This window comes from Actinacidiphila sp. bgisy167, assembly GCF_057707665.1.
In genome coordinates, this window is the sequence record NZ_JBYIQP010000008.1 from 1 (window position 1) to 57671 (window position 57671).

A 57671-nucleotide genomic window follows, 5' to 3' on the forward strand; every position below is an offset into this window, starting at 1 on the left:
TTAAGGCCCGGCCCCGCGACGGAATCGCATACTTTTGTCCCTTTCGGGGGACGTTCCTGACCATGCCCGCCCCGTCAGCCTCCCCCGACCGGCAGACGGTCGAGGTGGACGGCCGCCGCCTGGTCCTCACCCACCTGGACAAGGTCGTCTTCCCGGCCACCGGACACACCAAGGCCCGACTGCTGCAGTACTACGCGGGCATCGCCCCGCTCCTGGTGCCGCACGCCGACGGGCGCCTGGCCTCCTTCGTCCGCGCCCCCGAGGGCCCGAACGCCCAGCGCTGGTTCGCCAAACGCCCGCCCGCCGGCACACCCGACTGGATCACCACCGCCGGCGAGGCCGACGAGCCGCACATCGTCGTCGACTCCGTCCCCGCCCTCGTCGCCGTGGCCAACCTCGGCGCCTGGGAGGTCCACGTCCCGCAGTGGACGGTGGCCGGCGGCCGCGACGCCCACGACCGGCTCGTCCTCGACCTCGACCCCGGCGAGGGCGCCGACCTCGTCCTGTGCTGCCGGGTCGCCGAACGCCTGCGGCAGATGATGGAGGAGGACGGGCTCAGCGCCTTCCCCGTGACCTCCGGCAGCAAGGGGCTCCACCTCTACGCCCCGCTGCGGCCGACGCCTGAGGCCGCCGCCACGGGCTACGCCAAGGCGCTCGCCGCCCGCATGCGCGACGAGCACCCCGGTCTCGTCGTCTTCTCCATGACCCGCAGCCTGCGCGCCGGGAAGGTCTTCATCGACTGGTCGCAGAACGCCTCCGCGAAGACCACCGCCTGCCCCTACACCCTGCGGCTGCGCGACCGTCCCGGCGTCGCCACCCCCGTCACCTGGGACGAGGTCTCCGCCTGCCGGAAGGCCGAGGACCTCGCCTTCACCCCGGACGAGGTCCTGGAACGCGCAGCCGGCCACGGCGACCTGCTGGCCGCCCTCCACGACGCCACCGGACGCGGCACCCTGCCGTGACAGCCGCCCCGCGCCGACCGCCCCGTGCCGGCCGCCGCCGTCGGCGAGCCGTTCCCCGCGCCCGGGCGCGCACGGGTCGAAGCTGACCTCATGGATCCCGCGCCGCCGGCAGTAACCCTTCGACCACCGGTCGACGTCATGCGACCCCGGCCGGCGGACGAGATCCCCCCGGGGGACAGCATGCCCGGCGGCTGCCAGTACTCCCTCAAACTCGACGGGTTCCGCGCCCTCGCCTTCGTCCTCGACGGCGAAAGGGTCTTCCTGCAGTCCCGGTCGCGAAGGGACCTGTCCGGGGAGTTCCCCGAGATCGCCGCGCACCTGGGAGCCCACCTGCCGGCCGGAACCGTGCTGGACGGCGAGTTGTGCGCCTACCGCGAGGGCCGGCTGAGCTTCACCGACCTGCTGCGCTCCCACCGGGACCGCGAGCGGGCGGGAGTACCGGTGTCCTACATCGCGTTCGACATCCTCGCCGTCCCGGGCCGGGACGTCAGGGCCCTGCCCCTGGGCGAGCGGTGGGAGCTCCTGGGCGCGGCGCTCTCGGGAGTCGGTCCGCCGCTGCAGCGTGTGCTGGCGACGACGGACGAGGCAACGGCCCACGACTGGTTTCGTGACATGAGAGCCGTGGGCGTCGAAGGGATCGTGGCGAAGGCGCTGAGATCGCCGTATCGGGCCGGGGCGACCTGGAACTGGAGGAAGATCCGGCACTCCGACACCACGGACGGCGAACTCCTCGGGGTCTTCGGCGCGCTGCGGCGGCCGCGGGCCCTGCTCGTCCGGCTCCCCGACGGCCGGACGGTGAAGACCTCGCCCCAGCTGACCACGGTGCAGGCACGGCAGGTGGCCGACCTCGTGGGCGACCGCCCGGGCGAACCGGCGGACCACCCGGAGCACGGCCCGGTGTGGATGCTGGGCGAGCCCCTCCCCGTGGAACTGCGCCAGGCGGCCGGACGCCACGAGACCGCCCGCTTCGTCCGCGTACGGCCTGACGCGTGAACGCGGGGCGCGCCTGCCACCTGTCAGGAGCGGGCCGCCGCGGGCATTTCGCGGGTGCGGGTCCAGCGCAGCAGGGTGTCCGCGTCCCAGGTGTTGACCACCCGCTCCGGGGGCACGCCGCACTCCTCGGCCCGGGCACAACCGAAGATCTGCCAGTCCAGCTGGCCGGGGGCGTGGGCGTCGCTGTCGATGCTGAAGAGCACGCCGGCCTCGACGGCCTGGCGCAGCAGCCGGCGCGGCGGGTCGAGGCGGTCCGGACGGCTGTTGATCTCCAGGGCCACCCCGAAGCGCTCGCACGCCGCGAGGACCAGGTCCGCGTCGAACTCCGACTCCGGGCGCCGCTTGCCGGCCACCAGCCGCCCCGTGCAGTGGCCCAGCACGTCCACGAGCGGATTGCTGATCGCGGAGATCATGCGCCGGGTCATCTCGTCCCGTCCCATGCGGAGCTTGGAGTGGACGGAGGCGACGACCACGTCCAGCCGGTCCAGCAGCCCCGCGTTCTGGTCGAGGGCGCCGTCGGCGAGGATGTCGCACTCGATGCCGGTCAGCAGCCGGAAGGACGGCGGCAGCCGCTCGTTCAGCTCGGCCACCGCGTCCAGCTGGGCGCGCAACCGCTCGGCGGTCAGGCCGCGGGCGACGGTCAGCCGGGGCGAGTGGTCGGTGAGCGCCGCCCACTCGTGGCCGAGCTCCATCGCGGTCCGGGCCATCGCCTCGATCGGGCTGCCGCCGTCGGACCAGTCCGAGTGCACGTGGCAGTCGCCGCGCAGCGCGGCCCGCATCCGCCGGCCCGCGTCGCCCGCCGGCCGGGCCACGGCGTCCGCGGCGCCCTCCGCCAGCCGGGTGAGGTAGGCGGGCCGCTCACCCGCCAGGGCCTCCCGGACGACCGCGGCGGTCTTCGGCCCGAGCCCCTTGACCTCCTCCAGGCCGCCCGGCCGCTGCGCCCGCCGCCGCAGCTCCTCCGGCGGCAGCGCGGCGATCACGGCGGAGGCGCCGCGGAAGGCACGGACCCGGTACGTCGGGGCGCCGTCCCGTTCCAGCAGGAACGCGATCCGGTCCAGCGCCTCGACGGGGTCCATGCCTCCAGCATCACGTCTTGTCGCGGAACCTCGCCACCGCCAGCGGCGCGCTGATCACCGTGATGCCCACGGCCCACATCACCGTCATCGTCGCCGAGTGGGCCACGGCGCCGCCGTTGATCAGGTTGCGGGAGGCGTCCGCGAGGTTGGACAGCGGGTTGTAGCGGGTGAAGGCCTCCAGCCAGCCCGGCATGGTGGTCGGCTTGGCGAAGATCGAGCTGCCGAACTGCAGCGGCAGGACGACGATCATGGCGAGCCCCTGGACGGACTGGGGGGTCCGGGCGACCAGACCCAGGAGGATGAAGACCCACATCAGCGAGGCCCCGAAGGCCAGCGACAGCACCACCGCGCCCAGCAGCCCGAACACGCCGTTGTCCACGTGCAGCCCGAGGATGAAGCCCATCAGCAGCAGGATCACCGTGGCGACCAGCGCCCGGCCGATCTCCACCACGATCTTCGCGATCAGCACGGAGGAGCGGGCGATCGGCATCGTCCGGAAGCGGTCCATCACCCCCGTCTTGAAGTCGGAGTTGACGCCCGTGCCGACGGCCATGGCGATGTTCATGCCCATCATGGCCATCAGGCCGGGCACCATGTAGTTGACGTACTTCTCCTGGCTGCCCTCGAGCGCGCCGCCGAAGACGTACACGAACAGCAGCGTGAAGACGATGGGCATCAGCAGCGCGTCGAACATCGACTCCGGGTCCTGCCGGATCTGCAGGACGTTGCGCCGCACGAGGGCGCCGATGTGGCGCAGGTTGGCGCGCAGCCCGATCCGCGGATCGGCGGTCGTGGCCCTGGTGCCCCCTGCGGGGACGGTGACGGCGGTCATGCCGCGAGCTCCTCTCGTTCCCGGGTGCCGCTGCCGTGCGTGACGGCCAGGAACACCTCGTCCAGGCTGGGCAGATGGGTGTCGATGCCGGCGATGGCGAAGCCGTGCGCGCCGAGCGAGGCCACGATCTGCGTCAGCTGCCCGTCGCTGAGGATCGGCACGTTGAGCACCCCGCCCGTGTGGTCCGCCACGGCCCGCGCGCCCGCGCCGAGCGCCGCCGCCATCGCGTCCAGCGCCCCCGGGTCCACCGGCCGCACCTGCAGCGTCCGGCCGCCGACCTTGGCCTTCAGCTCCTCGACCCGGCCGCCGGCGATCACCCGGCCGCGGTCGATGACCGTCAGCTCGTGCGCCAGCTTCTCGGCCTCCTCCATGTACTGCGTGGTCAGCAGCACGGTCGTGCCGTCCGCGACCATGCTCTGCACCTCGTCCCACACCTCGTTGCGGGTGCGGGGGTCCAGACCGGTGGTCGGCTCGTCCAGGTACAGCACCGCCGGGCGTCCGATCATCGACGCCGCCAGGTCCAGGCGGCGGCGCATGCCGCCGGAGTACTGCTTGGCGGGCTTGCGGGCGGCGTCCGTCAGCGAGAACCGCTCCAGCAGTTCGTCCGCCCTGCCGCGGGCGTCCCGGCGGGACAGGTCCAGCAGCCGGCCGATCATGTAGAGGTTCTCGCGGCCCGACAGCGACTCGTCGACCGAGGCGTACTGTCCGGTCAGCCCGATCACCCGGCGCAGCTGCCGGGGCTGCGCCACGACGTCGTAGCCGGCGACCGTCGCGGTGCCGGCGTCCGGCCGGATCAGCGTGGACAGGATCCGCACCAGCGTCGTCTTCCCGGCGCCGTTCGGCCCCAGCACGCCGAGCACGGTCCCCTGCCGCACATCGAGGTCCACCCCGTCGAGGGCCTTCGTCTCCCCGTAGCGCTTGACGAGCCCCCGCACCCTGACGGCGGCGTCCGCGCCCTTGGCATCTCGTTGTGTCATGCCGCCACGGTCGCGCGCCCCACCGACAGGGCACCGACATGTCACCGACAGCCCACCGACAGCCCACCGACAGCCCACCGACATGGCACCGACCTCCGCTCCCGCGCGAGTTCGGCGAGGAGGCGGAGGCGGTGGTCGAGGGTGCCGGTGGTGGTCTCGGCGCCCTTGGTGGCGTACTTGGCGATGTAGGCGGCGACGTGCCGGTCGGTGACGGGGTCGTCTCCAGTGGCCCTTCGCGCCCGTTGCCGGGCCCGCCGAGGGGTGACCGGCCCCGCTGCCGGCGGGTGTGGATGAGGTCGTAGACGGTGGAGCGGCCGACCTTGAGGTAGGCCATGACCTCGGGGACGGTGAGGAGTTCGGTGCCGGCGGTCCCCGCGCTGCTGGACTGGCCAACGCATGCGCCGGCCGACCGTCGAGCCGCCGAGAGCCCCCCGGACCGCCCACGGGGCCCGGGATCTGGCAGGCCGCCGGCCCAAGATCGGGTCAACACCCCGCGGATCGTGGACGCGGTAGGTGGACAGGAGGTGAGGGGAGATCAGTCGGTGGCTTTGGGGTGTCCGGTGCCTGCGTAGGTGATCCAAGCGGTGCGGTTGGCGTCGTCGACGAGATACCAGATGCGGCCGCCGCCGGTGACCTCGTACTGCCAGCGCTCCAGCGTCTGCCCCTTCCAGATCGTGGAGCCGAGCTTGCCCTTGAGGCGGTGGTGGCGCTCGGGGTCGTCGGTGGCGCGCGGGGCGGATCGGATTTGTCGAAGGTGCGGCGGAGGTTGCCTGCTGCGTGGCGGGAGAGATGGTCCCATCCGTTGGCCGCCTCGGTGTTGGCGAAGCGTAGGTCGCATTCGTCGCCGACAGGGGGCGGGGCCGCGCGGTCACCGCGCTTGGGGCTCACTCGGCGGTCTCGCCTTCAGGTACGGGGACAGTGCCGAGGTCGCCCTCGGGCTCGCGGGTAAGGATGGCGTGCAGGGCTGGGTCGGCGTAGATCTCGGCGCTGTGCCGCCACTGGGCCAGCAGGAGGGCGATGGGTGCGAGGTTCTCCAGCGCAGCAGCTCCGCGGGCGGTGTCCACGAGCTCGCCGAGCATCGCCTCGACGTCGTCCTCGGGGAGGAAGACCGACCAGGGCAGGGCATCTGGCAGGGCCTGGCGCAGTGCGGCGGTGTTCTCGGTGCGGACCAGCCCGGCGAGCAGGCGGGCGGTGAAGTCGACGACGGTGGAGTCCTGCTCCAGCTGGTCGGCGCGAATGAGTGCGAGGTCGCCCGCGTCGCGTCGGCGCAGGCGCAGGGCGCGGACCGTGTCCAGGCGCCGGGCGGTGGCAGCGGGGTGGTGGAGCAGCTCGCTGAAGGGCACGTCCTCGTAGGCCGTCGTCATGACATCCACAGTAGCTCGGATGTCCTGCCTCGGGCAGCGGATCGCGGCCGGGGCGCGCTCGGCAAGGAGACGATCGCGATTGCTGGGGAGTCGCAACAGGGCTATACCTCTGACGGCAACCCGACCTGACACCAGCGCATTTCCACGGACGTCAGCGGACTGCCTATTCGCCGTTGACCTGCGAAAACGCAGGTAGGAAGGGGTCGCCCAGCACACGTACTAACGTCCCCGGCGGGCTGCGGTTGCTTCGCCGGTTCGCCCTCGTGGTGGACGCGGGTGCGTGTGGCGGCGGCGCGGACGGCGTGGTCGAGGAGCTGGGCGGTGGCCCAGGCGGGCGGGGTGCTGCCGGGGCCGGTGGGTCCGTCGATGCGGATGACGGCGTGGAAGTGGACCTGGCCCCGTTTCTGGTACTCGGCGACCTTCGCGTACGAGAGGGTGGCGTGGTCCCGCAGGGCCCGCTGCGTCAGCCCCGCCGCCTTCGCGATCTCGCGGCGCAGGTGGTGGTGAAGCGTGCCCACAGGGCCGGGGCATGGGCGTTCCACAGGACCGCGCCCGCGTAGTCGTACGGCCCCCTGCCCGCACCCGACCCCAACCCGGGCAGGCCACCGGCCCAAGATCCCGCCAACACCCGCGTAGTCACGTGACCGTTGTGGGCTGTCAGACGGTGAAGAGCCGCAGCTTGACGCCGATGGAGTCGGCAAGGTGGTTGAGATCCTCGGGATCGCTGGTGACCACTGCGGCCTGGTACTGGACCGCGGTGGCGACGACGATCGCGTCGACGACGTCCGTGGTCCCGGAGGCCGCGCAGGCAACACCGGCGGCGCGACCGGTGCGCTCGTCGTCGGGGCGGATGTCGCAGCCCTTGAGCACGCGCGGAATCTGGTGCTGCGGTCCGCCGCGCCATGCCTGAGCGAGAACTACCACCGGAACAATCGGCCGAATGCGGGCGGCGGTCAGCTCGTCGTGCAGGGCGAGAAAGTCCGGGTTTCGCCGTTCGGCGGCCAGCAGAGCGCCGGTGTCGTAGACGATCGTGCGCACTACCCGGCCGCCCGCCACGGCTCGTCGTCGAGCAGCCCGGCTTCCAGCAGGAACTCGCGGGCGCGCTGCCGAGACTCCTCGGGCAGCTTTCCGTGCTCGCTCTCGTACTCGGCCACCAGCTCGCGGGCAGCGGCACGGCCCGCCGCATGCAGGGCGGCGATGTGGGCCTTCTCGACGGCGGCCTCGGCCAGCCACGCGGAGACCGGCTTGCCCTCTTCCGCTGCCGCCGCCTTGATCGTCTCCTCGACCTCGGGCGGCACCGAGATCGACAGCTTCCGTGCAGTCATGGCTCCACAATAGCGCTTGGTAGGAACACGTTCCTACCGTTTCCTCTGTCTCGCCAAGGTTCAGACCTCTGACGGTAAGCATCCGGACTTGAGGTCGGCGCCGTTCCGGCTGGCCCAAGTGCTTCGATCGGCCTTCGGTCTTTCGGTTCATGACCTGCAATACGTCACCGCATGGGTGCAAGGTGAGATTTCACTGGAAACACTGGAAAGAGCGCCTTCAGATGACTCGGTAAGTCAGCCTCAGCTCATAACATTCTGTAGAAATTTCGAGAGGCCCCACCGAATAGCTATTCGGTGGGGCCTCTCGGGCGTTTGACGGCAACGCTGACGGCAACGCCAGCGGACGACGGCCGCGGCGGGTGGGTCGTCGTGGTCGCCATCGGTCGACCTGAGGGCGTTGCCGAGGGTGTCGATGGCCTGGCGCTGGAGGCGGAGCCTTACGTGGGCGTAGACGCCGGCGGTGACGCCGATGTGGGCGTGCCCCAGGAGTTCCTTGATCACGACGAGGTCGACGCCCTGTTCCAGAAGCAGGGTGGCGGTCGAGTGCCGTAGGTCGTGAAACCGGATGCGGCGAAGCCCTGCGCGGTTGAGGAGTCGACTGAAGCTGCGGGTGAGATTGGCGGGTTCGAGAGGGCTGCCGGTGGGGGTGGTGAACACGAGGCCGTTGTCCGACCAGCTCGTGCCCGCGGCCTTGCGTGCCTCATCCTGCTGTTCCCGGTGAGTCTTCAGCGAGTTGACGCATTCGATGGGGAGGACGATGCGACGTTCGGATGCACGGGTCTTGGTGTGCAGGACGGTCAGGCCGCTGGTGCGGGTGCGCTGGAGGGAACGGTGGACGGCGGCGGTTCCTGTGTTGAGGTCAAGGTCGTCCCAGTGCAGCCCAAGGAGTTCGCCCTTGCGGAGCCCGGTGTGCAGGGCGAGTTCGTACAGGGCGTGGAGCCGGTCGCTGCTGGCTGCGTGGAGGAACTGCCGGGCCTCGCTCGCGGTGAAGGGCTTGAAGCGCCGGGGGCGGGGTGCCGGGATCTTGACATTTCGGGCGACGTTACGGGGAAGGTCGTCTTCGCGGACGGCGTGCTCCAGGGCGGACTTGAGGACCGAGTGGACGTAGGTCACAGTCAGCGGGGAGAGCCGCTTGTTGCAGCACTGGCCGATGGCGCAGCAGGAGCGCCGGTCGGCGTCCTGCCCCTGGGTGCAGCACTGGCAAGCGACGCGGAGGCGGTCGAGGAAGGTGCGGACGTCGCGGGCGCCACCGCGACCACCCCGACCATGATGCCGAGGCTGATGACCAAGACGGCAGGGAGGTCACCGAACCCGCAAGCGGAACGGCGGCCCGCGTCGAGGCGCTGGAACGTGCCCTGGCCGACGCCCTCGAGGAGATCGCCGACCTCCGTCACCGCGTCCAGGCCCTGGAGGCGGGCGGAGAGGAGCAGGACCACTGACCCGCCGCGCCGGGCGGGCTCCCGGGCTGCGTTCAGATTTTCTCTTCGAGGTTCAAGGCGGGCCCGCCCGCCAAGGCTGACCGCCGTCGCCGACAAGCCCCGCCGCTTGCTCCCGCGATCAGGCGCTACTGGAGGGCCGAGCCGAAGCGGTAGCCGGGCTGCGGGAGCGGCAACCGGCCAGATCGCCGGGATGATCGGAGCCGGGCTCCTGGCGGAGCAAGCTATCGCCTACGACCGTCCTACGGCCGGGTCGCAGGCACGGGGCCGACCAGGGGGCCGACCCTTCACGTGCGTCGCGCAGGCTCACCGAGGGCGGTGGTCGGCACCACGCCAGCGGTGGTGAACCTTCTGCTGATCCGGCTGTCCGAGGCGGTGGGGTCGTCCTACACTGCTGGCGTGACCGCTGCATACGACTACGAGGACATGCACCACCTGGTGGACCGGCTCACCCCGACCCAGGTCCGACGCCTGCGCCTGCTCGTCACCCAGGACGAGGAACTGTCCCAGGTCGCCCAGTCGCTGCCGGCGGTCGAAGCGAACGAGGACGAGGAGTCGGTCCCGGCCGGGCTGCTGGCCCTGATCGGCAGCGTGAACGGCCCAGAGGATTTGGCCGAGCGGCACGACGACTACATCCGCGAGCGGATGCGCGAGCGCTTCGGCGACTCGGCGTGATCGCCACGGTCCTGGACACCGGCCCCCTGGCCGCGGCGTTCAACGCGGCCGACCGGCGCCACCCCGAGTGCGCCTCCCTGCTGACGTCGCTGACCGGCCGCCGCCTGCTGCCCAGCCCGGTCATGACCGAGGTCTGCTGGCTCCTGGAGCGCTGGCCCCAGGTCGAAGCGGCGTTCCTCGCCGAGGTCGCACGGGGAACATTCGAGCTGGTCCACCTCACTCCCACCGACCTGACGCGCATGGGCGAGCTGGTCCTCCAGTACGCCGACTTCCCGCTCGGCGGGGTCGACGCCTCGGTCATCGCGGTGGCCGAGCGCTTCGGCGTGGACCGGGTAGCCACCCTCGACCGGCGACACTTCAGCGTCGTCAAGCCCGCCCACGTCCCCGCGCTGACACTCCTGCCGTAGCCCGACCAGCGGCCCATACCCCTGACGGCAGTACTGACGGCAACAAGCGCGGACACCAGGGCACAGCCACGGACGCCAGCGGAGCACGAAACCACCGGTGACCTGCGAAAACGCAGGTGGGGAGGGGTCGCGTAGCACACGTACTATGTGGTGGCGGGGTCGACGCCGATCTTGGTTCGCAATCCAGGGTTGTGGGGGGATGGCACTCGCACTTACGAGTTCCAGGGCAGCCCGATGAGCCTTCATGAGTTTGCGGATTCGGTCGGCGCTAAGTCCAAGGGCTGTTTCCTGGGTTTCGCCGCGCGGTCAGGTCCGGGAATCGCCGGTTGTACCGCCCTACCGCGTACGAAGGGGAGTCGGCCGTTTCGGCGCCCGCCCTCGCCTCGCGGCGGCGCGGTCCTCGAGGCACGTCACCCCTGCCAGACGGCGGCCACCGAAGGGGCCAGCCCACGGGCCTGGGCGTAGCCCGCGCGGGCGGCAGCCGCCCGGCGTGCGTCGTCCGCCATGTTGCGGCCCATCACGCGCCGCGCGGTGCGATCCGGGGACAGCAGGACGACGCGCGCTCCGGCGTCGGAGAGTTCCGCAGCCTGCTGCGAGGCGCTGGGATGCGGCCCGACCGCCCGGGGGACCGGCGCGACGGCCAGTACCCGCGGGTACCCACGTGCGAGCTGGAGGTTGGCGGTCGAACGGCTGCCGCCGTCCATCCAGCGCCGGCCCCGCACGGTGACAGGCGGCCATACGACGGGCACGGCGCAGCTCGCCGCCACGGCTTCGAGGAGGGTCGCTCCGGAGCGCGAGTCGAACACCTCGGTCCGCCCGTTCTGCGCGTCGACCGCGGCGATCCGCAACTCCCGCTCGGGCCAGGCGCGCACGTCGCCCAGGAGCCCGCCGATCGTGTCGAAGACGTTCGACTGCGGGCCTGTCCGGGCGTCCGATGCGGCCCGGGCGAGGCGTTCGACGGACCGCTGGGGATCGCGGGAACCGAGCGCCGCCCACAGGAAGCGCGCCGTCTGGCGCACCGTCACCGGCAGACGGACCGCGTCCGCGCCGGAGAGCTGACGCTCGTAGAGTTCCGCGGCCGGGGCGCCGGACCGGAGTCGGGAACCGAAGACGGCACCGGCGGAAGTGCCGATCACGACGTCCGCGCCGTCGTCGAGATCGATCCCGGCCTCGGCGAGCCCGGCGAGCACCCCGGTCAACCAGGCTCCCCCCACCGGTCCGCCGCCGCCGAGCACGAGTGCGGTGCCGGACATGTATTCCCCCTCTTCGTGAACGACCGCGAGCGAGCCGCCCGCGGGAAGGCAAAGCGGGGACTGGTCCCCGGTTGCCCCTGCGACGGTACCATCCGTACCGGGGAGCACTCCCCGGTACGGTGTGAGGAAAGGGAGACACGATGGGCGGCCGTTCGCCGGTAGGGCGCCGCGATGCGCTGCGCAACCGCAAGCTGCTGACGGACGTGGCCCGCCAGGTCTTCTCCGAGCACGGCCTGGACGCCCCGCTAGATGAGATCGCCCGGCGGGCGGGCCTGGGCAACGCCACCCTCTACCGCCACTTTCCGACTCGTGCCGCGCTCGTCGACGAGGTCTTCCGGGAAGCGCTCACGGAGACCGCGGCGGCCGGCGAGAGGGCGCGAACGACCGAGGACGCATGGGAGGGACTGACGGAATACCTGCGGACGGTGTTCGCGGGTCTGGCCGCGGACCGCGGTACCAACGACCTGATGACCACCAATCTGGAAGGCGTCGCTTCCCTCGAGGTGATTCACGCCCACAACCGCCGAACCATCGACGAACTGCTGCGGCGTGGTCGGGAACAGGGCACCGTCCGCCCGGACGTCACCACCGAGGACCTGCTCTTCACCTTGGCGGCATTGGGCAGGGCTGTCCCAGCGCTCACCACGGTCGCCCCGGACGCCTGGCTCCGCCCCCTTGCTCTGCTCCTCGACGGACTTCGCACCAGCCCGACCGCGTCCCCCCTGCCCGCGCCTGCCCTCGATTCCCGGCAGCTCGGCGAGGTGCTGCGCGATCTGGGACCGCAGAGGCGGCGTTGAGAGGCCGCTGGCCCGCACGGACGGGCAGACAGGCCAGGCCGCACCAGTGACTGCTCCGCCTTGGTGTCGCGATCGGGCCGACAAGGCTCGCTGAGCGCCCCATCCCGTGCTCCTCGGGGGCATGCCGCACCCACCCCCATCGCTACCGCTGTGGGTGGTGGCAGAGCCTGGCGTGGAGACGGTCTCGGGCCGGAACGTCGGGGTTCGCGCGGGCCGCCGCAGAGCACCGGCCGGGGCGGCGGCGTGAACAACGACGCCCGAGGGGGACGCGCACCGTGCGTCCCCCTCGGGCGTCGGGCCCCGCGGGGCTCTACGTGGGAACCGACACCAGCCGCTGCCCCTGGGACGTGACGACGTCGAAGCGCGAGATGTCGTCCGGTTGCAGCCCCGCCGACCCGTCCAGGGTGAGCGCATCGGGCTGGCCGGAGGTGCCGTAGCCCGTCGCCGGGACGCTCCAGGTGCTGACCGTCTGCTGGGAGCCGTCCTTGCCGACGACGACCAGGCGGCAGGTCAGCGGGCCCCGGACCCCGGCGAGGGTGAGGCCCACCTCGCTGCCCCACTTCTTCTCGTTGACGCCGACGGTCGCCTTGACGCCCGTGGCGTTGTCGGCGCCGGTGAACTGCTCCGCGTACGCCTTGGCCCTGGGCTCGTCCGAGCCGTCGGTGGCGAGCACCGCGGCGGTCGGGCCCGCCACGATCAGCGCCACCGAGGCGGCGAGCGCGAACACCCTGCGCCGGGAGCGGATCCTGCGTTCGTCGGCGACCTTGACGAGGAGCTGCCCGAGCGCCTTGTCGCCGGGGGGCGGGACGGGCGCGCCGGCGCCGGCGGGGGCGAGCTCGGCGAGCACCGGCACCAGGCCGCTGAGCTCGTCCAGCTGCTTCCCGCACTGGTGGCAGAGGGCGAGGTGCTGCTCGAAGCGCGCCATGTCGGCCTCGTCGAGGACCCCGAGGACATAGGCCCCGACGTCGACATGCGGGTCCTGGGGGGTACCCGCCCCGGAGTCGTAACCGTGGACCGTCACGAGGTGGTCACACCCCTTTCCTCAAGAGCGATTTTCAGGGAGCGCAGGGCGTAGAAGACCCGGGAGCGCACCGTGCCGGGCGGCACCCCCAGCTCCGCCGCCGCCTCGTTGACCGTCCGGCCCTTGAAGTACGTCTCGATCAGCACCTGGCGGTGGGCCTCGGTGAGATCGTCCAGTGCGTCGGAGATCGTCATCAGCCTCAGGGAGCGGTCGAGTTCGTCCTCGGCCGGGAGCTGGTCGAGGGCGGCCGGGGAGGCTTCCGGGGGCCGTGCCTGACGGCTGCGGTGGCCGTCGATCACGATGCGCCGTGCGACCGTCACCAGCCACGGCCGCAGGGAACGCGCTGTGGGGTCGAGCTGCGACGCGCTCTTCCACGCCCGCAGGAGGGTCTCCTGCACGACGTCCTCGGCCAGGAAGCGGTCACCGCCGACCAGCCGGAGGACGTAGGCGAACAGGGCGCCCGCGTGTTCACGGTAGAGCGCCCGTACGAGGTCCTCCTCGGGTCCCCCACCGGAGCGATGGTCGGCCACGGACGCATCCTGCCCCATCGGCCGCCGCGGGGCGAGTCGTCGCAGAGCCTGCCGTCCCATCAGCGCCCGCCCGGTCCGTGCGCGCGGGAGGCGCCCGAAGCGCCCGCGGAGGCGGCGACCGCCCCGTCGGCGGCGAGGGCGCCCGCCCGCACCGCCCGGTGCGCGTTCCGTACATGCATGCCAAGGCCCCCGGCACTCTCTCGTCGGTGCCCCGCCCCCGGTCGGGCGGTCGCCCACTCATACGGGGGCGGGGGCGGATGTGCTCAACGTCCCCGGGAAAAACCTTCCGCCCCGGGGAGGGGGTGCCCAGGGCGGAAGCCGGCGGTGGGTCGCACCGCCTCAGGGGGAGTCGCGCCCAGCGGCGCGGCAGGTCATCGGAGGGTCAGTGGAAGCTGTGCTCCGGGGCCGGGTAGGCGCCGCCCACGACGTCCTCGGCGAAAGCCTTCGCCGCGCCGCCGAGGGTCTCGCGCAGCGCCGCGTACTGCTTGACGAAGCGCGGCACCCGGCCGCCGGTCATCCCGGCGAAGTCCGTCCAGACCAGCACCTGGGCGTCGCACTCCACGCCCGCACCGATGCCGACCGTCGGGATGTGCAGGATGCGGGTGACCTCCGTGGCCAGCTCGGCCGGGACCAGCTCCAGCACGACGGCGAAGGCGCCGGCGCCCTGCACGGCCTTGGCGTCGCGCAGCAGCTGCTGGGCGGCCTCCTCGCCGCGGCCCTGGACCGGGTAGCCGCCGAAGGCGTTGACCGACTGCGGGGTGAGGCCGATGTGGGCCATCACGGGGATGCCGGCCTGGACGAGCAGTTCGATCTGCTGGGCGGAGCGCTCGCCGCCCTCCAGTTTCACGGCCCCCACCCCGGCTTCCTTGACCAGCCGCGTGGCGCTGCGCAGCGCCTGCGTCGGGCCCTCCTGGTACGAACCGAACGGCAGGTCGCCGATGACCATCGCGCGCTTGGTGCCGCGCACGACGGCGGCGGACAGCATGGTCATCTCGTCCAGGGTGACCGGGACGGTGCTGTCGTAGCCGAGGTGGCAGTTGCCCATCGAGTCGCCGACCAGCAGCACGGGGATGCCGGCCTCGTCGAAGACGGAGGCGGTCATGGCGTCGTAGGCGGTGAGCATGGGCCACTTCTCGCCGCGCTCCTTGGCGGCGGCGATGTCCCGGACGGTGATCCGCCGGGTCCCCTTGCCTCCGTACAGCGCCTTGCTGCTGTCGGGAGCGGGCTGGGCGGGCGTCTGGGCAGCCGAAACGGCATGCGTCATGGGAACGGCTCCTTGTGTCATCTCGAGGCGCCCTGACGGCGTCCCCGGACCGCTTCCATGCTGACATGTGCCGTGGTTCGCGCAAAGGGGGGCGTCCTCCACGCGCCTTTGCCCAGCTTTTACAATACGAGACGGTCCCGTATCGGAAATCTGGTCTTAGTTTTGCCACATGCCCGCCGACACCTCGCAGCCGCCGAGCCCCCGCGTTCCCGAGGCGGTCCACAGCCGCCGCTGGGGGATCCTGACCGTCCTGCTGTTCAGCCTCCTCGTGGTGGTCCTGGACAACTCGATCCTCAACGTCGCGATGAAGACCATCGCCGAGCCCGCCCCGACCGGCCTGGGCGCCACCCAGAGCCAGCTGGAGTGGGCGATCAACTCCTACACGCTGGTCTTCGCCGGCCTGCTGTTCACCGCGGGCCTGCTCGGCGACCGCCTCGGCCGCAAGAAGGTGCTGCTGTTCGGCATGGCCGTCTTCGGCGTCGGCTCCGTGCTCTCGGCCTTCGCCGGGTCCTCCGGCGAGCTGATAGCCTTCCGCGCGGTCATGGGACTCGGCGGCGCCTTCGTCATGCCCGCCACGCTCGCCATCATCATGAACGTCTTCGAGCGCGAGGAGCAGCCCAAGGCGATCGGCATCTGGACCGGCGCCGTGGGCCTCGCGATAGCCATCGGCCCGGTCACCGGGGGACTGCTCCTGGCGCACTTCTGGTGGGGTTCTGTCTTCCTGGTGAACGTGCCGATCATCGCCGTCGCCCTGGTCGCGATGGTGCTCATCGTGCCCGACTCCCGCGACCCGCGGCCGGGCCGGCTCGACCCCCTCGGAGTGCTGCTGTCCATCGTCGGCCTGGTGCTGCTGGTGTACGGCATCATCAAGGGCGGCCAGCTCGCGGACTTCACCGCCCCCGCGGCCCTGGCGGCCGTCCTCGGCGGCCTCGCGGTGCTCGGCGCCTTCGTCTGGCACGAGGCCCGCAGCAGCCACCCGGCCTTCGACGTCTCCTACTTCCGCAACCCGACCTTCTCCGCCTCGGTCTCCGCGATCGGCCTGGTCTTCTTCGCGCTCATGGGCGTGACCTTCTTCATGGTCTTCTACACCCAGAGCGTGCGCGGCTACAGCGCCCTGCAGTCCGGTCTGCTGCTCCTGCCGCTCGCGGTCGCCCAGCTCGTCTTCGCGCCGCGAGCCCGGCTGGTCGTCGAGCGCATCGGCGCCCGCGCCACCTGTGCCGCCGGGCTGGCGCTGATAGCCCTCAGCTTCCTCGGCTTCCAGGTGCTGGACGCCGACACCCCCATCTGGCAGCTGGAGGTGCTGTTCTTCCTCATGGGCACGGCCATGGCCCATGTGATGCCGCCCGCCACCGTTGCGATCATGTCCTCGCTGCCGCGCGAGAAGGCCGGCTCCGGCTCCGCCGTCAACAACACCTTCCGGCAGGTCGGCGGCGCGCTCGGCGTTGCGGTCCTGGGCTCGCTGATGTCGACGGTCTACCGTGACGGCATCGCAGACCACCTGAGCGGCCTCCCCGCAGGGGTGCAGCACCAGGCCGGCGAGTCCATCGAGGCCACGCGCGCCGTGGCCGAGGGCATGGGCCCCGCGGGCAAGGCGCTGATGGGCCCCGCCACGGACGCCTTCCTCGACGCCATGCACGTCACCGCCTATGTCGCGAGCGGTGTCGCGCTTCTCGGCATGCTCGTCGTCCTGTTCTTCCTGCCCGGCCGCACCCCTGGGGCGCGATCAGCGGGCGGAGGGGACCGCGAGGTCAGCCCCGTGGGGGCGAAGCGGTGACCGGCACGTCGGCGGCGACGGAGCCCGAGGTCGGGACGGAGCCGGACGCCGGGACGGAGCCCGAAGCCGGTGCGGTCCCCGAGGCCGCCCCGCGCGTCCCGCGCGGCCGCCCGCGCAGCGCCGCCGCCGACACCGCCATCATCGAGGCCGTCCTCAAGCTGCTGGAGGGGGGCGCCACGATCGGGGACCTGTCGATGGAGGGCATCGCCCGCGCCGCCGGGGTCGGCAAGGCCACCGTCTACCGGCGCTGGGCGGGCAAGAACGCGCTGATGCTCGACGTCATGAAGTCCGTCGACGAGCAGACCCCGGAACTCGCCGGACGCTCGGTCCGTGACGACCTGGTGACCTGCGTCGAGTTCATACGGCGCAGGGCCCTGGTCAAGCGCTCCTCCGCCCTGCTGCGCAACGTCGTCGCCCAGGCGCAGACCGAGCCGGAACTGTGGGCCGCCTACCACGACACCGTCATCGCGGCCCGCCGCGAGCAGGTCCGCGACGTCCTGCGGCGCGGCGTCCGCGCCGGCGAGATCCGCGACGACATCGACCCGGAACTCCTCGGCGACCTCTTCACCGGCCCCATGCTGTCCCGTTCGATGCTGCGCCCCGACGCGGCGCTGCCGGAGGGACTGGCCGAGCTGATCGTCGACTCGGTGCTGCGCGGCGTCCGCGCCAGGCACTGAGCTGCACGGCGTCCGCGCCAGGCACTGAGCAGCCGGGAGGGCGCAAGGAGAATGTGCTCGTTGTGTCACAGAGCTCCCTTTTCGCCGGGCGGCGGGAACCCGTCGCCCGGCGAGTCCCGTCCTTCGGAGGTCGATCCCCTATGGTCGACTGAGCACCTGGCAACACAGTGAGGACTCCTCCATGGCGCAGGCGTACGAGGCGGACGTGGCCACCGACAGCGGCAGCGGGTCGCGGGGTGCGGACGCGGACGGACGTTTCGGGCGCCTTAGGCGGTACCGGGTGTTCGGCGTCGGCATGTGGCGACGGGGGATCGTCACGGCCGTACTGGCCCTGTCCATCGCGGTGGTGCTGGCCTTCCACGGGGCGGTGCCCAACCGGGTCGGCAACCTGGGCAGCCTCCTGGAGACCTTCCTGCCGTGGCTCGGGCTCGGGCTGCCGGTGCTGCTGGTGGTCGGCCTGCTGCGGCGCTCGGCCACGGCGCTGATCGCCGTCTCGCTGCCGGCCGTGGTGTGGGTGCACTTCTTCGGCGGGCTCCTCACGGACAAGGACACCGGCGAGGGCGACCTGACCGTGCTGACCCACAACGTCAACGCCGACAACCCCGATCCCGGCCGTACCGCCCAGGCCCTCGTCGGCTCCGGGGCCGACCTCATCGCGCTGGAGGAGATCCCGGCCGGGAAGGCCTCCGTCTACGAGTCGGGGCTCGAGGCCCGCTACCCGTACCACGCCAGGCTGGGCACCGTCGGCCTGTGGAGCAGGTACCCGCTCACCCAGGTGCGCCCGGTGGACATCGAGCTCGGCTGGACCCGCGCCCTGCGTGCCACCGCCGCCACGCCGCGCGGGAAGGTCGCCGTCTACGTCGCCCACCTGCCCTCGGTGCGGGTCAAGTTCAACGCGGGCTTCACCGCGGGCCAGCGCGACCACAGCGCCGACGCGCTGGGGGAGGCCGTCGCGGACGAGAAGCTGCCCGACGTGATCCTCCTGGGCGACCTCAACGGCACGATGAACGACCGGGCGCTCGCCAACATCACCTCCCAGATGCGCTCCACCCAGGGCGCCGCGGGCCACGGCTTCGGCTTCAGCTGGCCGGCCCGCTTCCCCACGGCCCGCATCGACCAGATCCTCGTCAGGGGAGTGGAGCCGACCGACTCCTGGGTGCTGCCTGTCACGGGCAGCGACCACCGGCCGGTGGCGGCGAAGGTGGCACTTCCGTAGGGCCGCTGTAGGGCCTCCCGTAGAAGCTGCCGCTCCCGTGGCAGGGGCGCTCGCGCAGCCGGGCGGCCAATCTTCCACCAGGGATTCGCGCCTACGGGAAGATCGGGCCGGGCGGACTTTGTTTCGCAGTTAAACTAATAACTGCTCCCCGCCCTGCCCCGGAAAGGCCTGCCATGCCTCTTGCCCTGCTCGCACTGGCGATCAGCGCATTCGGCCTCGGTACGACGGAGTTCGTGATCATGGGCCTCCTGCCCGACGTCGCGGACGACCTGCACACCACCATCCCGACCGCCGGCTACCTCGTCTCCGGCTACGCCCTCGGCGTCGTCATCGGCGCCCCCCTCCTCGCCGCGGTCACCACCCGGATGCCGCGCAAGGCCCTGCTGCTGTCCCTCATGGGCCTGTTCACCGTCGGCAACACGCTCTCCGCCCTCGCCCCCGGCTTCGGCTGGCTGCTCGCCGGCCGCGTGCTGTCCGGGCTCCCGCACGGCGCCTTCTTCGGCGTCGGCGCGGTCGTCGCAGCCGGCATGGTCGAGCCCGCGCGCAGGGCCCGTGCCGTCTCCTTGATGGTCGCCGGGCTCACCGTCGCCAACATCGTGGGCGTCCCCGCCGCCACCCTCCTCGGCCAGCACCTCGGCTGGCGCGTCACCTTCCTGGCCGTCGGCGTCATCGGCCTGGCCGCCATCGCCGGCATCGCCGCGCTCGTCCCCCGCATCCCGCTCGCTCCCGGCGGCGGGCTGCGCCGGGAGCTGTCGGCCTTCCGCAGCGGTCAGGTCTGGCTGGCGCTCGGCACCACGATCTTCGGCTTCGCCGCCGTCTTCGCCGTCTACAGCTATGTCACGCCCCTGCTGACCGAGGTCGCCGGGTTCGCGGAGAGCAGCGTCACGCTGGTCCTCGCCCTCTTCGGCGTCGGCGCGACGATCGGCAACCTCCTCGGCGGCCGTCTGGCCGACCGCGCCCTGCGGCCGTCCCTGCTCGGCGGGCTGGGCGCGCTCGCCTTCGTCCTGCTGCTGTTCACGGTCACCGCGCACGCCCGCTGGAGCGCGGCGCTCACGGTCGTCCTGCTCGGGATCGCGGCGTTCGCGACGGGGTCGCCCATGATGATGCTGGTCATGGACAAGGCACGGCACGCCCCCTCGCTGGCGTCCTCCGCGAACCAGGCCGCGTTCAACCTGGCGAACGCCGGCGGTGCCTGGCTGGGCGGGGTCGTGCTGGCACAGGGCCTGGGGTACACCGCTCCGGCGGTGGCGGGTGCGGCACTGGCGGTCACCGGGCTGGTCATCGCCGGGGCGGCGGCGCTGTCGGAGCGGCGTGCGTCGGCCGTGCCGGTCGTGGGGGCGTCCGGGTCCCGGCTCGTCGTCTCGGGGCGGCCCCCGGTGCGGGAACGCGTGCGCTGACGGTACGCCCCGCCCGGTGCTTGCGCGCGGTGCCGGCGATGGGACCGATGCCGGCGGGGTGTACGGGACGGGCCGAGGACCGCTCGGACCGTTCCGCTCACCTTGCGGGCGGTGGCTCGCGACGACCCGGGGCCGGTCGCTCCGGCGCTGCTCGACGACGAAACCCTTCCACTTCGGCGCCTGGCTTCTTCGCGCAGCCAATTACTTGCTTCGCGTAGCAAATTGGCTATTCTGATCATGCGGCGATCGCCGCGTTCCGGAGCTACCGCCGCTTGACCACGCAACCGGGAGGGGTCGGCAACGATGTCGACTGTTTTCGAACGATATTTTGGGCTCCTCGACTCTGACGAGAGCGATCCTGACGAGCGGTTCGAGACGTTTTTCGCGCCGGACGCCGAGGTCTTCTACGGGGGCGAGTACGCCGCCGGGGAGTGGATCATCCCCTTCCACCGTCGACTCGCGACCAGGAGGCAGCACTCCGCTCACACCTCCTTTGTCACCGCCGACGCCGACGGGGTCGTGACCGCCGACTGGCAGGAGACCGGAGAGGACTCGCACGGCCGCGCGTACGAGGCCGGCGGAACCGCGACCGCATGGCTGGACGCCAGCGGGCGCATCACCCGCCTCAAGGTGCTGTACGCCGACCACAGCGATCTCGCCTGGCGCGTCATCCGTGCCCACAATCAAGCGTGGCGCGAGACCGACCCTGACGAACGCCAAACGCTGATCAAGGACGCGTACGCGGAGGACTTCACCTTCGTGGAGCACTACGTGGTAGAGGGGCGCGACGCCTGCAGCGAATGGGTCGCGAAGATCCACGAAGCTGCGCCGGTGGCGCTGCTGCAGGTCGGCGAGGTCCTGCGGAACCGCGACGATGTCCTGTGGCAGTGGTTCCTCGCGATGCCGGACAGCACCGAGGTGGAGGGCTGGGAGACACAGCACGTGGACGTGAACGGCAAGATCGACCGCATCGTTGTGATCACCCGGGACATGGAGACCATCGTCGGCGGGGCTTCCTAGGCCCCCTCGGAACCCCGGCGGACGACGGGACCATCACAGGGCCTTGCCGACGGGGCGCCGGGAGCCGGAACTCGAAGCGACACGGCCCGGTTCGACGAACCGTACGGGACTCCCACCCACCGCACGTGGCCCGACCGCACCGCCTCCCCACGCCCAGGCCCGGGGAGGGCGGTGCGGTCGCTGCGGACCACAGAGCGAACATCCGGCTCCCGACCAAGGCGCCGCAAGGGGCACCCTGGCCCGCGAAGTCCGCCGGCGCGGCGTCACGCGTGCTCGCGCCACCGGTTCGTGATGGGCAGCCGCCGGTCCTTGCCGAACCCCTTCGCGGAGATCTTCGTCCCCGGCGGATACTGCCTCCGCTTGTACTCCGCCGTGTCCACCATCCGCAGCACCCTGGCGACCAGCTCCCCGTCGAACCCGGCGGCGACGATCGCGTCGCGCCCCTGGTCCTGGTCGACGTACATCGCCAGCACGCGGTCCAGGACGTCGTAGTCCGGCAAGGAGTCCGTGTCGACCTGGCCGGGCCGCAGCTCCGCGCTGGGCGGCTTGGAGATGGAGTTCTCGGGGATGGGCGGGGTCTGGCCCCGCTCCGCCGCGGCCTGGTTGCGCCACTTCGCGAGGCGGAAGACGGTCGTCTTGTAGACGTCCTTGATGGGCCCGTAGGCGCCCACCGAGTCGCCGTAGAGCGTGGAGTAGCCGACCGCCAGCTCGCTCTTGTTGCCCGGGGCCAGGACGATGTGCCCCTCCTGGTTGGAGATGGCCATGAGCATCGTGCCGCGCAGGCGCGACTGGAGGTTCTCCTCCGCCAGCCCGGTCAGCCCCAGGGCGCCCATGTAGGCGTCGAACATCGGGCCGATCGGCACGGTGCGGAAGTTCAGCCCGGTGCGCCGGGCCAGCTCGGCGGCGTCGTCCTTGGAGTGGTCGGAGGAGTACCGGGACGGCATCGAGACGCCGTACACGTTGGCCGCCCCGACCGCGTCGCAGGCGATGGCAGCGACGAGGGCCGAGTCGATGCCGCCGGACAGGCCGATCAGCACCGAGCGGAAGCCGTTCTTGGCGACGTACGCGCGCAGGCCCACGACCAGCGCGGTGTAGATCTCCTCGTCGTCGCCCAGCCGGGGGGCCTCGCCGCCGTGCACCTCGGGCTCGTACGCGGGCAGCGGCTCGGCGGAGAGGGTGACGTGCTCGATCTCCAGGCCGTCGTCGGCGACGCCGCTCGGCACCCTCGCGGGGTCCGCGGCGGGCAGGTCGAGGTCGACCAGCACGCAGCCCTCCTCGAACTGCGGGGCCCGGGCGATCACCTCGCCGTCCGCGGAGACGACGATCGAGTCGCCGTCGAAGACGAGCTCGTCCTGCCCGCCGATCATGGCGAGGTAGGCCAGGGTGCAGCCGGCCTCCTGGGCGCGCTTGCGTACCAGGTCGAGACGGGTGTCGTCCTTGGCGACCTCGTACGGGGAGGCGTTGACGGAGAGCAGCAGTCCGGCGCCGGCGGTGCGGGTGGCGGGCACGCGGCCCCCGTCCTGCCACAGGTCCTCGCAGATGGCCAGGGCGACGTCGACCCCGTGCACCCGGATCACCGGGAGGGTGTCGCCGGGGACGAAGTAGCGGAACTCGTCGAAGACGCCGTAGTTCGGAAGGTGGTGCTTGGCGAACTTCAGCACGACCTTCCCGCCGTGCAGGACGGCCGCGGCGTTGCGCGGGGAGCCCGCGGGCTGGCCGTAGCGGGGCTGGGCCTTCTCGCTGCGGTCGAGGTAGCCGACGACCACCGGCACCTCTCCCAGGCCCTCGGCCGCCAGGCGTCCGGCGAGCGCCTCCAGGGCGGCACGGCTGGCTTCGACGAACGAGGAGCGCAGGGCGAGGTCCTCGACGGGGTACCCGGTCAGCGCCATCTCCGGGAAGGCCACGAGGTGGGCTCCCTGTTCGGCCGCGTGCCGGGTCCAGCGCACGACCGACTCCGCGTTCCCGGCGAGGTCGCCGACGGTGGAGTCGATCTGATTCAGGGCGAGGCGAAGTTGAGGCACGCCGCTCAGTGTAATCGTCAAAGCGACGCGATGTCGTGGGCGACGCCTGTGGAGTGGCGCACTCGGACCCCTCGAAGCCCCGGCGGACCGGCCTTTTCGGGGCCGTCCCCCTGTGTCAAGATCGCAAGGGTGCAGCACAATGGTGGCGAGGGGTGTCCGGCGGTCCCGGCCGCCGCCGAAACAGGACGGTAACCCCGCGGCGCGATACTGGTCCGGCCCTCACTCGAGCCGGCACGGACGACAGGCCCCATGACCTGCGAGGTTGGAGAGCTATGGATAAGCAGCAGGAGTTCGTGCTCCGCACCCTCGAGGAGCGCGACATCCGCTTTGTGCGGCTGTGGTTCACCGACGTGCTGGGCTATCTCAAGTCCGTCGCCGTGGCGCCGGCCGAACTGGAGCAGGCGTTCGACGAGGGCATCGGCTTCGACGGGTCCGCGATCGAGGGCTTCGCGCGGGTGTACGAGTCGGACATGATCGCCAAGCCCGACCCCGGCACCTTCCAGATCCTGCCGTGGCGCGCGGAGGCCCCCGGCACCGCGCGGATGTTCTGCGACATCCTCATGCCGGACGGCTCCCCCTCCTACGCCGACCCCCGCTTCGTCCTCAAGCGGTCCCTGGCCAAGGCCTCCGACCTCGGGTTCACCTTCTACACGCACCCGGAGATCGAGTTCTTCCTGCTGAAGACGCTGCCTCTGGACGGCACCGTGCCGGTGCCCGCCGACAACTCCGGCTACTTCGACCACACCCCGCAGAACGTGGGCCAGGACTTCCGCCGCCAGGCCATCACGATGCTGGAGTCGATGGGCATCTCCGTGGAGTTCTCCCACCACGAGGGTGCCCCCGGCCAGCAGGAGATCGACCTGCGCTACGCGGACGCGCTCTCCACCGCCGACAACATCATGACCTTCCGCCTGGTCATGAAGCAGGTCGCGCTGGAGCAGGGCGTGAACGCCACGTTCATGCCCAAGCCCTTCAGCCAGCACCCCGGCTCCGGCATGCACACGCACCTGTCCCTCTTCGAGGGCGACCGCAACGCCTTCCACGAGTCCGGCGCCGAGTACCAGCTGTCGAAGGTCGGCCGCTCCTTCATCGCGGGCCTGCTCCGGCACGCGCACGAGATCTCCGCGGTCACCAACCAGTGGGTCAACTCGTACAAGCGCATCTGGGGCGGCGCCAACCGGACCGCGGGGGCGGGCGGCGAGGCCCCCTCGTACATCTGCTGGGGCCACAACAACCGGTCCGCGCTCATCCGCGTCCCGATGTACAAGCCCGGCAAGACCGGCTCCACCCGCGTCGAGGTGCGCTCCCTCGACTCCGGCGCCAACCCCTACCTCTCCTACGCCGTCCTGCTGGCCGCGGGCCTCAAGGGCATCGAGGAGGGCTACGAGCTTCCGCCCGGCGCCGACGACGACGTCTGGGCCCTCTCCGACGGCGAGCGCCGCGCCCTCGGCATCCAGCCCCTCCCGCAGAACCTCGGCGAGGCGATCTCGTACATGGAGCGCAGCGAGCTGGTCGCCGAGACCCTCGGGGAGCACGTCTTCGACTTCTTCCTGCGCAACAAGAAGCAGGAGTGGGAGGAGTACCGGAGCGAGGTCACGGCGTTCGAGCTCCGCAAGAACCTCCCGAACCTGTAGCCGCGGGCTCGGCAGGGGGTATCTGCGCCGAAGACGACGCCGGGCCGGCAGCGTGATGCTGCCGGCCCGGCGTCGTCTCATGTGTTCCGGGCCGTCCGGCGCCGAGTCCGTCGACGGGGCCGGCGTGTCCGTCCCCCGCACGTTCGGCGCCACCCGGTCACGTCACGGCTTGCCCTTCGGGTGGATGTACCAGCGGTCCCCGAGGAGGCCGGCCAGGACCGACCTGAGGGACACCTCGGTGTGATTCGCATTGGGTACGAGGTAGGCGCGGTCGTCGGCGTCGGGGCCCGTCTGGTTGCTCAGCAGTTCTCCACCGTTGCTGTCGCGCTCTTCGAACCACTGCGCACCGCGATCGTTCGCACGGAACGGGCCTGTCGCGATGTTCGCGCCGTCCCGAGGTTCCTCATAGGAAACCGTGGATGTGACGTACTTCCCGTGCCAGACCAGGTAGACGAAGCCCTCCGGGGTGGGGATCGTGACGAACCGCTGGTTGGAGTCGTCGGTGTCCGGGTTCAGGAACAGCGGGAGGGGCTCCTCCTCCAGGTCGTCGACCGAGAGCGCCTGACCGGACGGCCCGGACTTGTCGCCCAGAACGACCTCGTTGACGGAGGCCGCCTCCTTGGCGTCCTGCAGGAACCAGCGCTGGGTGGGCGATTCGGGGTCCTCGTCCTGGGCGAAGAGCTGGCCACCGCTCTGCGGGGCCGTGAGGTACTGCTTGGTCTTGTAGTTCTCCAGGGTCCAGGTGCCGTCGCCCTCGTAGGTCGGTTTCCACAGCTGATCAAGCTCCGGTTCCTTCCACAGCACCAGCTTCGCGTCGCGGCGCCCGCCCTCCTGCCCGAGGTAGTAGTTGTAGTACTTGGGGTCCTTGGCAAGCAGGTTGTAGTAGCCGGGGTAGTCCGAGGATTTCCTGAGGTCGAACTTCAGATTCAGTTCCGGATTGTCGTAGTTGAACGGCACGTCGCCGATCACATTGCTGCCGGGAAGGGGAAGGCCGGCCACGTTGATCGTGTGGACACTTCGCACCTGAACGTTGGTCTGCGGGACGACGACTTGCGGCATGCCCGGCAGCGGCGGCGGTGTGACCTGCTGCGGCAGGTTGGTGACACGGAACCAGACGGGAACGTGATCCGACGTGGTCACATCGTCGAACAACCGACGCTCGCCGATCCAGAGTCTGTTGGGGAAGCTCCCGACGACCGGGTAGTCGAGGGCACTCGTCAAGGGATCCGCGCCGTGCCCGTAAGCGGGGTGCGTATTGCCCACGCGATAGATCCGGTAGTTCACCGGAGTGCCGGGAGGCGGCGTGATCGCCGGATTGAGGTCGTACGGGTCGCGGTTCCAGTCGCCCGCGGCCAGCCAGGGCCGAGGCCCACCGTTCGGACCCCGGGTCGCCATTCTGGCCCGGATCTGGTCCAGCAGGGCAGGGGCGTCCTGGCCTTGGTTGTCCGCCCGCGCGTGCACCGTGAAGTAGGCGGCACCGTCGACGGTGACACCGAGCGCCGGCCGGGAATAGCCTTCCTCCAGCACCGGATCCCATTCGCCCGGCTCGGTGACATGCAGGTCGTCCGGAGCCACGCGTGTGCGGCTGGCGATGGCCACGTTCACCCGGCCGGCGGGATCGGTGCGGTCCGTATGCAGCCAGTACAGCCAGCCGACACTGTTGGCACTGTCGACCCAGTACTCCCGGATCGCCGGATATGAACCGTCCTCACGTTGGTAGACGTGCTGCGCGATCTCTCTCTGGAACCTCAGGAACGGCCTGCTGCTCCCCGCGTCCGGGTTGCCGGCTTCCTGCAGGAGCACGATGGAAGCGTCGCCTGTGGCCAGCCAGTCGCGCACGTCCTCATAGTTGTTGTGGCGTTCCCCGGTGTCAGGGTTCACATAGGTCGCGCCCTGCATGTTCCAGTTGATCACATTGCGCTCGTTGAGCGTGCGGGGGTCGAGTTCACCACCGGTGTCGCGCAGGAAGAGCGACTGCTGACTGCCCACGTCGGTGGTCGCGATTCCGCGGCCTATGTAGTCCAGGGTTTCGCGGCCGGTCCAGTCCGGGATTCCCTGGCCGCCCTGGCTCAGCGGTTGGAACCTCTCCGGGTCGTCGTCGTTCGAACCGAATTCGTAGACGGTTCCCGACTCGGAGCCGCTGCTGCCGTTCGAGTACGGCCCGTACGGCTCGAAAGACCCGCCAGGGGTGGTCTGCTTGATCAGCGTGTTGTTGTAGAAGACGTTCTGCGGGCCGGAGGAGCCGGACCACTTGACCGCCTTGGGGCCGGCCGCCCACCAGATGGGGTACCAGGTCCCCTCGTCGATCTCGCCGCCTTCACCGCCGCAGTTCGTCTCACAGCTGGCGGAGCGGTGCTCGTAGGGGACCCTGACGGTGTTCTGCTCGAACAGGTTGTCGTGTTCCCAGCCGCCGTGCAGGTTCAGGTCGGAGTCGGTGTCGTTGCGGAAGGCGACGTTGCCGCTGGCCGACCACTGGAAGGTGAAGTGGCGCAGGTTGCGGCTGAGGTTGTAGGCCCACAGCGAGTTCCACACGCGGCTGCCGCGCAGATAGCCGTTGCCGCCCTTGCCCTTGTTCCACGCCCCGTCGAAGCTGTTGCGCTCGATCTGGAGGTTGAGGGCGTTCTCCGTGACGATGGGGTGCGAGCCGGTCATGGTGGCCTTGAGCCCGCGCGCCCAGCTGTTGGCGGCCCACTTGTACACGATGCCGTGCATCGCGTACTCGGGAGCCACGTTGCCGTAGTTGTGGACGGCCTGGTCGGGGGTCAGCTGGTAGGTGCCGCCGCCCAGCTTGGGCAGGCCGTTCATGTCCTGGGTGAAGGCGAAGTTCTCGAACCCGACGCCTTCCACGATCTTCAGGGGGGTGACCTTGCTGGCGTACGGCTTGTCGCCCAGCGCTTCGGAGCCGTCAGAGGTGGAGTCGACCGGCAGGTCCCACTCCAGCGGGCGGTCCAGTCTGATCGTCTTCGCATCGGCGTCGACGCTGGTGACCCGGAACATCTGCTGGCGCATGTGGAGGTCGTCCATCACGCTCTTGTCGGTGACGCCCTGCTGCTCGTAGAACTTGACGCTGTTGGCGGCGCCCACCCAGACGTAGCCGCCGGGCGTGAACTTCGACATGGTGGCAGTCGAGATGAGCTGGACGGTCGTGCTTCCGCGACGGGCGGAGTACCCGGGGTCCCCGGTCTTGGCGGCGAGCTTGATGCCGGAGGCCCAGTGCTGGTTGACCGAGCCTTCGAAGATGTCCTTGCGGTTGGCCGGGGCCGCCGCCCAGTCGTCCTTGTAGCGGTCGGCGATGTCCCGGGTCTGCACCCGGAACATGCCGCGCCCCGGCCACATCCAGCCGCCGGTGCCGACGTCGCTGCCGCTGCCGGCCTTCATGCTGTCCTGGTCCCAGCGGCCGTTGACCAGGGTGTCGTAGCGGGTGTCGACGTCGGGCCGGAACACCAGCTTCGTGCCGCCGTCGCCGGAACCCTGCCCGCGCACGATCAGGAAGCTGGCGTCGACGTAGATCTGACGGGACACATCGATGCGCCCCGCCGGCAACGAGATGAGCGAGAGCCGCTCGTAGCTGGCCGACGGCGAGCACGCGCTCTTGATGTCGTCGATCGCCTTCTGCAGCCCGGCGGTGTCGTCGACGCCGTCGTCGGCGGTCACACCGTACGTGGAGGACAGTTTCTCCGGAGTGATACGGCAGGAGGCATCACCGTTCACCTCGTCGTCGCCGGGCAGCGGCGCGCCGTTCCGGTATCCCACGCGCGACCAGTTCGGCAGGTCGGGGGGCGAGGCGATGCGGTTGGCGTTGCTGAGATCCGGTCCGTCGGCTCCCGGACCGGCCGTCGCCGCGGCGGCTTTCGCCGGCACGGCCGCTGCCGCGCCGGAGGTGAACGCCGGCACTGCGGCGAGAAGGAGGAGGCCGGACAGCAGACCGGCCAAGGGTGGGAAACGTCTCATGGGAGTTCTCTTCTGCGTCATCGTGTGGCATGCGTGGAGGGACGAGGCCGGTCAGGGCCGCCCCCGTGCGGCTGGTTCGGCGCCGCCCCGTCTCCCCGCGCCGTCGACGGCACGGGTGCGCCCGTGTACGGGACCGGTCCTGACACCCAGGTCAGGGCTGGGTGTCAGGACCGGAGGATGCGTGGAGCAGCAGGGCGCGCCGAGTCGGCACGGGGCCGGGTGGACGCGGGGGCCGCGTCGGCACGCCGACCGCTGTGCCGGGACCGCCTTCTCATGTGCGGCCCGTACACGTACGGTCGGGACCGGGACGAGGTCCCTCTATCGGACCGTGCGGACCTGCTGCTCCGGGAGGGCGCCCGGTGTCACCACTGCGGGGCGGGAGGCGTGGGCTGGCCGCGGAAGTCGGCGGCCTGCTTCCACACCACTCCGCTCGTGCCGCCGCCCGCGCCGGTGAGGACGTTGTAGACGAGGGGACCGCTGCTCACGGCCAGCGGGGAGGTGTTGGTCCAGCCGTAGCTCGCGTCCTTGAAGCTGGCCACGACGTCCCCGTGCCGGTTGATCTCGTAGTTGCCGACGGTTCCGTCGAAGTCGCGGAAGGTGATCACGCCATAGCCGTTGTCGGTGAGGGCGACAGAGGGGGCGTACGTCGTGTACGGCCCGACCTTCTTCGGGTTCGTCCAGTTGGGGGTGCCGTACTGCTGCCGCGCCATGTAGATGTTGAAGTCGGTGCCCTCGAAGGCGAGGACCACCTGGTTCCAGGGGGCGGGGTCGTCACCGTCGTTCACCTGCGCGGCCAGGGACGGCGCGTCCTGGCTCCGGGCGTTCGGGACCTGCTGGGCGGTGTCGAACTTCGTGGTGGCGGCGTCGTAGTACATCGTCCAGATGCTGTCGTCGCTCTGGCTGTTCCAGGCGAGCATGAAGGAGTTGCCGGGAAGTGCGGCGGCCGCCACGGGCTGGTTGGTGTTGGTGCGGGCGTTGTTGGGGACCTGCGTCGCGTTGGGCAGGGTCCCCGGCAGCTGGTAGGACGTGGTGAGCTGGATGCGGTGCTGGTATATGTGGCCGTCCTTGCCGGTGTGGAAGATCCGGAAGTTGCCACGGCCGCCGTCGTCGGTCCAGATCACCATCGGGGCGGCGAGCGTCTGTGCGTGATCGGTCGACCCGGCCGTCGCCGGCAACGGGTAGGCGGGTCCGTTGTTCAGCGAGATCCAGATGTTGTCGTTGTCGGCGCCGCGCCACGCGTGCAGGATGTTGCTGCGGCTGTCACGCGCTTCCCCCTCGGTGCTGCTGCTCTGGATCTGGCCGCCCGAGTACGTCGTCGGGTGCCATCCGTCGCCCGCACCAGGCAGGTCGGCGAAAGCCGGTCCCGCCGTGACGACGACCGCGGCAGCGGCAGCCAGGAGAGCCGGGGCCGCCAGCTTGGACATTTTCGACCTTCTGAACACTTTTTCTCCGCGTCTCAAGGGTGATCTTGTGCGCACACCGATGTAAGTGGCCGGTCGGCTTGCGTTTCGCGTGGATCGACCCGTAACGCCGTGGGTGTGCCGGTTCAGCGTACATTAATTGCTTGTGCAAGCAAATTAATGCACCCTGCTCGCGGCCGGGTGCATCGGGAAGCGTCGACGGAAGGCCGCTGACGGCTCGGTCCGTCCGGCTCGGCGGCGGGGTGACGCGGGTCACATCCATCCGTGTCACAGGGCGTCGGGCCATCTCGTCCCAGGGGGTGTCACCACGGACGACCGCAGAGGAGCACATCATGGACGCGCGACTGGACTACTTCGCCAGCCCGACCGCCGGCAAGGTCCTGAAGCACTTCATGTCGGCGGGCAGGGCCCTCAAGGACTCGCCGCTGCCGGCCGCGACACAGGAGCTGGTGGCGCTGCGCGTGAGCCAGATCAACGGCTGCGCCGTCTGCATCGACATGCACGCCAAGGAGGCCGCTGCTGCCGGCGAGACCCCGGTGCGGCTGAACCTGGTCGCGGCGTGGAGGGAGGCCACGGTCTTCACCGAGGCCGAACGCGCCGCGCTGGAACTGGCGGAGGAGGGGACCCGGGTCGCGGATGCGGCCACGGGCGTCAGTGACGAGGTGTGGGCGCGCGCCGCCCGGCACTACGACGAGGAGCAACTGGCCACCCTGGTGGTCCTGGTCTCCATGTTGAACGCGGTGAACCGGCTGAACATCATCGCGCAGCAGCCCGCCGGCTCCTATGAGCCCGGCCGGTTCCACTGAACGGCGGCGACCGGGCCCGGGGTCCGGCTGCGGGTTCCGGGCCCCGGCCGGCGGCGTTAGCGTGACCACCGGTGGTCCGGGTGGTCACGGACGAGATCAACACCGGTGGGCGCGGCCGGGTGCGAAGGCACAAGGGGAGGGGATTCGCCGTGGACAAGGTCGAGGAGTTCGAGGAGCTGCGCCCGCTGCTGTTCTCGATCGCCTACCGGATTCTGGGCAGCGTGGCGGAGGCCGAGGACGCGGTCCAGGAGACGTGGCTGCGCTTCGACGCCTCGGCGACCCGGGTCGCGTCGGTCAAGGCGTTTCTGTCGGCCACGGTGACGCGGTTCTCGATCGACGTGCTGCGCTCCGCGCGGGTGAGGCGGGAGGAGTACGTGGGCCCGTGGTTCCCCGAGCCGCTGCTCAGCGATCCGTATCAGGATCCGGCGCGTGCGGCGGAGCTGGCCGACTCGGTGTCGATGGCGGCCCTGCTGCTCCTGGAGCGGCTCAGCCCGTTGGAGCGGTCGGTGTTCGTGCTGCGCGAGGTGTTCGGCTTCGGGTTCGACGAGGTCGCCGCGGCGGTGGGGCGTTCGGAGTCGGCGTGCCGGCAGCTGCTGGTACGGGCACGACGGCACATGCAGGCCGGGCGGCCACGGTTCGCGGCGGACCGTCAGGAGCGGCAGGAGATGGCGACGCGGTTCTTCGACGCGCTGAAGGACGGTGACATGGGCGGGCTGCGGGATCTGCTGGCCGCCGACGTCCAGTTGGTCGGGGACGGCGGCGGCAATGCCCCGCAGCTCGCCAACACCGTCAGCGGCCCCGAGAACGTGGCCAGGCTGCTCGCCTCCGTCTTCCCCGCGATGGCCCAGGTCGACGTGACGTTCGAGCGGCACGAGATCAACGGGCAGCCCGGCGCGATCTTCCGGGACCGGGACGGCAAGGTGCTCCACACCGTGGCCCTCGAGGTGCTCGACGGGCAGATCCAGACCATCCGCTCGGTGATCAATCCCGACAAGCTCGGCCACCTCGGTCCTGTCGCCGACGTCTGGGCCGTCGACCGCGAGGTGAGGCGGGCGCGCGGGCGGATGAGGTGACCTCGCCGGCGCCCCAGGGGCGCCGGCGGTCGGCGTGGGTGCTCACGGGGTGACGCCATCGGTCCGGGGGACGGGGCGACCGGTCGGCGTCGCTGACGTCTCCGCCCTCGCGGCGTCGGCGAGGGCCGCGGCGGCGGCCTCCGCCGCCTGGGCCGTGTCGCTGGCGGCCTGGGCAGCCATGTCGTCCGAGGGCTTCTCGCGGGTGGCCGGCGACGGGGGCAGCGCCTCGCTGAAGGCGCGGGACACGCCCTGCAGCGCGGAGGTGACCTCGCTGGGGATCATCCAGAAGGTGCTGCCCGAGCCCTGGGCGAGTTGGGGCAGGGTCTGCAGGTACTGCCAGGCGAGCAGCTTGGGGTCGGGGTCGTTGCGGTGCACGGCCTGGAACACCTCGTCGATGGCCCGGGACTGTCCCTCGGCCTGGAGGATCGCGGCCGTGCGGTCGCCCTCCGCACGTAGGACGGCGGCCTGCTTGTCGCCTTCCGCGGTGAGGATCTGCGACTGGCGCTGCCCCTCGGCGCCCAGGATCGCGGCCCGCTTGTCCCGCTCCGCTCGCATCTGCTTCTGCATCGCGTCCTTGATGGACTGCGGAGGGTCGATGGCCTTGATCTCCACCCGGTTGACCCGCAGCCCCCACTTTCCGGTGGCCTCGTCCAGCACCCCGCGCAACTGGCTGTTGATGGTGTCCCGTGACGTGAGGGTCTTCTCCAGGTCCATGGAACCCACGACGTTCCGCAGGGTGGTGACGGTGAGCTGCTCGACCGCCTGGAGGAAGTTCGCGATCTCGTAGAAGGCGGCTCGCGGGTCGGTGACCTGGAAGTACAGGACGGTGTCGATCTCGACGACGAGGTTGTCCTCGGTGATGACCGGCTGGGGTTTGAAGGACACGACCTGCTCGCGCAGGTCGATCACCGGATGGACTCGGTCGATGTACGGAATGACGAGGTTGAGGCCCGGCTTCAGGGTCCGGTGGTAACGGCCGAGGCGCTCCACGTTGCGGGCCCGCGCCTGGGGCACGATGCGCACCGCCCGCACCACGGTGAAGACCGCGAACAACGCGATGATCAGGCCGGCGATCAGAAACGCGGGAGTCTCCATGGTCTCAGTCCCTGGGGTAGACGAGTGCGGTGGCACCGCTGATCTCGATGACGTCCACGGCCGCCCCGGGCGGTATCACCAGCGATGCGTCGTAGGCACGGGCCGTCCACTCCTCGCCGTCGATGCGCACCCTGCCGCCGACGCCCGTCACCTCCGACACGACATAGGCGGCCCTGCCGACCAGTGCCTCAACGCCGAAGCGCTCCCTTGGGGGGCGTTGCAGATGCCGCACCGCGACCGGGCGCACGAACACCACGCTGACCGTGGCGACGACGGCGAACACGACGAACTGGAACGGCAGCGGCAGTCCGACCGCGGCGGCCCCGGCGGTGAACAGTGCGGCCGCACTGAGCATCCCGAGCGCCGCGGTCAGGGTGAGGATCTCCGCGACGGCCAGCGCCGCCGCGAGGAACAACCAGATCAGCCATGGATCCATGAGCGTGCCCCTTTTGACCGGTGCGGGCATGCAGGGCCGGTATCTCCACTTCACTGGGCTCCTACCCCGGTCGCCGCGCCTCGCACCGAGTCCGGGGCCCGCACCGCTGCGTGGTCCCCGGCCGCGAGGCCAGGACCGTCCGCGGCGCCGCCTACCGGACCCCCGGGGACGGGTGGCCGGCCGGGCTGTGCTCAGCGGCCCGCCCCGGGGTCATGGCGCCCCGGGCTGTCTGATCCAGCCGAGGGAGCGGTCCACGGCGCGACGCCAGTTCGCGTACTCGGCCTCCCGGCGCGCGGGGTCCATGTCGGGCAGCCACTGGGCGGCCCGGTGCCAGTTGTTCCGCAGCACCCTCAGGTCCGGCCAGTAGCCGGAGGCGAGGCCGGCGGCGTAGGCGGCGCCCAGGGACACCGTCTCGGCGACCATGGGGCGGACCACCGGCACGTCGAGGACGTCGGCGATGAACTGCATGAGCAGGTTGTCCGCCGTCATGCCGCCGTCGACCTTGAGCTCCTTGAGCGGGAGCGGGGAGTCGGCGTTCATGGCGTCGACGACCTCGCGGGTCTGCCAGCCGGTGGCCTCCAGTACGGCCCGGGCCAGGTGCCCCTTGGTGATGTACGAGGTGAGTCCGACGATGACGCCGCGGGCGTCGCTGCGCCAGTGCGGGGCGAAGAGACCGGAGAAGGCGGGCACGATGTAGCAGCCGCCGTTGTCCTCGACGGTGCGCGCGAGGGTCTCGATCTCCGGGGCGCTGCTGATCAGGCCGAGGCGGTCGCGGAACCACTGCACCAGCGACCCGGTGACGGCGATCGACCCCTCCAGGGCGTAGACCGCGGGCTGGTCGTCGATCTTGTACGCGACCGTGGAGAGCAGCCCGTGCCGCGACCTGACCACCTCCGTGCCGGTGTTGAGCAGCAGGAAGCTGCCGGTCCCGTAGGTGCATTTCGCCTCGCCCGGGGAAAAGCAGGTCTGGCCGAAGAGGGCCGCCTGCTGGTCGCCGAGCGCGGCGGTGATGCGGACGCCCGGCAGCACGGTGCGGGCCGCGCCGTAGTTCTCGGCGGAGGCGTGGATCTCCGGGAGCATCGCACGGGGGACGCCGAAGAAGTCCAGCAGGTCCTGGTCCCAGGTCAGCGAGTGGATGTTCATCAGCATGGTGCGGCTGGCGTTGGTGGCGTCGGTGATGTGCAGACCGCCGTCGACCCCGCCCGTCAGGTTCCAGATCAGCCAGGTCTCCATCGTCCCGAAGAGCAGCCGCCCGTCGCGGGCGCGCTGTTCGAGCTCGGGCGTCTCGTCGAAGAGCCACCGGATCCGCGGCGCGGAGAAGTAGGTGGAGGGCGGCAGGCAGCAGCGCTCCAGGAAGAAGTCGTCGCCGGGGTCCCGGCGCAGCCGTTCGACGAGCGGTGCGGTACGGGTGTCCTGCCAGACGACGGCCCGGCCCAGCGGTACTCCCGTGCTCGGGTCCCACAGCACGGTCGTCTCCCGCTGGTTGGCGATGCCCATGGCGGCGACCTCGTCCGCCGCGATCTCGGCGGAGGACAGCGCCTGCGGCACGATGCGCTCGAGGTTGCGCCAGATCTCCAGGGCGTCGTGCTCCACCCAGCCGGGCCGGGGGAAGTGCTGCTGGTGCTCCCGCTGCGCCACCGACACCAGGCGGCCCCGGTGGTCGAAGAGGATGCATCGGGTGGAGGTGGTGCCCTGGTCGATGGACAACACAAACCGTTCAACCATGGTCGGGGCCTCTCCGATGCGTTCTCTCCGATGCGTTCCGATGCCGCCGCCGCCTGATCGTTTCGGTGCTCTCCCGGCTGCCTCCTCGTGCTCTCGTCGCAGTCGCCGTGCCCCTTCGCTGTGCCGGCACGTCCGTAGCGGGGTGTCCGCCGCACGGCACGGGCCTCACCAGCGGGCCGCGCCGAGGTCTCTGGAGATCGCCCGCGCGGCCTCGCGGAGCAACGTGACCAGGGACGCGTGGGGGCGGCTCTTGGTGTCGCAGATCCGCTCGACCGGGCCCGACAGGCCGATCGCCCCGACGACGAGCCCGCCCGAGCCGCGGATCGGCGCCGCGACCCCGGCCTCGCCCATCGACATCTCCTGCACCTCCGCCGCCCAGCCCTGCTCGCGGACCTCGGCGAGCGCCCGGGTCAGATCCTCCTGCGCCACCAGGGTGTGCCGGGTGTACGCCTGCGGTTCCTCCTTCAGCAGCACCTCCACCGACGCCGCCCCGTAGGCCAGCAGGATCTTGCCGAGTGAGGAGGCGTGCAGCGGCAGCAGGGTGCCGACGTCGAGAGTCTGCAGGCTGTCGTCGGGCCGGAAGACGTGGTGGACGACGAGCACCTGGCCTTCGAGCGGGGTGCCGAGGCGCACCGCCTCGCCGCTGCGCGCGGCGAGCGCGTCGGCCCAGTTGATCGACCTCGACCGCAGTTCGTTGACGTCCAGGTAGCTGGTGCCCAGGTGCAGCAGGGCCGCACCGAGCTGGTACTTGCCCGTCGCCGGGTCCTGCTCGACGAAGTCCACGTGCTGGAGGGTGCGCAGGATGCCGTGCGCCGTGCCCTTCGCCAGCCCGAGGGAGCCGGCCACTTCGCCCAGCCCGAGGCGGCGGGGTCCGCCGGCCAGCAGCCTGAGGATCGCCGCCGCCCTTTCGATGGACTGGAGCGGACCGGCCATACGTCGATGCTATCCCCGGCAATCCCGAGCGGCATCAGCACGTTTGCGCAGGTCGTTCGACGTATAAGGGCAGCGTTCGATAATGCCGACCCCGATTCATTGACCGGTGCGGCCCCCGTCTCGGAGGCTTGTCGGTCAGGCCCGGGAGTCCGCCCGGCAGGACTCCCCGGGAGGAGGACACCATGGCGTCGGAGCCCGAGACGATGTCGCAGCGTGCGGACGTGCACGCCTGCGCGCTGTCGTACAGGCCCGGCGCCCTGTCCGTCGTGCGCCGGCGGGTACGCGCCGTGCTGGCGGAGTGGGACCTGCGTCCGGAGGTCGTGGAGGACGTGCTGCTGGTGATCTCGGAGCTGACCACGAACGCGGTCGTGCACGCCGAGGGCCCCGCCGGGTTGCGTATCCGCTGGACGGACGTCGACGGGCGCAGCGCCCTGCGCGTCGAGGTGACCGACGGCGGCCCGGCAGTCCGGACCGACCCTCCCGGAGGGTCCACCGACCCCGACGAGCACGGGCGCGGGCTCGGCATCGTCAGCGCCCTGTCGATCCGGCACGGGGTCCGTACCGACCGCGCGGGCTTCACCCACTGGGCGGACCTGGTCACCGCCTGATCGACCTCTCCGGCCGCCGTCGGTGGGCTGGACCGCCGCCCGGGCCCGGGGCGGGCGGCGGGTCTGCGCGCGGCGGGCCGGGAGCGGGCTTACGGTGCCGCTCATGGCACTGAGCATGCGCAACCAGATCGAGGGCAAGGTCGCCTCGGTGGTCCCGGGCGAGGTGATGGCCGTGGTCACCGTCCGCCTCGACGGCGGCGGGCCGGACTTCACGGCGGCCGTGACGGCGGAGGCCGTGCGTGAACTCGGCATCATCCCGGGCGGCGGAGTGACCGTGCTGATCAAGGCGACGGAGGTCGCCCTGGCGACGGCACCCGTGCAGGGCATCAGCATCCGCAACCGGATCCCCGGCACCGTCACCGCCGTGACGCGGGGCGAGGCCATGGCGACCGTGCGGATCGCCTTCGGGGGCAGTCGTGAGCTGACCGCGGTGATCACCCGGGAGGCCTTCGACGAGCTGGGCGTCGCGGAGGGCGACCAGGTCGTCGCGCTGGTCAAGGCCACCGACGTGTCGCTGGCGACCTGACATCGGAGCCCCGGCGACCGGAGGACCCGGCGACCTGACGGCTTTCCGCCCGCCGGGTGGTGCGCCGGACGCGGCCCCGCCCGCCGAGCAGCGCCGGGGAACGCGGGCCCTACCCGAGGTAGGCGGGGGCCAGGGCCGCCGTCATCATGCGGCGGGCCCGGCCCGTGCCGTCGGCGGGCACCGTCCACAGGTCCGCGCCGAAGTCCCCGGCGAGGGCGTAGACGAGCGTGCGGTCGTCGCGCCAGACGACCTGGTCGTCGACGCTGCGCCGCTCGGCGACCGGGGTCTCGCGCAGGGTGGCCAGATCCAGGACGTACAGCCGCCACGGCGCGTCGGGGGAGAGGCCGGGGACGCGCTTCTTGAAGACGAGCCGGGTGCCGTCGGGCGAGAGCGAGGGGCACTCGACGTTGTCGCGGAGCGTCCGCACGGAGCGGGCCGCGAGGTCGCCGCGGACGAGATAGGTGCGGCCTCCGGTGCCGAGGGTTGCGTAGAAGTGGGCGTCGTCGGCGAAGGTGACGCCCCAGAAGTTCACGTCGGCGGCGCGGTAGGACCTGCCGTCCCTGGTGATCCGGAAGTCCTCGAGGTTCTTCACGAGCGTCCAGGTACGGGTGTCCAGGACGGAGGTGCGGGTGGAGAAGTCGGTGCCCGCGTAGGAGTCGCCGCCGACGAACACCGTCCAGGCGACCATCCGTCCGCTGGGCGAGACCCGGGCCCGGGTCGGGATGCCGGCGAGGGGGAAGCGGCGCAGCTCGCGCAGCCGGGCGTCGAGCACGACGGCGCGGTAGCCGTCCTGGACGGCGCCCTTGACCGACTGCAGGCAGATGCCGGTGCCCGCGGCCGCGTAGAAGCGCAGGCACGCGACCTTCGAGGCGGTGCGCACGGCCCCGGGGCTGTCGGCCGGGACGGTGGCGAGCTCGTCCCGGTGCGGCCCCCACGCCATGTTGCGGAACACCAGGCGTGGCGCGTCCGGCGCCAAGGTCACCGTTCCGGCGGTGACCGCGGGGCCGCCGGCCTGCGGGCGGTCCTTCTCCGCCGCGCGGTCGGAGGCGCGCAGCACGGACACGGCGGCGACGGCGGCCAGCGCCGCCACGGCGGCGAGCAGCAGGAACAGACGGCTGCGGGTGTTCATGGGGGCCTTTCCTCGGGGGTCACTTGCTCTGCGCCGGACGCAGGCACCAGGCGCAGACCGCGCACGCCGTCAGCGCCAGCGCGGCGGTGGTCAGGGCCGTGACGTCGCCCCACGCGGTCCAGGCGGCGCCGAAGGCCAGGGAGGCGGCGAAGCGGGCCGTGGCCTGCCCGGTTTGGACGAGGGCGAGCCCGGCGCCGCGCAGTTCGTCGGGTACGGCGGTGGAGGCGGCGGCCATCAGCACCCCGTCCGTGGCGGCGTAGAAGGCGCCGTGCAGCAGCAGGACGGCGTACGCCGGGCCGTGCGCGAGCAGCAGTCCGTACGCGGCGAGCAGCGCGACGTGCCCGGTCAGGAACATCCGCCAGCGCCCCACCCGGTCGGCCAGCCGCCCCAGTGGCACGGCGAGCAGCAGGAAGGCCGCCGCGGTGCCCAGTGGCAGCAGCGCGAACCAGCGGTCGGGGACTCCCAGGCGGTGCTGGAGCAGCAGGTAGACGAAGGAGTCGCTGACCGTCGACAGGCCCAGCAGCGTCGCGCAGACCGTCAGCCGCCGCACGTCCCGGCGGCGCAGCAACGCCAGGGACGCCCGCAGGGACGGCGCCGGGGAGCCGGCGGCGGCCGGGGTGGGAACCCCGCGGCGGCGGCCCGGCACGAAGAGCAGCAGCACCAGCACGCCCACGGCGGCGACGCAGAAGCTCACCGTGAAGACGGCGTCGTACCCCTCGGCGGCCTGCCGCAGGATGAGGAAGGCCACCAGCGGTCCCAGCAGCGCCCCGGCGGTGTCCATGGCGCGGTGCACGCCGAAGGCCCGGCCGCGCGCCTCGGGCGTGGAGGCCAGGGAGATCAGCGCGTCCCGCGGCGCGGTGCGCAGCCCCTTGCCGGTGCGGTCGGCCGCGAGGACGGCACCGATCAGCGGGAGGCCGTGGGCCAGGAGCAGCGCGGGCTTGCACAGTGCCGACAGGCCGTAGCCGAAGGCCGCGACGGCCTTGTGCCGGCCGCCGCCCCGATCGGCGAGGTGGCCGCCGGCCAGCCGCACGAGCGCGCTGAAGCCGTTGTACACGCCGTCCAGCAGGCCGAAGCCGAGCGGGGAGAGACCGAGTCCGGCGACCAGGTAGAGGGGCAGCACGGCCGTGACCATTTCCGACGAGACGTCGGTGATCAGGCTGACGGCGCCCAGGACGAGGACGGTGGGGGCGACGGCGGTGGCCCGCGGTCCGGGACGCGGCGCGTCCCGGACCCCGGTGCCGGTTCCGCCGCGGCTGTCCGCGACGTACACGTCGGCCTCAGCTCGCCCAGATGCCGGTGATGTCCGAGGCGGAGGCGGCGTTGCCCGCGTGCGTGCTCAGACCCGCCAGGTCCTCCAGCGTGCGGAGCATGTTGTAGTGGTTGTACGTCGTCGCGGAGGACGAGCCGGCCTTGACCGGCTGGCCGTACAGCACGGTCGGGATCTTGTTGCCGCTCAGCCGGTTGTCCTCGTCGAAGGTGACGACGAGCAGGCTGTTGTGGGTCTTCGCCCAGGTCGCGTACGCGCCCAGCTTGTTCTTCAGCCAGGTGTCACCGGTGGAGACCGAGCAGTCGTGCATGTCGCTGCACAGGTTGGGCACCACGAAGGAGACCTTCGGCAGGGTGGTGAAGTCCGTCGGGAACTGCGCGAAGGTCTTCGCCGTCGACGTCGGGACGTTGCTGAACGCGAACCACGGGTTGTGCTTGCGGGCGTAGGTGCCGCTGCTGCAGGTGGTCGAACCCTGACTGGGCAGCGTCTCGTTGTAGCTGGCCCAGCTCTTGCCCGCGGCGATCAGCTCGGAGGCGAGGTTGGGCTTGGAGCTGAAGCCGGGGGTGTAGCAGCCGTCGTCGGTGACGCCCTGGTTGCCGCCCGAGAAGATCTGCAGGTAGTTGGGCTGGCTCGGGTGCGTGATGCCGTACGACTGCGTCAGGTTGGCGCCGCCGGCCTTCAGCGTGTTGTTGATGTAGGGGGCGCTGGAGCTGCCGATGACCTGGTTGTAGGCGTGGTTCTCGAACATCACCACGACCACGTGGTCGGGGTTCGGCACGCTGCCCGCCGCGTGGGCGGTCTCGGACCCGCCGAGCCCGGCCCACAGGCCGAGGGAGGCGGCGGCGACGCCGAGGGCGGACGCCAGAGCGGTGACGGTGCGACGGGGACGGGGCAGGGACCAGCCGGACACGGCGGACCTCCGGGGAGCGGGGGACGGGGACGGGGGTGGTGCGGCGCCAGATTAGGAGGGGCCGTGGACGTCCGAAGCGCCGTGGAAGTGAAGGTCCGGGGAACGGTGCGAACGTTCCGGCTCGCGGGGGCGAGCGCGGGCAGAAAAAGCCCGGGGAGCGCAACTCGCGCTCCCCGGACTCTTGTTGTCAGGGCGTCACTTGATGTAGGTGATGCCGTCCGTGGTGATCGTCGGGCGTCCGGAGGTGCCGACGACGACGATCTTGAGGGTGTGCTTGGCGCTGGTGCTCCAGGTCTTGGACCAGATCGTCTGGCGGTAGGCGGTGGTGGAGGACTTGAGGTCCACCGTGGCCGCCTTGACCCCGTCGACGTAGACGTACGCCTGGCCGGAGGTCGAGGCCCGGGACACCACCCAGCCGACCGAGCGGCCGGTGAACGTCCAGGTCAGGCTGGCGTTCTTGGAGGACGAGGTGGAGGACTTCCCGCCGAGGTAGCTGGTGGAGCTCTTCGTCGACCAGGTACCGGACTTCGTCGCCGAGGTCTCCTGCAGGATCGCCGCAGTGCGGCTCACCGAGGCGGTGGTGTAGTTCCCGGCCGCGTCGGTGGCCTTCAGGCCGTACGTGACCGCGGTGTTCACCTTGCCCGTGGTGCTCCACGAGGTGGTGGTCGGACCGAAGGCGGCGGTGGTGGGGGCGGTCGCCGCGACGCTCTTGAGGGCGCCGTTGTCGGCGGCCTTCCAGGTCACGGAGACCGGCACGGAGGTGCTGGACACCGTGGCGTTGCGGATCTTCACCGCGGGCGCGGTGGTGAACGTCGGCTTGGTCGTGTCGCCGACCACGCTGTACGAGGACGCCGAGGTCGCCGTCTTGTTGTTGATGTGCACGGCGCGGACGGTCACGGTGTGCCTGCCCGCGGCGACCGTGATCGGCGCGGAGAGCGCGGTGGGCTTGGCGGTGGCGGCGACCTTGCCGTCCACGAGCACCTCGAACCGCTTGATGACGGCGGTCGGGGTGGACTCCTTCCAGGCGACCGTGGCCGAGCCCTTGGTGTAGTACGAGGACCCGGAGAGCGTGGCGCCGCTGACCCCGTTCAGGGTCGGCGCGGCGACGCCCGAGGAGTAGGAGCGGATGGTGGGCACCTTGGCGTACAGGTTGGTGCCGGGGCACGCGGTGGCGAACCCGTCGCGGTGACCGGAGATCGGGTAGAACGCCTTGCCGTTGACGGTCTGGGTCTTGGTCCCGGGGTTGGGGTCGATCTTCTTGAAGCCCAGCTTCCAGGCGGCCAGGGCGGTGACCGAGCCCAGCATCTGCGAGGTCATCGGCGTGGCCTTGGAGACGTGCGTGTCGGTCTGGAAGTAGCCGATGACCGCGATGCCCGAGGTACCGGTGTTGTAGCCCTCGGTCTGGGCGCCCACCACGGCACGGTCCACGCCGCCGTAGCGGCCCTCGTAGATCGTGCCGCACTTGTCGACGAGGAAGTTGTAGCCGATGTCCCGCCACGTCTGGCTGACGTGATACGCGTAGATCTGCCGGATGATGCTCGGCGAGTCGCTGCAGCTGTAGTCACCGCTCTTCGCCTGGGCGTTGTACGTGGCGGTGTGGTGCACGAAGACCACCTGCACCCCGTTGGGCGCGTAGGCCGGCTCCGTCTGCTCGCGGATGCTCTCGTCGGCGCCCCAGCCCGCCCTGGTGACGATGGGCGGCTTGGGCATGGTCGAGGTGGGGGGCGGGGATGAGGCGGAAACGGATGCTGAGGCCGACGCCGACGCCGACGCCGACGCCGACGCCGACGCCGACGCCGACGCGGAGGCCGTCGCGGAGGCCGTCGGGGAGCTCGTGGTGGGCGGGCCGCTGGTCGCCGGGGCGCCGCCGGCGGGGGCGGAGCTTTCCGGGGCGCTCGGCTCGGTAACCGGAGGCTCCGTCGTGGCCGGTGCGGTCGTCTCGGTGGACGTCGGGGTCTGCGTGGGATCCGCGGGCGGCGACGCGGGGTCCTCGGAGTTCTCGGAGTCGGCGGCGAAGGCGGCAGGCGCCATCGCCACGTCGACGCTGCTCTTCTTGTCGCTCTCGCCGACCAGGGCGAGTCTCAGGCCCCTCGGGATGCCGGCCGCGCCCTTGTCGGACCGGACGCGGACCTGCACGCCGTCGGACCAGCCCACCCACAGCGGAGGGGTGCCACCGCGTCCCGCCGCCTCGTCGCCGGCGTCCGGTGCGTCGTCGTTGTGCGTCTCGATGCCGAACCAGTCGGACCATGTGCCGGACTTCTGCGCCCGGACCCGCAGCTCGATCGTGCCGTCCAGCTCCGCCTTCGGATCGTCCCAGGTCACACCGAGGGTGCCGAAGGCGTCCGTGCGCTGCTGGGGCAGCTCCCGCTCGCCGCCGGTGCCCTTGAGCTCCAGCGCGTCCACCGTGGTGCGCACCGGCCCCTTGTGGGCCGCCGACGAGACGGTCCCCTCCGGGCCGCTCGCCACGGAGGCGGCGGTCACGGCTCCGGCCCCGCCGAGCACGACCGCCCCGACCGCGAGCCAGGCACGCCCGCGCACACGTATTCGTCCCATGTAGTCTTCCCCGCCCCGTCCCACCCCTGAGCCCGTGGGTACCGTTGGTTGAATTCCAAACCCCTGAATCGGGAAGCGCTTTATACCAGAGCGGCCGGGCCCCCTTCATCCCGCTGGACGTTCGATGCGAAAGCGGCGATACCGTCAGATAACGGAGAAACGGCCGGACGGATACTCTCTCCAGGGCGGATCAGCCCGGCCGGAGCGCGGGAAAGGCAGGCGGAGTGCTGGAAGGGCGACGGGACACCAGGTTCGGGCGGCTGCTCAGGCACGGCTTCTGCGACGCCGTGGCCGCCGAGGCGCTGCTGGGCGGCGACATCCTCGCCCCCGTCCGCAGCGATCCGGTCCTGCTCGACGCCCTCGGCGCCACCGCCGACCCCGACCAGGCGCTCGCCTCCCTCGTGCGGCTCCTCGAGGCACTCGCCCCCGGGGAACGGCGCACTCTCCTCGACACGCTCACCACGGCCAAACCGCTGCGCGACCGGCTGCTGGGGGTGCTCGGCGCCTCCTCCGCCCTGGCCGACCACCTGGCCCGGCACCCGGACCACTGGCACTCCCTGGTCACCTACGAGCACGCCGACCTGCACCCCGGCACCGCGGAGTTCGAGCGGCAACTGGCCGAAGCCGGCGACCCGGAGTCGCTGCGCGTGGCCTACCGGCGCTGCCTGCTGGGCATCGCCGCCCGCGACGTGTGCGGCACCAGCGACCTGGTGGAGACCGCCGCCGAGCTCGCCGACCTCGCCACCGCGACGCTGCGCGCGGCGCTGGCCATGGCCGAGGCCGAGGCGCCGGACGACGCCGCGCAGTGCCGGCTCGCGGTGATCGGCATGGGCAAGTGCGGCGGCCACGAGCTGAACTACATCTCCGACGTCGACGTCATCTTCGTGGCCGAGGCATGCCCCGACGCCGAGGAGGCCAAGGCGCTGCAGGCCGCCACCCGGCTGGCCGCGCACCTGATGCGGATCTGCTCCGACACCACCGTCGAGGGCAGCATCTGGCAGGTCGACGCCAACCTCCGCCCCGAGGGGCGGCGCGGCCCGCTGGTGCGCACCCTCTCCAGCCATGTGGCCTACTACAAGCGCTGGGCCAAGACCTGGGAGTTCCAGGCGCTGCTCAAGGCCCGCCCGGTGGCCGGCGACCCGGCGCTCGGGCAGGAGTACGTCGAGGCGCTGTCGCCCATGGTGTGGCAGGCCGCCGAGCGCGACCACTTCGTCCAGGACGTGCAGGAGATGCGGCGCCGGGTCGTGGAGAACATCCCCGCCGCGCACCTCGACCGAGAGCTCAAGCTCGGCCCGGGCGGCCTGCGGGACGTGGAGTTCGCGGTGCAGCTGCTCCAGCTCGTGCACGGCCGCACCGACGCTTCGCTGCGCAGCGGCACCACCCTGACCGCGTTGTCCCAGCTCGCCGCCGGCGGATACGTGGGCCGCGCGGACGCGGCGGCACTCGACGCCGCGTACCGCTTCCTGCGGACGATGGAGCACCGCATCCAGCTCCAGAAGCTGCGCCGCACCCACCTGATGCCCGAGGACGCGGCCGACCTGCGGCGGCTCGGCCGCTCGATGGGCTTCCGCGCGGACCCGGTGACGGAGCTGACACGGGAGTGGCGGCGGCACGCCAGGGAGGTGCGCCGCCTCCACGAGAAGCTGTTCTACCGTCCACTGCTCGACGCGGTCGCCCAGCTCGCTCCCGGGGAGGCGGGCCTGTCCACGGCCGCGGCCAAGCAGCGCCTGGAGGCGCTCGGCTACGCCGACCCCGCCGCGGCCCTGCGCCACCTGGAGGCGCTGGCCTCCGGGGTCAGCCGCAAGGCCGCGATCCAGCGGACCCTGCTGCCGGTGCTGCTCGGCTGGTTCGCCGACTCTGCGGACCCCGACGCGGGCCTGCTGAACTTCCGCAAGGTCAGCGACGCCCTGGGCCGCACCCCCTGGTACCTGCGGCTGCTGCGCGACGAGGGCGCCGCCGCGATGAACCTCGCGCGGGTGCTGTCCTCCGGTCGGCTCGCCCCCGACCTGCTCATGCGGGCCCCCGAGGCGGTCGCCCTGCTCGCCGACGACGAGGGGCTCCAGCCGCGCGGCCGCGCCGCCCTGGACCAGGAGGTGCTGGCCGCGGTGCACCGCGCGGACTCCGCCGAGCAGGCCGTCGCCGCGGTCCGCGGGGTGCGCCGCCGCGAGCTGTTCCGCACCGCGGCCGCGGACCTGGTGGGTGTCCACCGCGACGACCCGGACGCGGTGGGCGCCGCCCTCACCGACCTCAACGCCGCCGCCGTCACCGGGGCCCTGCAGGCCGCGGTGGGCGCCGTCGAGGCGGCCGAGGACGAGCCCCTGCCCACCCGGTTCTCCGTCATCGGCATGGGCCGCTTCGGGGGCCGCGAACTGGGCTACGGGTCCGACGCGGACGTCCTGTTCGTCCATGACCCCTATGAGGGTGTCGACGAGCACCGGGCCGCCCGGTCCGCGCTCAAGGTCGCCAACGAACTGCGCCGGCTGCTGCAGATCCCCACCACCGACCCGCCGCTGCTGATCGACGCCGACCTGCGCCCGGAAGGCAAGAGCGGACCGCTGGTGCGCACGCTCGGTTCGTACGCCGCCTACTACCGGCGCTGGTCGCTGGTCTGGGAGCGGCACGCGCTCCTGCGCGCCGAACCGGTCGCGGGCGACGAGGACCTGGGCGCCCGCTTCATCGCCCTCGCCGACCCGCTGCGCTACCCGGCCGACGGGCTGCCGGAGGAGGCGGCGCGCGAGATCCGCCGGCTCAAGGCCCGGATGGAGTCCGAGCGGCTGCCGCGCGGCGCGGACCCGACAACCCACGCCAAACTGGGACGGGGCGGGCTCAGCGACGTCGAGTGGACGGTGCAGCTGCTGCAGTTGCGGCACGGCGCGCGGGTCCCCGGGCTGCGGACCACCCGTACCCGCCCGGCGCTGGCCGCCGCCGTGGCGGCGGGACTGGTCCCCGCCGAGGACGCCGAGGTCCTGGACGCCGCCTGGATCCTGGCGAGCCGGTTGCGCAACGCCGTCATGCTCGTCCGGGGCCGCCCCGGCGACACCTTCCCCGGCGACGGCAGGGAGCTCGCCGCGGTCGGGCGCTACCTCGGCTACGAGCCGGGGCACGTGGGCGACATGGTCGAGGACTACCGCCGCACCACGCGGCGGGCCCGCGCGGTGGTCGAGCGCCTCTTCTACGGCATGTAGGGGGCGCGTTGCACGTACCGGTTCTGCCCCGGGCCTGCCCCGGTCCGCGCACCGAAGCGTGCTCGTCCGCGCCGCCCGGCTACACCGCCGCGACGCGTACCTGGCGCGGCAACCGGTAGGCGAGGCCGCCGTAGACGGCCCAGGAGGCGGCGAAGCCGACGCCGAGGCAGAGGCTGCCGCCGACGGCGTCCAGCCAGAAGTGGTTGGCGGTCGAGACGATGACGACCAGCGTGGCGACGGGGTAGAGCACGCCCAGCACCCGCACCCAGGCCCGCTGCGCCAGCATGGCGATGGTGATGCCGCACCACAGCGACCAGCCGATGTGCATCGACGGCATGGCCGCGTACTGGTTGGAGACGTGCGCCAGGTCGCCCGAGGCCATCGACCCCCAGGTGTGGTGGATCCGGACGGTGTCGACGAAGCCCCCGCCCTCCATCAGCCGGGGCGGCGCCAGGGGGAAGAAGTAGAAGCCGAGCAGCGCGATTCCGGTGGTCACGAAGAGGACCAGCCGGGTCGGCGCGTACCGCCCGGGATGCTTGCGGAAGAGCCACACCAGCACCGCCAGGGTGACGATGAAGTGCAGCGTCGCGTAGTAGTAGTTCATGCCGACGATGAGCCACGTGACGGAGTTCACGGCGTGGTTGACCGCGTGCTCGAAGGCGAGGCCGAGGGAGTGCTCGAGTCCCCAGACGTGGCTCGCGTTCCGCATGGCGTCGTCCTGCTGCTCGGGCACGGCGTTGCGCACGAGCGAGTAGATCCAGTAGCTGACGGCGATCAGCAGGATCTCGAACCACAGCCGGGGCCGGCGTGGCGCCAGCAGCCGGCCGGCCGGCGCTCCATCGATGTCACGGGAATCGATGGAGCGCGTCGGCACGCCGCCACTGCGGTGGTCCATGGTCTTCGCGGTCGATTCCCCCATGGGGCGATAGTCTGCCATGCGGTCCGGCACCGTCCGATCAACCCCCGATGGGATCCTGTACATCCCGTGCACGCCTCCCGGCCGACTGCTGTACGAACACGGCTGCCCCGGCTTCGGGACCCGATGCCGTCGAACCGCGGACGACCAGTTCTGGCAGGAAGACGAACTCGCTGTGCGGGGCCGGGGTGCCGCCGACCTCCTCCAGCAGCGCGCGCACGGCGGCCTGGCCCATGGCCGTGACCGGCTGCCGGATGGTGGTGAGCGGCGGATCGGTGAAGGCGATGAGCGGGGAGTCGTCGAAGCCGACGACGGAGACGTCGCCGGGGACGGACAGCCCCCGCTGCCGAGCCGCGCGGACGGCGCCCAGGGCCATCATGTCGGAGGCGCACACCACGGCCGTGCAGCCCGCCTCGAGCAGGCCGGAGGCGGCGGCCTGACCACCCTCGAGAGTGAACAGCGAATGCCGGATACGCTCGCCCGCCTCGTCGGCGGATATGCCGAGGACCTCCTCCATGCTGCGCACGAAGCCCTCGATCTTGCGCCGCACGGGGACGAACCGCTCGGGGCCGACCGCGAGGCCGATCCGCTCGTGGCCGAGCGCGGCCAGGTGGGTGACGGCGAGCCGCATGGCCCCGCGGTCGTCGGGCGACACGAACGCCGCCTTGATCCGGGCGGAGAAGCCGTTGATCAGCACGAACGGCACGCCCTGGCCGTGCAGCCGGTCGTAGCGCGCCATGTCGGCGGTGGAGTCGGCGTGCAGCCCGGAGACGAAGATGATCCCCGCGACGCCGCGCTCGACGAGCATCTCGACGAGTTCGTCCTCGGTCGAGCCGCCCGGGGTCTGGGTGGCCAGCACCGGGGTGTACCCCTGCCGGGTCAGGGCCTGCCCGATGACCTGGGCGAAGGCCGGGAAGATCGGATTCTCCAGCTCCGGCGTGATGAGCCCGACGAGGCCCGCGCTGCGCTGCCGCAGCCGTACGGGCCGCTCGTACCCCAGCAGGTCGAGGGCGGCCAGCACGGACTGGCGGGTGGCCGCGGAGACGCCTGGCCTGCCGTTGAGGACCCGGCTGACCGTCGCTTCGCTCACCCCCGCCTGGGCTGCGATGTCGGCAAGCCTTGCGGTCACGGGATGCGACTGTACCGGTCGTACCTCAGATCGCCCACCAGATACATGAATCGGCCGGAAGACGGACGGAACCGCCGGTGGGGGAGACCGGCTCGGAGGAGAGCACCGGCCGCCCCGGGACGGGGACGTGCACCGGCTCCGAGGTGACGTTGACCGTGCACACCATGCCGGGCCGGGAGAACGCCAGCACCCCCTCGGGGGCGTCCAGCCAGCGCATCGGGCCGTCGCCGAGCCCGGGCAGTTCGCGGCGCAGCCGCAGGGCCGAGCGGTACAGCTCCAGCGTGGAGTTCGGGTCGCCGCTCTGCGCCTGGACGCTCAGCTCGCCCCAGCGCGCGGGCTGCGGCAGCCAGCTGCCGGCCGGGCCGAAGCCGTGGCTGGCGCCGTCGACGGTCCACGGGATGGGCACCCGGCAGCCGTCGCGCATCCCGTCCTGGCCGGTGTCCCGGAAGAAGGAGGGGTCCTGGCGGACCTCGTCCGGCAGGTCGGTGACCTCGGGCAGGCCCAGCTCCTCGCCCTGGTAGACGTATACGGAACCGGGCAGCGCGAGCATCAGCAGCGCCGCGGCCCGGGCCCGGCGCAGCCCGGCGACCCCGCCGCCGTAGCGGGTGACATGCCGGACGACGTCGTGGTTGGAGAGCACCCAGGTGGTGGGGGCGCCCACGGAGACGGTGGCGGCGAGGGACTCCTCGATCACCGCGCGCATCGCCCCGGCCTCCCAGGGGCACTGCAGGAAGTGGAAGTTGAAGGCCTGGTGCAGCTCGTCGGGACGGACGTAGAGCGCCATGCGCCGCGCGTTCGGCGCCCAGGCCTCCGCGACGCCGATGCGCTCACCCGGCAGCGCCTGCGAACGGGGTCCGGGGGAGTAGGAGTCGAGCAGCCGGCGCCAGGAGCGGTGGATCTCGTGGACCCCGTCCTGGTCGAAGAAGGGGAGCACCTGGGCGCCGATCATCTTGACCTGCTCCGTGTGGCCGATGTCGGGCAGGCCGGCCGCCTTGACCATGCCGTGGGCGACGTCGACGCGGAAGCCGTCGACGCCCAGGTCCAGCCAGAAGCGCAGGACGGAGTCGAACTCCGCGCGGACCTCGGGGTGGTCCCAGTTGAGGTCGGGCTGCTCGGGCGCGAAGAGGTGGAGGTACCAGTCGCCGTCGGCGACCCTTGTCCAGGCGGGGCCGCCGAAGACCGACTCCCAGTCGTTGGGCGGCAGGTGGCCGTGGGCGCCCCTGCCGGGGCGGAAGTGGTAGCGCTCGCGGGCCGGCCCCCCGGGGCGGTCGGCCAACGCCGCCCGGAACCACGCGTGCCGTTCGGAGGTGTGGTTGGGGACGATGTCGACGATCACCCGCAGGCCCAGCCCGTGGGCGGTGCGGATGAGCGCGTCGGCGTCCGCGAGGGTGCCGAAGAGGGGGTCGACGCTGCGGTAGTCGGCGACGTCGTAGCCGCCGTCCGCCTGGGGCGAGGCGTAGAAGGGGGTCAGCCACACGGCGTCGGCGCCGAGTTCCGCCAGGTAGGGCAGGCGGGCCCGGATGCCGGGCAGGTCGCCCACGCCGTCGCCGTCGCCGTCGGCGAAGGAGCGCACGTACACCTGGTAGATGACGGCGCTGCGCCACCAGCCGGGGGCGCGGCCCGCGTCGGGGGCGGCCGGGGTCTCGTCGGCCGCGTCGTGGCGGACGGGGGCGAGCTCTTGGGTCATGTCGTTCCCTCGTGGGTCGGCGCCGGTCTCAGCCGATGATCCCGATCCCACGCGTGATCGGCAACGCCTTCCAACTTTTTGCGGAAGATCGCGCAACCACTTCCAGGTCGGCTGCCATTCCCTCGGCGCGTCTCCTCCCGGAAACCCCGTGGACACGCAGGTGTAACGATCGGAAGATCTTTCAAGTTTTGCAGCAAGGTCTTTCGTCAGGCTTGCATCCCTGTTACGTTCCTCGACAGCCCGGCGGCCGCAACGGCGCAGTCGGCAGTGGGGGGCCGCGGCGACGCGCCCAGCACCATCACGGGCTTTCATCCTGGAGGAGATCACATGCGGCGTGGCATAGCGGCCACCGCGCTGGTTGCGGCGCTCGGGCTTGCGACGACGGCTTGCGGGGGCGGCAGTGACAAGGCCGACGGCGGTCCCGTCACCATCACCTGGTGGGACACCTCGAACGCGACGAACGAGGCGCCGACCTACGAGGCCCTGATCGCGGACTTCGAGAAGGCGAACCCGAAGATCAAGGTCAAGTACGTCAGCGTGCCGTTCGACCAGGCGCAGAACAAGTTCCAGACGGCCGCCGGCAGCAAGGGCGCCCCCGACGTGATCCGTGCCGAGGTCGGGTGGACGGCCTCCTGGGCGAAGTCCCAGTTCCTCGCGCCGCTGGACGGCACCCCGGCGCTGGCCGACCAGGACGACATCAACCCGTCCCTGCTCAAGCAGGCGCAGTACGAGGGGAAGACCTACGGCGCCCCGATCGTCACCGACACCCTCGCGTTGATGTGGAACAAGGAGCTGCTCAAGAAGGCCGGCTTCGACAAGGCGCCGGCCACCTGGGACGAGCTCAAGACGGTCGCCAAGGCCGTCAAGACCAAGGCCGAGGCCGACGGCTTCTGGCTGCGCGCCGACTCCTACTACGAGCTGCCCTTCCTCTTCGGCGAGGGCACCGACATGGTCGACGCCGCGGCGAAGAAGATCACGATCAACTCGCCCGAGGCCGTCAAGGCCGTCGACGTCAGCAAGTCCGTGCTCGCCTCCCCGGGAGTCCACGAGCTCGACGTGACCGCTGACGCGTACGCTCACATGCAGGACGCGTTCGTCAGCGGCAAGGTCGCCATGATCATCCAGGGCCCCTGGGAGCTGACCAACATCTACAAGGGCTCGGCCTTCACCGACAAGGCCAACCTCGGCATCTCCGCCGTCCCGGCCGGCTCCACCGGCAGAGCGGGCGCCCCGACCGGCGGTCACAACCTCGCCGTCTACGCCGGTTCCGACAAGGCGCACCAGGAAGCCGCGCAGAAGTTCGTCGGCTGGATGACCTCCGGTGCGACCCAGGCCGAGATCGCCCTGAAGAACGGCACCCTGCCGACCCGCACCTCCGCCTACACCGCCGAGGTCAAGGCCGCGCCCGGTGTCGCCGAGTTCCAGGACATCCTGGCCGACGTGGCCCGCCCGCGCCCGGAACTCCCCGAGTACAGCTCGCTCTTCGCCGACTTCGGCACCAACCTGACCAGCATCCTGCAGGGCAAGGTCGCCACCCAGAAGGGCCTGGACCAGACCGCCGAGTCCTACAAGAAGCTCGTCAAGGACTTCCAGTAACAGGCCGCGGGCCCAGGCGGGGTGGAGAAAGGAGCGGGTCGAGGGCCGAGTCCGGTACGGCGGGGAAGGAAGACGCAGCGGAGCTGCGGCGACCGACCACACCGCCGCCGGGCGAGAGCCGTCGACCCGCGACGCCGGCCCGCCTTTCCGTGTGGCCTCCGAGGCAGCCATGAACCGTCCGGTCCGCCGCGCCCGCCACGGGCGGCGGACCGGACGGCCACCGCCCGCGTCCGCACGCACACCCTCCGCCGTGCGGCCGGGCCGTACCCCCTGAGCGAACTTTCGAGAAGGTGCCGAAGATGACCGTCGCCGCCGAGGGCGGAACCCGGGAGACCAAGCGCGGCGAGGCGCCGCGCCCCGGTCCGCTCAGCCGCATCCGGCAGTCCTACAACCGCAACTGGTATGCCTGGGCCATGGTGGCGCCGGTCGTCGCCGTCATCGGCCTGCTGGTGCTCTACCCCCTGGTCCGCGGCGTCTACCTGTCGCTGACCGACGCCGACAGCCAGAACGTCGGCCGGACGATCGGCGTCAACAAGATCCCGGACTCCTTCTCCTGGGTCGGCCTCAAGAACTACACGGAGATCCTGTCGGGCGCGGACCACCAGTTCTGGCCGCACTTCACCTGGACCATCGTCTGGACGGTCGTCTGCGTCACCCTGCACTACGGCCTCGGCCTCGGCCTCGCGATGCTGCTGAACCGCAAGCTCCGGGCCCGCACCTTCTACCGGCTGGTCCTGATCCTGCCGTGGGCCGTCCCGACCTTCGTCACGGTCTTCTCCTGGCGGCTGATCCTCGCCGACGACGGCGGCATCCTGAACACGGCCCTGCACGCGATGCACCTGCCGACGCCCGCTTGGCTGAGCGACCCCTTCTGGCAGAAGACCGCAGCGATCATGGTCAACACCTGGGTCGGTGTGCCCTTCATGATGGTCTCGCTCCTCGGCGGCCTGCAGTCGATCCCCTCGGAGCTGTACGAAGCGGCCGAGATGGACGGCGCCACCCCCTGGCAGCGGTTCCGCCACGTGACGCTTCCCGGCCTTCGATCGGTGAGCAGCACGGTGATCCTGCTCGGCGTCATCTGGACCTTCAACCAGTTCGTCGTCATCTTCCTGCTGTTCGGCGTGAACGCGGGACAGGACGCCCAGATCCTGGTGACCTGGGCCTACCGCCTCGGCTTCGGGCAGGACCCGCGCGACTACGCAGGCTCCGCCGCCTACGGCGTGATCATCCTGTCCATGCTCATCGTCTTCGCCTCCGCGTACCGGCGCTGGCTCGCCCGCACCGAGAACGCGGCCGCCTGACGGCCGCACCGGCCAGGACAACCGCCATGACGCAAGAGAGGGCAGCCACCCCCATGAGCACCACCGCAGACCTCCCCGCCGCGGGAGCCGCGAAGGACGCGGCCCCCGCCCCCGTCCGCGCAGCGACGCGCCGGCGCACCGGCCGCGGCGAGCGCGGCCGGGCCGCCTCGGTGCTGATCCACGGCGTACTGATCACCGCGAGCCTCATCGCCGCGTTCCCCGTGCTGTGGATCGCCTGGGTCTCCTTCGGCCCGGACAAGACCGACTTCCTCCACCCCGCCGACATCGCCGGGAAGTTCAGCTTCGAGAACTACACGAAGGTCCTCGCCGACACGAACTTCCTCCGGTGGTTCCTGAACTCCGCGATCGTCGCCCTCGGCACCTGCCTGCTGGGCGTGTTCGTCGCCGCCAGCGCCGGCTACGCGGTCTCCCGGATGCGCTTCCCGGGCCACCGCCAGCTGATGTGGACCTTCCTGGTGACCCAGATGTTCCCGGTCGCCATTCTCATGGTGCCGCTGTACAACATCCTGGCCGATCTGGGCCTGCTCGACACCTACTGGGGGCTCATCCTGGTCTACTGCACCACCGCGGTGCCGTACTGCGCGTGGCTGCTCAAGGGCTACTTCGACACCATCCCCCAGGAGATCGACGAGGCCGGACGGGTCGACGGACTCAGCCCGTTCGGCACCTTCTACCGGCTGGTGCTGCCGCTGGCCCGGCCGGGACTCGCGGTGGCGGCCTTCTACACCTTCCTCACCGCGTGGGGAGAGGTCGCCTACGCCTCGGTCTTCATGCTCGGCGAGGACAAGTACACCCTCGCCGTCGGCCTCACCACCTTCGTCAGCGAGCACGACAACCAGTGGGACCTGATGGCCGCCACCTCCGTGCTCATCGCGCTGCCCGCGTCGGGCTTCTTCTACGTCGTCCAGCGGCACCTGGTCACCGGCCTCACCGCCGGCGCGGCCAAGTCCTGAACCGCACCACCCGGGGCGCCCGGGCCCGGCCCAGGAGGCCGGGCACCCCGGCCCCGCCCCGTCGCCGCACCGAGCCCTCCATCCTCCAAGGGATCACCATGACCCAGTACCTGGCGGACACCACCCGTCACCCCCACACCTCCGACCAGCCCGCGGCCACCGCGGACTGGTGGAGAGACGCGGTCATCTACCAGGTCTACCCCCGCAGTTTCGCCGACGGGAACGGCGACGGCATGGGCGACCTCCCCGGCATCCGCGAGCGCCTCCCGTACCTGCGCGACCTCGGCGTCGACGCCGTCTGGCTGAGCCCCTTCTACGCCTCCCCGCAGGCCGACGCCGGCTACGACGTCGCCGACTACCGGGCCGTCGACCCGATGTTCGGCACCCTGCACGACGCCGACGGGCTGATCCGCGACGCCCACCGGCTGGGGCTGCGGATCATCGTCGACCTGGTCCCCAACCACACCTCCGACCAGCACGAGTGGTTCAAGCAGGCAGTGAGCGAGGGCCCCGGCTCCCCGCTGCGGCAGCGCTACCACTTCCGCCCCGGCAAGGGCGCGGGCGGCGAACTCCCCCCCAACGACTGGGAGTCGGTCTTCGGCGGACCGGCCTGGACCCGCGCCGCCGACGGCGAGTGGTACCTGCACCTGTTCGCGCCCGAGCAGCCCGACCTCAACTGGGAGCACCCGGCCGTCCAGGACGAGTTCCGCTCGATCCTGCGCTTCTGGCTCGACATGGGCGTCGACGGCTTCCGCATCGACGTGGCGCACGGCCTCGTCAAGGCCGACGGCCTGCCCGACATCGGCGCCCACGAGCAGCTCAAGCTCCTTGGCAACGATGTCCTGCCCTTCTTCGACCAGGACGGCGTCCACGAGATCTACCGCTCATGGCGGCGGATCCTCGACGAGTACTCCCCGAGCCACTCCCCGAACCTGCGGCCGGGAGCGCTCCCGGGCGCCCGCATCGCCGTCGCCGAGGCCTGGACCCCCACCGTCGAGCGCACCGCGAACTACGTGCGCTCCGACGAACTGCACCAGGCCTTCAACTTCCAGTACCTCGCCACCCGGTGGGACGCCGCCGAGCTGCGCGCGGTCATCGACCGCTCGCTCGACGCCATGCGCCCGGTCGCCGCTCCCACCACCTGGGTCCTTTCCAACCACGACGTGGTCCGCCACGCCACCCGGCTGTCCTCCGACGGCAAGACGTACGACGTGCGCCGCGCCCGCGCCGCCTCGCTGCTGATGCTGGCCCTGCCCGGCTCCGCCTACGTCTACCAGGGCGAGGAACTGGGCCTGCCCGAGGTCACCGACCTGCCCGACGAGCTGCGCCAGGACCCGGCGTTCTTCCGCGCCGCGGGCCAGGACGGCTTCCGCGACGGCTGCCGCGTCCCGATCCCGTGGACGTCCGAGGGCCCCAGCCACGGCTTCGGCAGCGGCGGCAGCTGGCTGCCGCAGCCCGAGAGCTGGGCGCGGCTCAGCGTCGCCGAGCAGACCGGCGACCCGGCCTCCACCCTGGAGCTGTACCGCGCCGCCCTGCGGCTGCGCCGCGAGCTGCCCGGGCTCGGCGCCGGCGAGTCCGTCCGGTGGGAGGACGCGCCGGAGGGCGTGCTGTCCTTCCTCCGGCCCGGCTTCGTGTGCACCGTCAACACCACCTCCGAGCCAGTGACACTGCCCGTGCCGGGGGCGCTTTCGCTGGCCAGCTCCGCCGTGGAGATCACGGCGACCGGGGTCGTCGTCCCGGCCGACACGACCGTCTGGTGGGCCGTTTGACGTGCGTCGCCGTCGCATAGGGTCGGTAGCTGTGACCACCACAGCTCGACTTGCCGACATCGCGGCCCAGGCGGGGGTCAGCGAGGCCACCGCCAGCCGCGTGCTGAACGGGAAGGCGGGGGTCGCCCCCGCCACCCGGCAGAAGGTGCTGGCCGCGCTGGACCTGCTCGGCTACGAGCGCCCGGTGCGGCTGCGGCGGCGCAGCGCCGGCCAGATCGGACTGATCACCCCCGAACTCAACAACCCGATCTTCCCCGCCTTCGCCCAGGTCATCGAGCAGAACCTGACCGGCTACGGCTACACGGCGGTGCTGTGCACCCAGCATCCCGGCGGCTCCACCGAGGACGAACTGGTGGAGGCGCTCGTGGAGCGCGGGGTGCGCGGCATCGTCTTCCTGTCCGGGCTGCACGCCGACGTCACGGCCGATCCCGAGCGCTACGCGCGCCTCCTGGGCCAGGGCGTGCCCTATGTGCTGGTCAACGGCTTCAACCCGGCGATCGCCGGACCATACATCTCGCCGGACGAGCGCGCCTCGGCGCGCATCGCCGTCCAGCACCTGGCCGAACTCGGCCACCAGCGGATCGGGCTGGCCGTCGGGCCCGGCCGCTTCGTGCCGGTGCGGCGCAAGGTCGAGGGCTTCGTCGAGGCACTGGGCGAACTGCTCGGGTTCGGCGAGGAGCAGGCCGGAGAGTACGTCCGGCACACCCTCTTCTCGGTGGAGGGCGGCCACGCGGCCGCGGGGACGCTGCTGGACAAGGGCTGCACCGGCATCGTCTGCGGCAGCGACCTGATGGCCCTGGGCGCGGTGCGCGCGGTGCGGGAGCGCGGCCTGACTGTCCCCGGGGACGTCTCGGTCGTCGGCTACGACGACTCGCCGCTGATCGCCTTCACCGACCCGCCGCTGACCACGGTCCGCCAGCCGGTCGAGGCGATGGGCGCGGCGGCGGTGAACACGCTCCTGGAGGAGATCGGCGGCACCCCTGTGCAGCGCTCGGAGTTCGTCTTCCAGACGGAACTGGTCGTCCGCGGCTCCACGGGCAAGGCGCCCGGCGGCAGCCGGCGCCCCCACTGAGGACACCAGCCCGCGCCGCCCGGTGCGTATCCGCTCGCGGCGGCCCGCGCCGGCCGCTGTCGCGCCGTCATGAGCGACCGTGCGGCGCCCTTCCCCTGCGACATCCGGCCCGACCCGCAACCCCGCCGGGCCCGGGGCGTCGTAACGGATGACGGACCTCCGTCATCCGACGCGACGAAAAGAGACAGCCTATGAAGACCCGCAGCGCACGGGCCACGCTGACGACACTGGCCGGTGTACTCGCCCTCCTGGCCGTTCCCGGGACCGCCGGGGCCGAGGACAGGCATCCGGGGCCGGACCACGGCCGGCCGGGTGTGAGCGAGGTGCTCTACGACCTGGGCGACGAGGCGTTCCGGCCGCCCCGTTCCCTGGGGTACGTGGGGGACAACGAGCTGAACGGGGCCGTGTATGTGCCGGCCGACCTCGCGCACGGCCGCCACCCGCTGATCGTGATCGAGCACGGCATCCACGCCACATGCGCCGACGCGGACGCGGCCCGGGACCTGGCCGCCGCGCAGGAGGCCCTGGCGCGGGACGAGGAGGCCGGCGACACCGCCGACGCCGAGAAGCAGCAGGCGATCATAGAGGCGGCCGTCGCCGCGCTCTGGGCGTGGCCGTGCGCGCCCGGCACCGACCGGATCCCCAGTCACCGCGGTTACGACTACCTCGGCCGGGATCTGGCGCGCCGCGGCTTCGTCGTGGTCTCCATCGGCACCAACGGCATCAACGCGACCTCGGCGGGCCAGGCCGACACCGTCTACCAGGCGCGGGCCGCGTTGATCGAACGCCATCTGGTGATGTGGCGGCAGTTGGCGCTGACCGGCGGCGGCCCGCTCAAGGGCCGCTTCACCGACGCCGCTTCTGGGCGCGTGTCGGCGGTGGACTTCCGGGGCCATGTGGATCTCGGCGACGTCGGCCTGATCGGGCACTCCATGGGCGGTGGCGCCGTCATGCAGGA

Annotated in this window: 47 protein-coding genes and 2 pseudogenes (1 of these 49 running past the window's edge); 22 read left to right on the forward strand and 27 right to left on the reverse strand. The window is 71.5% G+C overall.

Annotation, left to right across the window (positions count from 1 at the left end; genetic code table 11):
* Positions 1-62: 62 nt before the first annotated feature.
* Together ligD and AC3ET4_RS04865 are read left to right on the forward strand one after the other, a co-directional pair.
* Complete coding sequence (gene ligD, locus AC3ET4_RS04860; RefSeq protein WP_431946252.1) at positions 63-962, forward strand: non-homologous end-joining DNA ligase; 900 nt, start codon at positions 63-65, stop codon at positions 960-962.
* Between the two features lie 138 nt (positions 963-1100).
* Positions 1101-1955, forward strand: coding sequence for an ATP-dependent DNA ligase (locus AC3ET4_RS04865; RefSeq protein ID WP_431946254.1), 855 nt, complete (start codon positions 1101-1103; stop codon positions 1953-1955).
* Between the two features lie 23 nt (positions 1956-1978).
* Here AC3ET4_RS04865 and AC3ET4_RS04870 read toward each other — a convergent pair whose 3' ends face one another.
* The 9 genes and pseudogenes from AC3ET4_RS04870 to AC3ET4_RS04910 form a co-directional block, all read right to left on the reverse strand.
* Positions 1979-3031, reverse strand: a complete 1053-nt coding sequence (locus AC3ET4_RS04870; protein ID WP_431946256.1) for a PHP domain-containing protein — start codon at positions 3029-3031, stop codon at positions 1979-1981.
* A 10-nt stretch (positions 3032-3041) separates the two neighbouring features.
* Positions 3042-3863: an ABC transporter permease gene (locus AC3ET4_RS04875; protein ID WP_431946258.1), complete on the reverse strand. Its 822-nt coding sequence runs from the start codon at positions 3861-3863 to the stop codon at positions 3042-3044.
* The gene (locus tag AC3ET4_RS04880; RefSeq protein WP_431946260.1) at positions 3860-4840 is read right to left on the reverse strand and encodes an ATP-binding cassette domain-containing protein; all 981 of its coding nucleotides are present in this window, start codon (positions 4838-4840) and stop codon (positions 3860-3862) included. Before AC3ET4_RS04880 ends, AC3ET4_RS04875 begins: the two co-directional genes overlap by 4 nt.
* Before the next feature lie 535 nt (positions 4841-5375).
* Positions 5376-5639, reverse strand: a complete 264-nt coding sequence (locus AC3ET4_RS04885) for a hypothetical protein (RefSeq protein ID WP_431946262.1) — start codon at positions 5637-5639, stop codon at positions 5376-5378.
* 85 nt (positions 5640-5724) lie between these two features.
* Positions 5725-6204: a hypothetical protein gene (locus AC3ET4_RS04890; RefSeq protein ID WP_431946264.1), complete on the reverse strand. Its 480-nt coding sequence runs from the start codon at positions 6202-6204 to the stop codon at positions 5725-5727.
* 269 nt (positions 6205-6473) lie between these two features.
* Positions 6474-6796: pseudogene (locus AC3ET4_RS04895) on the reverse strand (replication initiator); the annotation flags it as partial.
* A 65-nt stretch (positions 6797-6861) separates the two neighbouring features.
* Positions 6862-7260 (reverse strand): PIN domain-containing protein, encoded by a 399-nt coding sequence (locus AC3ET4_RS04900; protein ID WP_431946266.1) that lies wholly within the window; start codon positions 7258-7260, stop codon positions 6862-6864.
* A complete protein-coding gene (locus AC3ET4_RS04905) occupies positions 7242-7529 on the reverse strand; it encodes a hypothetical protein (RefSeq protein ID WP_431946268.1) in 288 nt (95 codons plus the stop codon). Before AC3ET4_RS04905 ends, AC3ET4_RS04900 begins: the two co-directional genes overlap by 19 nt.
* Positions 7530-7868: 339 nt before the next feature.
* Positions 7869-8774, reverse strand: a pseudogene (locus AC3ET4_RS04910) (tyrosine-type recombinase/integrase); the annotation flags it as partial.
* 590 nt (positions 8775-9364) lie between these two features.
* On the opposite strand from AC3ET4_RS04910, the gene AC3ET4_RS04915 reads away from it, so the two are divergent.
* Positions 9365-9640 carry a hypothetical protein gene (locus AC3ET4_RS04915; protein ID WP_254705840.1) on the forward strand — a complete coding sequence of 92 codons (276 nt, stop codon included), beginning with the start codon at positions 9365-9367 and terminating at the stop codon, positions 9638-9640.
* Positions 9637-10047, forward strand: coding sequence for a type II toxin-antitoxin system VapC family toxin (locus tag AC3ET4_RS04920; RefSeq protein ID WP_189897941.1), 411 nt, complete (start codon positions 9637-9639; stop codon positions 10045-10047). Before AC3ET4_RS04915 ends, AC3ET4_RS04920 begins: the two co-directional genes overlap by 4 nt.
* Before the next feature lie 410 nt (positions 10048-10457).
* Here the strand turns inward: AC3ET4_RS04920 and AC3ET4_RS04925 are convergent, their stop codons facing one another.
* Positions 10458-11300, reverse strand: coding sequence for a patatin-like phospholipase family protein (locus tag AC3ET4_RS04925; RefSeq protein ID WP_431946271.1), 843 nt, complete (start codon positions 11298-11300; stop codon positions 10458-10460).
* A 140-nt stretch (positions 11301-11440) separates the two neighbouring features.
* Between AC3ET4_RS04925 and AC3ET4_RS04930 the strand changes: the two genes are divergently transcribed.
* Entirely contained in the window at positions 11441-12097 is a 657-nt protein-coding gene (locus tag AC3ET4_RS04930) for a TetR/AcrR family transcriptional regulator (protein WP_431946273.1), read from the forward strand.
* Between the two features lie 310 nt (positions 12098-12407).
* Here AC3ET4_RS04930 and AC3ET4_RS04935 read toward each other — a convergent pair whose 3' ends face one another.
* The 3 genes from AC3ET4_RS04935 to panB all read right to left on the reverse strand — a co-directional run bounded on the left by AC3ET4_RS04935 (position 12408) and on the right by panB (position 14912).
* Positions 12408-13118, reverse strand: coding sequence for an anti-sigma factor family protein (locus AC3ET4_RS04935; protein ID WP_431946275.1), 711 nt, complete (start codon positions 13116-13118; stop codon positions 12408-12410).
* The gene (locus AC3ET4_RS04940; protein ID WP_431946277.1) at positions 13115-13666 is read right to left on the reverse strand and encodes a sigma-70 family RNA polymerase sigma factor; all 552 of its coding nucleotides are present in this window, start codon (positions 13664-13666) and stop codon (positions 13115-13117) included. Before AC3ET4_RS04940 ends, AC3ET4_RS04935 begins: the two co-directional genes overlap by 4 nt.
* Before the next feature lie 364 nt (positions 13667-14030).
* The gene (gene panB, locus AC3ET4_RS04945) at positions 14031-14912 is read right to left on the reverse strand and encodes a 3-methyl-2-oxobutanoate hydroxymethyltransferase (RefSeq protein ID WP_431946279.1); all 882 of its coding nucleotides are present in this window, start codon (positions 14910-14912) and stop codon (positions 14031-14033) included.
* 169 nt (positions 14913-15081) lie between these two features.
* Here panB and AC3ET4_RS04950 point away from each other — a divergent pair, with 169 nt between their 5' ends.
* The 5 genes from AC3ET4_RS04950 to AC3ET4_RS04970 all read left to right on the forward strand — a co-directional run bounded on the left by AC3ET4_RS04950 (position 15082) and on the right by AC3ET4_RS04970 (position 20996).
* Positions 15082-16686, forward strand: a complete 1605-nt coding sequence (locus AC3ET4_RS04950; RefSeq protein WP_431946281.1) for a DHA2 family efflux MFS transporter permease subunit — start codon at positions 15082-15084, stop codon at positions 16684-16686.
* Complete coding sequence (locus AC3ET4_RS04955; protein ID WP_431946283.1) at positions 16683-17363, forward strand: TetR/AcrR family transcriptional regulator; 681 nt, start codon at positions 16683-16685, stop codon at positions 17361-17363. The genes AC3ET4_RS04950 and AC3ET4_RS04955 overlap by 4 nt, the downstream gene beginning before the upstream one ends.
* A gap of 295 nt (positions 17364-17658) precedes the next feature.
* Positions 17659-18579, forward strand: a complete 921-nt coding sequence (locus AC3ET4_RS04960; protein ID WP_431946460.1) for an endonuclease/exonuclease/phosphatase family protein — start codon at positions 17659-17661, stop codon at positions 18577-18579.
* A 173-nt stretch (positions 18580-18752) separates the two neighbouring features.
* Complete coding sequence (locus tag AC3ET4_RS04965) at positions 18753-19976, forward strand: MFS transporter (protein ID WP_431946285.1); 1224 nt, start codon at positions 18753-18755, stop codon at positions 19974-19976.
* Positions 19977-20279: 303 nt separating this feature from the next.
* Positions 20280-20996 carry a hypothetical protein gene (locus AC3ET4_RS04970; protein ID WP_431946287.1) on the forward strand — a complete coding sequence of 239 codons (717 nt, stop codon included), beginning with the start codon at positions 20280-20282 and terminating at the stop codon, positions 20994-20996.
* A 263-nt stretch (positions 20997-21259) separates the two neighbouring features.
* Here the strand turns inward: AC3ET4_RS04970 and AC3ET4_RS04975 are convergent, their stop codons facing one another.
* On the reverse strand, positions 21260-23017 hold the full coding sequence (locus AC3ET4_RS04975; RefSeq protein WP_431946289.1) for an NAD+ synthase: 1758 nt from the start codon (positions 23015-23017) through the stop codon (positions 21260-21262).
* 272 nt (positions 23018-23289) lie between these two features.
* Between AC3ET4_RS04975 and AC3ET4_RS04980 the strand changes: the two genes are divergently transcribed.
* Positions 23290-24651, forward strand: a complete 1362-nt coding sequence (locus AC3ET4_RS04980; RefSeq protein WP_431946290.1) for a glutamine synthetase family protein — start codon at positions 23290-23292, stop codon at positions 24649-24651.
* A gap of 162 nt (positions 24652-24813) precedes the next feature.
* Here AC3ET4_RS04980 and AC3ET4_RS04985 read toward each other — a convergent pair whose 3' ends face one another.
* Positions 24814-28602, reverse strand: coding sequence for a hypothetical protein (locus AC3ET4_RS04985; protein ID WP_431946292.1), 3789 nt, complete (start codon positions 28600-28602; stop codon positions 24814-24816).
* 362 nt (positions 28603-28964) lie between these two features.
* Positions 28965-30026, reverse strand: a complete 1062-nt coding sequence (locus AC3ET4_RS04990; protein WP_431946294.1) for a hypothetical protein — start codon at positions 30024-30026, stop codon at positions 28965-28967.
* Between the two features lie 329 nt (positions 30027-30355).
* Between AC3ET4_RS04990 and AC3ET4_RS04995 the strand changes: the two genes are divergently transcribed.
* Together AC3ET4_RS04995 and AC3ET4_RS05000 are read left to right on the forward strand one after the other, a co-directional pair.
* Positions 30356-30829: a carboxymuconolactone decarboxylase family protein gene (locus AC3ET4_RS04995; RefSeq protein ID WP_431946296.1), complete on the forward strand. Its 474-nt coding sequence runs from the start codon at positions 30356-30358 to the stop codon at positions 30827-30829.
* Between the two features lie 149 nt (positions 30830-30978).
* Entirely contained in the window at positions 30979-31902 is a 924-nt protein-coding gene (locus tag AC3ET4_RS05000; protein WP_431946461.1) for an RNA polymerase sigma-70 factor, read from the forward strand.
* Between the two features lie 42 nt (positions 31903-31944).
* Here the strand turns inward: AC3ET4_RS05000 and AC3ET4_RS05005 are convergent, their stop codons facing one another.
* From AC3ET4_RS05005 to AC3ET4_RS05020, 4 genes are all read right to left on the reverse strand, one after another.
* Positions 31945-32997, reverse strand: a complete 1053-nt coding sequence (locus AC3ET4_RS05005; RefSeq protein ID WP_431946298.1) for an SPFH domain-containing protein — start codon at positions 32995-32997, stop codon at positions 31945-31947.
* Between the two features lie 4 nt (positions 32998-33001).
* Entirely contained in the window at positions 33002-33433 is a 432-nt protein-coding gene (locus AC3ET4_RS05010) for an NfeD family protein (RefSeq protein ID WP_431946300.1), read from the reverse strand.
* Positions 33434-33643: 210 nt separating this feature from the next.
* Positions 33644-35158 (reverse strand): glycerol kinase GlpK, encoded by a 1515-nt coding sequence (gene glpK / locus AC3ET4_RS05015; RefSeq protein ID WP_431946302.1) that lies wholly within the window; start codon positions 35156-35158, stop codon positions 33644-33646.
* A 165-nt stretch (positions 35159-35323) separates the two neighbouring features.
* Positions 35324-36091 (reverse strand): IclR family transcriptional regulator, encoded by a 768-nt coding sequence (locus tag AC3ET4_RS05020; protein WP_431946304.1) that lies wholly within the window; start codon positions 36089-36091, stop codon positions 35324-35326.
* A gap of 182 nt (positions 36092-36273) precedes the next feature.
* On the opposite strand from AC3ET4_RS05020, the gene AC3ET4_RS05025 reads away from it, so the two are divergent.
* Positions 36274-36699, forward strand: a complete 426-nt coding sequence (locus AC3ET4_RS05025; RefSeq protein ID WP_431946306.1) for an ATP-binding protein — start codon at positions 36274-36276, stop codon at positions 36697-36699.
* A 103-nt stretch (positions 36700-36802) separates the two neighbouring features.
* Positions 36803-37225, forward strand: a complete 423-nt coding sequence (locus AC3ET4_RS05030; protein ID WP_431946308.1) for a TOBE domain-containing protein — start codon at positions 36803-36805, stop codon at positions 37223-37225.
* A gap of 109 nt (positions 37226-37334) precedes the next feature.
* Here AC3ET4_RS05030 and AC3ET4_RS05035 read toward each other — a convergent pair whose 3' ends face one another.
* From AC3ET4_RS05035 to AC3ET4_RS05050, 4 genes are all read right to left on the reverse strand, one after another.
* Positions 37335-38354, reverse strand: a complete 1020-nt coding sequence (locus tag AC3ET4_RS05035; protein WP_431946310.1) for a TolB family protein — start codon at positions 38352-38354, stop codon at positions 37335-37337.
* Positions 38355-38373: 19 nt separating this feature from the next.
* Positions 38374-39624: an MFS transporter gene (locus AC3ET4_RS05040; RefSeq protein WP_431946312.1), complete on the reverse strand. Its 1251-nt coding sequence runs from the start codon at positions 39622-39624 to the stop codon at positions 38374-38376.
* Positions 39625-39631: 7 nt separating this feature from the next.
* Positions 39632-40531 carry an alkaline phosphatase family protein gene (locus AC3ET4_RS05045; RefSeq protein WP_431946314.1) on the reverse strand — a complete coding sequence of 300 codons (900 nt, stop codon included), beginning with the start codon at positions 40529-40531 and terminating at the stop codon, positions 39632-39634.
* Between the two features lie 195 nt (positions 40532-40726).
* Entirely contained in the window at positions 40727-43084 is a 2358-nt protein-coding gene (locus tag AC3ET4_RS05050) for an N-acetylmuramoyl-L-alanine amidase (RefSeq protein ID WP_431946316.1), read from the reverse strand.
* A gap of 224 nt (positions 43085-43308) precedes the next feature.
* On the opposite strand from AC3ET4_RS05050, the gene AC3ET4_RS05055 reads away from it, so the two are divergent.
* Positions 43309-46269, forward strand: a complete 2961-nt coding sequence (locus tag AC3ET4_RS05055; protein ID WP_431946318.1) for a bifunctional [glutamine synthetase] adenylyltransferase/[glutamine synthetase]-adenylyl-L-tyrosine phosphorylase — start codon at positions 43309-43311, stop codon at positions 46267-46269.
* 79 nt (positions 46270-46348) lie between these two features.
* Here AC3ET4_RS05055 and AC3ET4_RS05060 read toward each other — a convergent pair whose 3' ends face one another.
* Genes AC3ET4_RS05060 through AC3ET4_RS05070 form a run of 3 tightly spaced genes read right to left on the reverse strand, consistent with a single transcriptional unit; the run spans position 46349 to position 50001 of the window.
* Positions 46349-47188, reverse strand: coding sequence for a phosphatase PAP2 family protein (locus AC3ET4_RS05060; protein WP_431946320.1), 840 nt, complete (start codon positions 47186-47188; stop codon positions 46349-46351).
* Positions 47189-47225: 37 nt separating this feature from the next.
* Entirely contained in the window at positions 47226-48314 is a 1089-nt protein-coding gene (locus tag AC3ET4_RS05065) for a LacI family DNA-binding transcriptional regulator (RefSeq protein WP_431946322.1), read from the reverse strand.
* 25 nt (positions 48315-48339) lie between these two features.
* Complete coding sequence (locus AC3ET4_RS05070) at positions 48340-50001, reverse strand: glycoside hydrolase family 13 protein (protein ID WP_431946324.1); 1662 nt, start codon at positions 49999-50001, stop codon at positions 48340-48342.
* 327 nt (positions 50002-50328) lie between these two features.
* Between AC3ET4_RS05070 and AC3ET4_RS05075 the strand changes: the two genes are divergently transcribed.
* The 6 genes from AC3ET4_RS05075 to AC3ET4_RS05100 all read left to right on the forward strand — a co-directional run.
* Positions 50329-51597: an extracellular solute-binding protein gene (locus AC3ET4_RS05075; protein WP_431946326.1), complete on the forward strand. Its 1269-nt coding sequence runs from the start codon at positions 50329-50331 to the stop codon at positions 51595-51597.
* A 299-nt stretch (positions 51598-51896) separates the two neighbouring features.
* Positions 51897-52898 carry a carbohydrate ABC transporter permease gene (locus AC3ET4_RS05080; protein WP_431946328.1) on the forward strand — a complete coding sequence of 334 codons (1002 nt, stop codon included), beginning with the start codon at positions 51897-51899 and terminating at the stop codon, positions 52896-52898.
* 53 nt (positions 52899-52951) lie between these two features.
* Positions 52952-53872, forward strand: coding sequence for a sugar ABC transporter permease (locus AC3ET4_RS05085; protein ID WP_431946330.1), 921 nt, complete (start codon positions 52952-52954; stop codon positions 53870-53872).
* Between the two features lie 98 nt (positions 53873-53970).
* A complete protein-coding gene (locus AC3ET4_RS05090; RefSeq protein ID WP_431946332.1) occupies positions 53971-55641 on the forward strand; it encodes a glycoside hydrolase family 13 protein in 1671 nt (556 codons plus the stop codon).
* Between the two features lie 31 nt (positions 55642-55672).
* Positions 55673-56713, forward strand: a complete 1041-nt coding sequence (locus tag AC3ET4_RS05095) for a LacI family DNA-binding transcriptional regulator (protein ID WP_431946334.1) — start codon at positions 55673-55675, stop codon at positions 56711-56713.
* Between the two features lie 191 nt (positions 56714-56904).
* Positions 56905-57671: the 5' portion of an alpha/beta hydrolase gene (locus AC3ET4_RS05100; protein WP_431946336.1), read on the forward strand. 520 nt of this gene lie beyond the right edge of the window; 767 of the gene's 1287 nt are visible here — the first part of the coding sequence; the start codon lies at positions 56905-56907; the stop codon falls past the right edge of the window.

Coding starts and splice junctions, on each gene's coding strand:
- ligD (WP_431946252.1), top strand. CDS start 63: ATGCCCGCCCCGTCAGCCTCCCCCGACCGGCAGACGGTCGAGGTGGAC.
- AC3ET4_RS04865 (WP_431946254.1), top strand. CDS start 1,101: ATGCGACCCCGGCCGGCGGACGAGATCCCCCCGGGGGACAGCATGCCC.
- AC3ET4_RS04870 (WP_431946256.1), bottom strand. CDS start 3,031: ATGGACCCCGTCGAGGCGCTGGACCGGATCGCGTTCCTGCTGGAACGG.
- AC3ET4_RS04875 (WP_431946258.1), bottom strand. CDS start 3,863: ATGACCGCCGTCACCGTCCCCGCAGGGGGCACCAGGGCCACGACCGCC.
- AC3ET4_RS04880 (WP_431946260.1), bottom strand. CDS start 4,840: ATGACACAACGAGATGCCAAGGGCGCGGACGCCGCCGTCAGGGTGCGG.
- AC3ET4_RS04885 (WP_431946262.1), bottom strand. CDS start 5,639: ATGGGACCATCTCTCCCGCCACGCAGCAGGCAACCTCCGCCGCACCTT.
- AC3ET4_RS04890 (WP_431946264.1), bottom strand. CDS start 6,204: ATGACGACGGCCTACGAGGACGTGCCCTTCAGCGAGCTGCTCCACCAC.
- AC3ET4_RS04905 (WP_431946268.1), bottom strand. CDS start 7,529: ATGACTGCACGGAAGCTGTCGATCTCGGTGCCGCCCGAGGTCGAGGAG.
- AC3ET4_RS04925 (WP_431946271.1), bottom strand. CDS start 11,300: ATGTCCGGCACCGCACTCGTGCTCGGCGGCGGCGGACCGGTGGGGGGA.
- AC3ET4_RS04930 (WP_431946273.1), top strand. CDS start 11,441: ATGGGCGGCCGTTCGCCGGTAGGGCGCCGCGATGCGCTGCGCAACCGC.
- AC3ET4_RS04940 (WP_431946277.1), bottom strand. CDS start 13,666: ATGGGGCAGGATGCGTCCGTGGCCGACCATCGCTCCGGTGGGGGACCC.
- panB (WP_431946279.1), bottom strand. CDS start 14,912: ATGACGCATGCCGTTTCGGCTGCCCAGACGCCCGCCCAGCCCGCTCCC.
- AC3ET4_RS04950 (WP_431946281.1), top strand. CDS start 15,082: ATGCCCGCCGACACCTCGCAGCCGCCGAGCCCCCGCGTTCCCGAGGCG.
- AC3ET4_RS04960 (WP_431946460.1), top strand. CDS start 17,659: ATGTGGCGACGGGGGATCGTCACGGCCGTACTGGCCCTGTCCATCGCG.
- AC3ET4_RS04965 (WP_431946285.1), top strand. CDS start 18,753: ATGCCTCTTGCCCTGCTCGCACTGGCGATCAGCGCATTCGGCCTCGGT.
- AC3ET4_RS04970 (WP_431946287.1), top strand. CDS start 20,280: ATGTCGACTGTTTTCGAACGATATTTTGGGCTCCTCGACTCTGACGAG.
- AC3ET4_RS04980 (WP_431946290.1), top strand. CDS start 23,290: ATGGATAAGCAGCAGGAGTTCGTGCTCCGCACCCTCGAGGAGCGCGAC.
- AC3ET4_RS04985 (WP_431946292.1), bottom strand. CDS start 28,602: ATGAGACGTTTCCCACCCTTGGCCGGTCTGCTGTCCGGCCTCCTCCTT.
- AC3ET4_RS04990 (WP_431946294.1), bottom strand. CDS start 30,026: ATGTCCAAGCTGGCGGCCCCGGCTCTCCTGGCTGCCGCTGCCGCGGTC.
- AC3ET4_RS04995 (WP_431946296.1), top strand. CDS start 30,356: ATGGACGCGCGACTGGACTACTTCGCCAGCCCGACCGCCGGCAAGGTC.
- AC3ET4_RS05005 (WP_431946298.1), bottom strand. CDS start 32,997: ATGGAGACTCCCGCGTTTCTGATCGCCGGCCTGATCATCGCGTTGTTC.
- AC3ET4_RS05010 (WP_431946300.1), bottom strand. CDS start 33,433: ATGGATCCATGGCTGATCTGGTTGTTCCTCGCGGCGGCGCTGGCCGTC.
- glpK (WP_431946302.1), bottom strand. CDS start 35,158: ATGGTTGAACGGTTTGTGTTGTCCATCGACCAGGGCACCACCTCCACC.
- AC3ET4_RS05020 (WP_431946304.1), bottom strand. CDS start 36,091: ATGGCCGGTCCGCTCCAGTCCATCGAAAGGGCGGCGGCGATCCTCAGG.
- AC3ET4_RS05025 (WP_431946306.1), top strand. CDS start 36,274: ATGGCGTCGGAGCCCGAGACGATGTCGCAGCGTGCGGACGTGCACGCC.
- AC3ET4_RS05030 (WP_431946308.1), top strand. CDS start 36,803: ATGGCACTGAGCATGCGCAACCAGATCGAGGGCAAGGTCGCCTCGGTG.
- AC3ET4_RS05035 (WP_431946310.1), bottom strand. CDS start 38,354: ATGAACACCCGCAGCCGTCTGTTCCTGCTGCTCGCCGCCGTGGCGGCG.
- AC3ET4_RS05050 (WP_431946316.1), bottom strand. CDS start 43,084: ATGGGACGAATACGTGTGCGCGGGCGTGCCTGGCTCGCGGTCGGGGCG.
- AC3ET4_RS05060 (WP_431946320.1), bottom strand. CDS start 47,188: ATGGGGGAATCGACCGCGAAGACCATGGACCACCGCAGTGGCGGCGTG.
- AC3ET4_RS05070 (WP_431946324.1), bottom strand. CDS start 50,001: ATGACCCAAGAGCTCGCCCCCGTCCGCCACGACGCGGCCGACGAGACC.
- AC3ET4_RS05075 (WP_431946326.1), top strand. CDS start 50,329: ATGCGGCGTGGCATAGCGGCCACCGCGCTGGTTGCGGCGCTCGGGCTT.
- AC3ET4_RS05080 (WP_431946328.1), top strand. CDS start 51,897: ATGACCGTCGCCGCCGAGGGCGGAACCCGGGAGACCAAGCGCGGCGAG.
- AC3ET4_RS05085 (WP_431946330.1), top strand. CDS start 52,952: ATGAGCACCACCGCAGACCTCCCCGCCGCGGGAGCCGCGAAGGACGCG.
- AC3ET4_RS05090 (WP_431946332.1), top strand. CDS start 53,971: ATGACCCAGTACCTGGCGGACACCACCCGTCACCCCCACACCTCCGAC.